The organism is Achromobacter aegrifaciens (genome assembly GCF_902859735.1).
Classification (GTDB): Bacteria; Pseudomonadota; Gammaproteobacteria; order Burkholderiales; family Burkholderiaceae_B; genus Achromobacter; species Achromobacter aegrifaciens.
The window spans coordinates 109,870-166,585 of sequence record NZ_CADIJY010000009.1; the positions used below are offsets into that span (position 1 = coordinate 109,870).

51 protein-coding genes and 4 tRNA genes (2 of these 55 running past the window's edge) are annotated in these 56,716 nt (G+C 66.5%); 24 read left to right on the forward strand and 31 right to left on the reverse strand.

What is annotated here, in order from left to right:
• The 5 genes in view from HV766_RS22395 to HV766_RS22415 are tightly spaced (at most 54 nt apart) and all read right to left on the reverse strand, a layout consistent with a single transcriptional unit that may run on beyond the window.
• Positions 1-65: the 5' end (the start) of an ABC transporter permease gene (locus HV766_RS22395; protein ID WP_054453191.1), read on the reverse strand. Its footprint begins 766 nt before the window's first position; 65 of the gene's 831 nt are visible here — the first part of the coding sequence; its start codon is at positions 63-65; its stop codon lies off the left edge, out of view.
• Positions 62-964, reverse strand: coding sequence for an ABC transporter ATP-binding protein (locus HV766_RS22400; protein WP_054453189.1), 903 nt, complete (start codon positions 962-964; stop codon positions 62-64). The genes HV766_RS22395 and HV766_RS22400 overlap by 4 nt, the downstream gene beginning before the upstream one ends.
• Positions 961-2,232, reverse strand: coding sequence for a nitrous oxide reductase family maturation protein NosD (locus HV766_RS22405; protein WP_254593349.1), 1,272 nt, complete (start codon positions 2,230-2,232; stop codon positions 961-963). Before HV766_RS22405 ends, HV766_RS22400 begins: the two co-directional genes overlap by 4 nt.
• 29 nt (positions 2,233-2,261) lie before the next feature.
• Positions 2,262-4,178, reverse strand: a complete 1,917-nt coding sequence (nosZ, locus tag HV766_RS22410) for a TAT-dependent nitrous-oxide reductase (protein WP_054453182.1) — start codon at positions 4,176-4,178, stop codon at positions 2,262-2,264.
• Positions 4,179-4,232: 54 nt separating this feature from the next.
• Entirely contained in the window at positions 4,233-6,497 is a 2,265-nt protein-coding gene (locus HV766_RS22415; RefSeq protein ID WP_254593350.1) for a NosR/NirI family protein, read from the reverse strand.
• A gap of 282 nt (positions 6,498-6,779) precedes the next feature.
• Here HV766_RS22415 and azu point away from each other — a divergent pair, with 282 nt between their 5' ends.
• The 3 genes from azu to HV766_RS22430 all read left to right on the forward strand — a co-directional run bounded on the left by azu (position 6,780) and on the right by HV766_RS22430 (position 9,890).
• Positions 6,780-7,229 carry an azurin gene (azu, locus tag HV766_RS22420; RefSeq protein WP_054453180.1) on the forward strand — a complete coding sequence of 150 codons (450 nt, stop codon included), beginning with the start codon at positions 6,780-6,782 and terminating at the stop codon, positions 7,227-7,229.
• Positions 7,230-7,424: 195 nt separating this feature from the next.
• Positions 7,425-9,008: a TerC family protein gene (locus tag HV766_RS22425; protein ID WP_054453178.1), complete on the forward strand. Its 1,584-nt coding sequence runs from the start codon at positions 7,425-7,427 to the stop codon at positions 9,006-9,008.
• A gap of 18 nt (positions 9,009-9,026) precedes the next feature.
• Complete coding sequence (locus HV766_RS22430) at positions 9,027-9,890, forward strand: undecaprenyl-diphosphate phosphatase (RefSeq protein ID WP_119450059.1); 864 nt, start codon at positions 9,027-9,029, stop codon at positions 9,888-9,890.
• 90 nt (positions 9,891-9,980) lie between these two features.
• Here the strand turns inward: HV766_RS22430 and HV766_RS22435 are convergent, their stop codons facing one another.
• The 3 genes from HV766_RS22435 to HV766_RS22445 form a co-directional block, all read right to left on the reverse strand.
• Entirely contained in the window at positions 9,981-10,754 is a 774-nt protein-coding gene (locus tag HV766_RS22435) for a UDP-2,3-diacylglucosamine diphosphatase (protein ID WP_088141681.1), read from the reverse strand.
• On the reverse strand, positions 10,747-11,256 hold the full coding sequence (locus tag HV766_RS22440) for a peptidylprolyl isomerase (protein WP_042794482.1): 510 nt from the start codon (positions 11,254-11,256) through the stop codon (positions 10,747-10,749). Before HV766_RS22440 ends, HV766_RS22435 begins: the two co-directional genes overlap by 8 nt.
• Positions 11,257-11,390: 134 nt before the next feature.
• The gene (locus tag HV766_RS22445; RefSeq protein ID WP_054453172.1) at positions 11,391-12,074 is read right to left on the reverse strand and encodes a tetratricopeptide repeat protein; all 684 of its coding nucleotides are present in this window, start codon (positions 12,072-12,074) and stop codon (positions 11,391-11,393) included.
• A gap of 351 nt (positions 12,075-12,425) precedes the next feature.
• Here HV766_RS22445 and cysS point away from each other — a divergent pair, with 351 nt between their 5' ends.
• The 9 genes from cysS to HV766_RS22490 all read left to right on the forward strand — a co-directional run bounded on the left by cysS (position 12,426) and on the right by HV766_RS22490 (position 19,794).
• Positions 12,426-13,880 carry a cysteine--tRNA ligase gene (gene cysS, locus HV766_RS22450; RefSeq protein WP_054453170.1) on the forward strand — a complete coding sequence of 485 codons (1,455 nt, stop codon included), beginning with the start codon at positions 12,426-12,428 and terminating at the stop codon, positions 13,878-13,880.
• Between the two features lie 20 nt (positions 13,881-13,900).
• Positions 13,901-14,545: a DNA-3-methyladenine glycosylase family protein gene (locus tag HV766_RS22455; RefSeq protein WP_054453697.1), complete on the forward strand. Its 645-nt coding sequence runs from the start codon at positions 13,901-13,903 to the stop codon at positions 14,543-14,545.
• Positions 14,546-14,581: 36 nt separating this feature from the next.
• Positions 14,582-15,547: an acetyl-CoA carboxylase carboxyltransferase subunit alpha gene (locus tag HV766_RS22460; RefSeq protein WP_042794478.1), complete on the forward strand. Its 966-nt coding sequence runs from the start codon at positions 14,582-14,584 to the stop codon at positions 15,545-15,547.
• A gap of 151 nt (positions 15,548-15,698) precedes the next feature.
• Entirely contained in the window at positions 15,699-16,673 is a 975-nt protein-coding gene (tilS, locus tag HV766_RS22465; RefSeq protein ID WP_415823435.1) for a tRNA lysidine(34) synthetase TilS, read from the forward strand.
• Positions 16,674-16,814: 141 nt separating this feature from the next.
• Positions 16,815-18,080 (forward strand): aspartate kinase, encoded by a 1,266-nt coding sequence (locus tag HV766_RS22470; protein WP_054453165.1) that lies wholly within the window; start codon positions 16,815-16,817, stop codon positions 18,078-18,080.
• An 87-nt stretch (positions 18,081-18,167) separates the two neighbouring features.
• A tRNA-Ser gene (locus tag HV766_RS22475) sits at positions 18,168-18,260 on the forward strand.
• 140 nt (positions 18,261-18,400) lie between these two features.
• Positions 18,401-19,465: a tRNA 2-selenouridine(34) synthase MnmH gene (gene mnmH, locus HV766_RS22480; RefSeq protein WP_175181871.1), complete on the forward strand. Its 1,065-nt coding sequence runs from the start codon at positions 18,401-18,403 to the stop codon at positions 19,463-19,465.
• Between the two features lie 100 nt (positions 19,466-19,565).
• Positions 19,566-19,642, forward strand: a tRNA-Arg gene (locus HV766_RS22485).
• Positions 19,643-19,717: 75 nt separating this feature from the next.
• Positions 19,718-19,794 (forward strand) — tRNA-Arg (locus tag HV766_RS22490).
• A gap of 80 nt (positions 19,795-19,874) precedes the next feature.
• Here the strand turns inward: HV766_RS22490 and HV766_RS22495 are convergent.
• From HV766_RS22495 to HV766_RS22505, 3 genes are all read right to left on the reverse strand, one after another.
• Complete coding sequence (locus HV766_RS22495) at positions 19,875-20,651, reverse strand: hypothetical protein (RefSeq protein WP_175181872.1); 777 nt, start codon at positions 20,649-20,651, stop codon at positions 19,875-19,877.
• Between the two features lie 98 nt (positions 20,652-20,749).
• The gene (locus HV766_RS22500) at positions 20,750-22,192 is read right to left on the reverse strand and encodes a DUF1254 domain-containing protein (RefSeq protein ID WP_054453160.1); all 1,443 of its coding nucleotides are present in this window, start codon (positions 22,190-22,192) and stop codon (positions 20,750-20,752) included.
• Between the two features lie 81 nt (positions 22,193-22,273).
• A complete protein-coding gene (locus HV766_RS22505; RefSeq protein WP_175181873.1) occupies positions 22,274-22,963 on the reverse strand; it encodes a DUF3313 domain-containing protein in 690 nt (229 codons plus the stop codon).
• Positions 22,964-23,299: 336 nt separating this feature from the next.
• Here HV766_RS22505 and HV766_RS22510 point away from each other — a divergent pair.
• A tRNA-Arg gene (locus HV766_RS22510) sits at positions 23,300-23,376 on the forward strand.
• An 89-nt stretch (positions 23,377-23,465) separates the two neighbouring features.
• Here the strand turns inward: HV766_RS22510 and HV766_RS22515 are convergent.
• From HV766_RS22515 to HV766_RS22525, 3 genes are all read right to left on the reverse strand, one after another.
• Entirely contained in the window at positions 23,466-23,696 is a 231-nt protein-coding gene (locus tag HV766_RS22515) for a DUF3079 domain-containing protein (protein WP_054453156.1), read from the reverse strand.
• Positions 23,697-23,911: 215 nt separating this feature from the next.
• Positions 23,912-24,139, reverse strand: coding sequence for a hypothetical protein (locus tag HV766_RS22520; protein WP_054453154.1), 228 nt, complete (start codon positions 24,137-24,139; stop codon positions 23,912-23,914).
• 122 nt (positions 24,140-24,261) lie between these two features.
• Positions 24,262-24,864, reverse strand: a complete 603-nt coding sequence (locus tag HV766_RS22525; RefSeq protein ID WP_054453692.1) for a helix-turn-helix domain-containing protein — start codon at positions 24,862-24,864, stop codon at positions 24,262-24,264.
• 186 nt (positions 24,865-25,050) lie between these two features.
• On the opposite strand from HV766_RS22525, the gene HV766_RS22530 reads away from it, so the two are divergent.
• The 3 genes from HV766_RS22530 (at position 25,051) to HV766_RS22540 (ending at position 27,353) form a co-directional block, all read left to right on the forward strand.
• Complete coding sequence (locus tag HV766_RS22530; protein WP_147400231.1) at positions 25,051-25,662, forward strand: hypothetical protein; 612 nt, start codon at positions 25,051-25,053, stop codon at positions 25,660-25,662.
• Between the two features lie 238 nt (positions 25,663-25,900).
• On the forward strand, positions 25,901-26,527 hold the full coding sequence (locus HV766_RS22535; RefSeq protein ID WP_175164071.1) for a cysteine dioxygenase family protein: 627 nt from the start codon (positions 25,901-25,903) through the stop codon (positions 26,525-26,527).
• A gap of 61 nt (positions 26,528-26,588) precedes the next feature.
• Positions 26,589-27,353, forward strand: coding sequence for an IclR family transcriptional regulator (locus HV766_RS22540; protein ID WP_082400883.1), 765 nt, complete (start codon positions 26,589-26,591; stop codon positions 27,351-27,353).
• Here HV766_RS22540 and HV766_RS22545 read toward each other — a convergent pair.
• Together HV766_RS22545 and HV766_RS22550 are read right to left on the reverse strand one after the other, a co-directional pair.
• Complete coding sequence (locus HV766_RS22545; RefSeq protein WP_175164072.1) at positions 27,262-28,902, reverse strand: FAD/NAD(P)-binding protein; 1,641 nt, start codon at positions 28,900-28,902, stop codon at positions 27,262-27,264. The two genes, HV766_RS22540 and HV766_RS22545, sit on opposite strands and share 92 nt — an antisense overlap.
• Entirely contained in the window at positions 28,899-29,867 is a 969-nt protein-coding gene (locus tag HV766_RS22550) for a tripartite tricarboxylate transporter substrate binding protein (protein WP_054453146.1), read from the reverse strand. The genes HV766_RS22545 and HV766_RS22550 overlap by 4 nt, the downstream gene beginning before the upstream one ends.
• A gap of 285 nt (positions 29,868-30,152) precedes the next feature.
• Between HV766_RS22550 and HV766_RS22555 the strand changes: the two genes are divergently transcribed.
• The 5 genes from HV766_RS22555 to HV766_RS22575 are packed head-to-tail and all read left to right on the forward strand — an operon-like array spanning position 30,153 to position 35,139.
• The gene (locus HV766_RS22555; protein ID WP_175164074.1) at positions 30,153-31,322 is read left to right on the forward strand and encodes a CaiB/BaiF CoA transferase family protein; all 1,170 of its coding nucleotides are present in this window, start codon (positions 30,153-30,155) and stop codon (positions 31,320-31,322) included.
• Positions 31,319-32,041 carry an enoyl-CoA hydratase/isomerase family protein gene (locus HV766_RS22560; protein ID WP_054453143.1) on the forward strand — a complete coding sequence of 241 codons (723 nt, stop codon included), beginning with the start codon at positions 31,319-31,321 and terminating at the stop codon, positions 32,039-32,041. The genes HV766_RS22555 and HV766_RS22560 overlap by 4 nt, the downstream gene beginning before the upstream one ends.
• A gap of 31 nt (positions 32,042-32,072) precedes the next feature.
• Positions 32,073-32,906 carry a CoA transferase subunit A gene (locus tag HV766_RS22565; RefSeq protein ID WP_054453140.1) on the forward strand — a complete coding sequence of 278 codons (834 nt, stop codon included), beginning with the start codon at positions 32,073-32,075 and terminating at the stop codon, positions 32,904-32,906.
• On the forward strand, positions 32,899-33,633 hold the full coding sequence (locus HV766_RS22570) for a CoA-transferase subunit beta (RefSeq protein WP_054453138.1): 735 nt from the start codon (positions 32,899-32,901) through the stop codon (positions 33,631-33,633). Before HV766_RS22565 ends, HV766_RS22570 begins: the two co-directional genes overlap by 8 nt.
• A gap of 9 nt (positions 33,634-33,642) precedes the next feature.
• A complete protein-coding gene (locus tag HV766_RS22575; RefSeq protein ID WP_175181874.1) occupies positions 33,643-35,139 on the forward strand; it encodes a class I adenylate-forming enzyme family protein in 1,497 nt (498 codons plus the stop codon).
• Positions 35,140-35,170: 31 nt separating this feature from the next.
• Here HV766_RS22575 and HV766_RS22580 read toward each other — a convergent pair whose 3' ends face one another.
• Both HV766_RS22580 and HV766_RS22585 read right to left on the reverse strand, forming a co-directional pair.
• Positions 35,171-36,142, reverse strand: a complete 972-nt coding sequence (locus HV766_RS22580) for a tripartite tricarboxylate transporter substrate binding protein (RefSeq protein WP_175181875.1) — start codon at positions 36,140-36,142, stop codon at positions 35,171-35,173.
• Positions 36,143-36,201: 59 nt separating this feature from the next.
• Complete coding sequence (locus HV766_RS22585; RefSeq protein WP_175181876.1) at positions 36,202-37,071, reverse strand: fumarylacetoacetate hydrolase family protein; 870 nt, start codon at positions 37,069-37,071, stop codon at positions 36,202-36,204.
• A 188-nt stretch (positions 37,072-37,259) separates the two neighbouring features.
• On the opposite strand from HV766_RS22585, the gene HV766_RS22590 reads away from it, so the two are divergent.
• Complete coding sequence (locus HV766_RS22590; RefSeq protein ID WP_054453132.1) at positions 37,260-37,928, forward strand: FadR/GntR family transcriptional regulator; 669 nt, start codon at positions 37,260-37,262, stop codon at positions 37,926-37,928.
• A gap of 85 nt (positions 37,929-38,013) precedes the next feature.
• On the opposite strand, the gene HV766_RS22595 is transcribed toward HV766_RS22590, so the two are convergent.
• From HV766_RS22595 to HV766_RS22620, 6 genes are all read right to left on the reverse strand, one after another.
• On the reverse strand, positions 38,014-38,904 hold the full coding sequence (locus HV766_RS22595) for a GntR family transcriptional regulator (RefSeq protein WP_175181877.1): 891 nt from the start codon (positions 38,902-38,904) through the stop codon (positions 38,014-38,016).
• Between the two features lie 5 nt (positions 38,905-38,909).
• Entirely contained in the window at positions 38,910-39,962 is a 1,053-nt protein-coding gene (gene pdxA / locus HV766_RS22600) for a 4-hydroxythreonine-4-phosphate dehydrogenase PdxA (RefSeq protein WP_054453127.1), read from the reverse strand.
• The gene (dtnK, locus tag HV766_RS22605) at positions 39,959-41,176 is read right to left on the reverse strand and encodes a D-threonate kinase (RefSeq protein WP_175181878.1); all 1,218 of its coding nucleotides are present in this window, start codon (positions 41,174-41,176) and stop codon (positions 39,959-39,961) included. Before dtnK ends, pdxA begins: the two co-directional genes overlap by 4 nt.
• Positions 41,173-42,198, reverse strand: coding sequence for a 2-keto-3-deoxygluconate permease (locus HV766_RS22610; RefSeq protein ID WP_082400881.1), 1,026 nt, complete (start codon positions 42,196-42,198; stop codon positions 41,173-41,175). The genes dtnK and HV766_RS22610 overlap by 4 nt, the downstream gene beginning before the upstream one ends.
• Before the next feature lie 147 nt (positions 42,199-42,345).
• Complete coding sequence (locus HV766_RS22615; RefSeq protein WP_225590530.1) at positions 42,346-44,391, reverse strand: TonB-dependent siderophore receptor; 2,046 nt, start codon at positions 44,389-44,391, stop codon at positions 42,346-42,348.
• A gap of 321 nt (positions 44,392-44,712) precedes the next feature.
• Positions 44,713-45,237, reverse strand: coding sequence for a MarR family winged helix-turn-helix transcriptional regulator (locus tag HV766_RS22620; RefSeq protein ID WP_054453118.1), 525 nt, complete (start codon positions 45,235-45,237; stop codon positions 44,713-44,715).
• Between the two features lie 166 nt (positions 45,238-45,403).
• Here HV766_RS22620 and HV766_RS22625 point away from each other — a divergent pair, with 166 nt between their 5' ends.
• Both HV766_RS22625 and HV766_RS22630 read left to right on the forward strand, forming a co-directional pair.
• The gene (locus HV766_RS22625) at positions 45,404-46,378 is read left to right on the forward strand and encodes a Bug family tripartite tricarboxylate transporter substrate binding protein (protein ID WP_054453116.1); all 975 of its coding nucleotides are present in this window, start codon (positions 45,404-45,406) and stop codon (positions 46,376-46,378) included.
• A gap of 10 nt (positions 46,379-46,388) precedes the next feature.
• Positions 46,389-47,957, forward strand: a complete 1,569-nt coding sequence (locus tag HV766_RS22630) for a sulfatase-like hydrolase/transferase (RefSeq protein ID WP_175181879.1) — start codon at positions 46,389-46,391, stop codon at positions 47,955-47,957.
• Positions 47,958-48,014: 57 nt separating this feature from the next.
• Here HV766_RS22630 and HV766_RS22635 read toward each other — a convergent pair whose 3' ends face one another.
• The 7 genes from HV766_RS22635 to HV766_RS22665 form a co-directional block, all read right to left on the reverse strand.
• Positions 48,015-49,712, reverse strand: a complete 1,698-nt coding sequence (locus HV766_RS22635; RefSeq protein ID WP_175181880.1) for an AMP-binding protein — start codon at positions 49,710-49,712, stop codon at positions 48,015-48,017.
• Between the two features lie 48 nt (positions 49,713-49,760).
• On the reverse strand, positions 49,761-50,351 hold the full coding sequence (locus HV766_RS22640; protein ID WP_175181881.1) for a chalcone isomerase family protein: 591 nt from the start codon (positions 50,349-50,351) through the stop codon (positions 49,761-49,763).
• A complete protein-coding gene (locus HV766_RS22645) occupies positions 50,315-50,860 on the reverse strand; it encodes a DUF4442 domain-containing protein (RefSeq protein ID WP_175181882.1) in 546 nt (181 codons plus the stop codon). The genes HV766_RS22640 and HV766_RS22645 overlap by 37 nt, the downstream gene beginning before the upstream one ends.
• A 17-nt stretch (positions 50,861-50,877) precedes the next feature.
• Positions 50,878-52,077: an acetyl-CoA C-acyltransferase gene (locus HV766_RS22650; RefSeq protein ID WP_175164306.1), complete on the reverse strand. Its 1,200-nt coding sequence runs from the start codon at positions 52,075-52,077 to the stop codon at positions 50,878-50,880.
• A gap of 1 nt (position 52,078) precedes the next feature.
• Positions 52,079-54,469, reverse strand: a complete 2,391-nt coding sequence (locus tag HV766_RS22655) for a 3-hydroxyacyl-CoA dehydrogenase/enoyl-CoA hydratase family protein (RefSeq protein ID WP_175181883.1) — start codon at positions 54,467-54,469, stop codon at positions 52,079-52,081.
• A gap of 62 nt (positions 54,470-54,531) precedes the next feature.
• Entirely contained in the window at positions 54,532-55,854 is a 1,323-nt protein-coding gene (locus HV766_RS22660; RefSeq protein ID WP_054453102.1) for an OmpP1/FadL family transporter, read from the reverse strand.
• A 76-nt stretch (positions 55,855-55,930) separates the two neighbouring features.
• Positions 55,931-56,716: part of a 3-hydroxyacyl-CoA dehydrogenase family protein coding region (locus tag HV766_RS22665; RefSeq protein ID WP_175181884.1), annotated on the reverse strand (this coding region is incomplete at its 5' end). Its footprint extends 619 nt past the window's final position; the window shows 786 of its 1,405 annotated nt.

Here is a 56,716-nt window from a genome sequence, read left to right on the forward strand (position 1 = left end):
AGCACCCAGCGATTGCGCAGGCCGTCGCGGATTTCCTTGCCGATGATGGTGCATACCGCGTTCATACGTCTTCCCGTTCAAGCAGATGTGCATAGATGTCGTCCAGGCCCGGGACCTGGATGTCGAGGTCGGCGATGGCCGACGACAGCGCGCCGATGCCGCGGATCGCTTCGACCTTGCCGCTCTCGGGGCAGGCCAGTTCAAAGCGCCCGGCATCGATGCGGCGCCAATCGCCGCCGGGCGGCGGCGCGCTGGCATCGGCAAAGGTCAGGCGGATGCGGATGGGCAGCCCGGTGGAGCGCCGCAGCGCCGACATCGCGCCGTCGGCGATCTTTTTTCCGGCCTTCATCACGACGATGCGGTCCGCATGGCCGGCCAGTTCGGACAGGGCGTGCGTGCTCAGCAGTATCGTGGCGCCGGCCGCGCGCAGTTCGTGGACGATGTCGTAGAACATCAGGCGCGAGGCGGGGTCCAGGCCGGTGGTGGGCTCGTCGAACAGCAGCACGCGGGGCTGGCCCAGCAGCGCCTGCGCCAGCGCCAGGCGCTGCCGCATGCCCTTGGAGTAGCCGCCCACGCGGCGGCGCGCGGCGCCGGCGATGCCGACCTTCTCCAGCAGCGCGGCGTTGCCCGACAGCGGCTGGCGCTTGAGCCTGGCGTAGAACGCCAGGGTTTCCTCGCCGGTCATCGAGGGATGCAGCGCCACGGTCTCGGGCAGGTAGCCGATCCGGCCGCGCAGGCGCGCCGCGGCGGGGCTGTGCGCGTCCTGGCCGAAGATCGCGACGCGGCCGCGGGTGGGACGTATCAGGCCCAGGATGAGCTTGATCATCGTGCTCTTGCCGGCGCCATTGTGTCCGGCGAGCGCAACGCATTCGCCTTCGCGTAGCTGCAGGTCCAGGCCGTCGATGGCCTGATGCGCGCCATAGTGCTTGCTGACGCCGGTAAGCGCCACCAGGTCGGTGCTCATGGGGATTCCTTGGTGCTTGCGGTGGGCGGAGGCTGCATCAGCGGGGCGCTGTCGATCACGCCGCCTGGCAGGATGGCGGGAAACTGCGACTGGGCCCAGCGCACGATGGAAATCGACGGGCTGTTCAGCAGGATGCGGGCCGCCGGCGCGCGCCACAGCAACTGGTCGACCACGTCGTTCGGCCGGTAGGCGGTGTCGGCGATGCCGTCGCCGTCCAGGTCGAACGCGGTGTTGTCGCTCCAGTAATTGCCGCGCCCGTCCACCGACCAGTCCAGTGTGCGCGTGCCCACGTACTTCACCTGGTTGCGGTTGTTGATGAAGGCGTTGCCCGAGATCCGGTTGCCTTCGGACCCGGCCGTGAAATGCACGCCGATGTCGCAGTTGGAGAAATGGTTGTCCAGGAAGGTGTTGCGGTTGGCGTTGTAGATGAACACGCATTTCCCGGCGCGGTCCACCGTGTTGTTGGCGATCGTGGAATGGTTGGCGTAGTTCAACATCAGGCCCTGCTCCTGGCTGTCCAGCGCGACGTTGTCGCGCACCACCAGCCGGTGCGAATACATGATGGCGTAGGCGATGTCGGTGCCAGTGGATACGTTGCCGCTGATCTCGCTATCGTTGGTGTACATGTAGTGCACCGCGTAGCGCAGGTCGTGGAAGCGGTTGCCGCTGAACGTGTTGAGCTTGCTGGTGTTGACGAAGATGCCATCGCGACCGGCGGATATGTCGTTGTCCAGCACGCGCGTGCCTGGCGTGTTCCACAGCGTCACGCCGTTGCCTCTCTCGGCCACGCGCAGCTCCTTGTTGCCCACGATGCGGTTGCCGCGGACGGTAGCGTCGGCTGGCCCCCAGACGTGCACGCCGACCAGGTTGTCCAGGACGTCGTTGCGCTCCACCAGCGCGCGGTGTGCCTCGCGGTCCAGGAAGATGCCGGCGTCCATGTCGGACAGGCTCAGGCCGGAGCGCGTGACGGTCAGGTTGCGCAGCGACACGTCCGCGGCCGTGACCCAGACGGTGCGCCCCTGGCGCGTGCCGGCGATGACGGCCGAACGGTCCTGGGGGCCTTCCAGCGTCAGGGGCTTGTCGATGACGATGCCGCCGGCGTAGGAGCCGGGCGCCAGCCGCAGCACGTCGCCGGCCGCGGCAGAGGCGATCGCCGCCGTCAGGTCGGCGCCCGCGGCGATCTCCACGGTCGCCGCGGCCGCCGCGCCCGACAGCGCCAGCCCGGCGGCCGCCAGCAGCGCGGCGCCGGTGGTCCTGCTTGCGCTCATCCCAAGGATTGCGGCGAGCTTCATATGCGCTACGCGGTCTTCTTGGGATGGACGACCATCTGGCCGGACATCTCCATGTGCAGGGCGTGGCAAAACCACTGGCAGTAGTACCAATACACGCCCGGCCGGTCCGCCGTGAAGGTGACCGAGGATGTGGCCTGCGGCCCGATCTCCATGGCGATGCCATGGCCTTCGAGCGTGAAGCCGTGCGTCAGGTCCTCGATCACTTCCATGTTCGTGACCACCACGGTGACCTCGTCGCCCTGGTTGACCTCGAACTTCTTGATGCTGAACATGGGCGCGACCGCCATCATGTACACGCGCACCTTGTTGCCGTCGCGCACGACCTTGGCCGCATCGTCCAGCGAAACGCCGTCCTTCTTGGCCATCTGGCGGGCGTCTTCCCACATCGGGTCGTCGCGCTTCCAGACGCTTACCGGATGGACCTTGGAGCGGTGCACCAGGCACATGTCGTGCGGCTCGGCGAAGCTGGGGCCGTCATGCACCAGTTTCATCTCGTCGCCGGAAATGTCGATGAGCTGGTCGTTCTCGGGCTTCAGCGGGCCGACGTTAAGGAAACGGTCCTTCGAGAACTTGTTCAGCGACACCAGCCATTTGCCGTCGGCCTCGCGGGTCTCGCCCATGGTCGAATGGTTGTGACCGGGCTGATAGTGCACGTCCAGCTTCTGGATGATCGGGTCGACCTTTTCGCCCTTGTAGGCGCGCTTTGCCTTGTCGATGTTCCACTTGACCATCTGGCTGTCGATGAACAGCGTGGTGTAGGCGTTGCCGCGGCCGTCGAACGCCGTGTGCAGCGGCCCCAGGCCCAACTGCGGCTCCGCTACCACGCAGTCGCGCGGCTTGATCTTGTCGTCGAACAGATCGTCCAGCGTGCGCACGTCCAGCACCGTGACGGTGGGCGAGAGCTTGCCGTTGAGCACCAGGTGGATGCCGTCGGGCGCGGCGTTGCAGCCGTGCGGCGAGTTCGGCACGGGGATGTAGCGGGTGTACTTGGAACCGTGGCGTCCGTCGACGACCGGCACGCCGCCCATCATCTTGAAGTCGCCATTCTTGACGGCTTCCTCGATGCGCTTGATGTTGAACACCACGACCCAGTCCTGCTCGTTGGCCGAGGCTTCTTCCACCGTGACGCCCTTCTCCGAGTTGTAGCAGGTGGAGAACGAGTACTTGCCCTGGTAGTCGGCGTCGCCGTTGTCCAGGTTGCCGTCGACCAGCACCTGCCAGGCGACCTTCATGGTGTCGCCGTCCAGGGCGGTGTAGATGGCGAAGAAGTTCTTCTTGGGATCGTCCGTCACCTTGCCGTCGTTGGGCAGCGGGATGATGTGCTCGCCGTTGGCGAAAACGTAGCCCGTGCGCGGGTAGCGCTGCGGCCGCAGGCCATGCACGCCGGAGACGTTGGGTAGCTCGGTGATCTTGTCCGTCTTCATTACATCCAGGCGGATGCGCGCGACGCGGTTGTTGGCCTTGTCGTTGATGAACAGATAGCGGCCGTCGTAGGTGCGGTCGGTGAAGGACAGGTGCGGGTGGTGCGCGTCGCCGTTGATGAAGACGCCGCCCTTGTCCTTCAGGTACTCGCGGGTTTCGGGCGTGAGGCCTTCGGTCAGGATCTTGCGGCTTTCATTGGTGCGGCCCCAGCCGGTGGCGCTGCAATGGTTGAAGACCGGGATGCGCACCAGTTCGCGCATGGAGGGCAGCCCCAGCACGCGCACCTCGCCCGACTGGCCGCTGGAATTGAAGGCATAGTATTCGTCCAGCTCGCCGGGCGCGACGTGGCCCAGCACGCCGTTCGCGCCGCCCTTTGCATCCTTGCCGTGGGCGGTGGAGATCTGCGCCCCGGCCACCAGGCCGGCGGCGCCCGTGATGGCTGCGGTGCCGAGGAAGCTGCGGCGGGTGAGGCCGGCCTTGTCGGGATTCTTGTCTGACATGGATAACTCCTTGGTAGGGACGGCGCCCCGGGCGCCGCGGTGCGGAAAGCGGGATCAGGCGCCAGGTTCGCTATTCGGATTCGGCGCGCGGTGCATGACGATGACCTGCTCGGCGGGTTCGGCGGCGGGCGCGCGGCGGCGCTCCCGCTTGGCCTTCTTCTGGATCAGGTGTGGGCACTTCTGTTCGTGGTGGTAGAGCATCTGGCAGTGCAGGCATTGGATGCACTCGTTCGGATTGATCTCGCCGGTGGGGTCGATCGCCTGTACAGGACATTCGAGATTGCAGCGTTGACAGGGATTGCCGCAGTCGCGGTAGCGGCGCAGCCAGTTGAAGATGCGCAGCCGCGCAGGGATCGCCAGCGCGGCCCCCAGCGGACAGAGATAGCGGCAGAAGAAGCGCTCCACGAACAGGCCGGCGGCCAGCAGCGCCACGGCGAATGCGACGAACGGCCAGTAGCGCATGAAGCGCAGGATGATCGCGGTCTTGAAGGGTTCGACCTCGGACAACTGTTCGGCCAGCGCCAGGTCGTACAAGGAGAAGCCGAACAGCAGCAGGAAGATCACGTACTTCAGGGTCGACAGGCGCTGGTTCACGCCGTGGCTGATCTTGAGCTGGCGCACACCCAGGCGGCGGGCGACGCGGTTGCTGAGTTCCTGCAGCGCGCCGAAGGGGCATAACCAGCCGCAGAAGGCGCCGCGGTTCCAGAAGACCATGGAGATGGCCGTGGCGCACCACAGGATGAACACCAGCGGGTCCATCAGGAAGTACTCCCAGCGGAAGTCGCTGCGCATGGCCGAAAAGAAAGTCAGAACGTTGACCACCGAGAGCTGGGCCTGGCCGTACCAGCCGATCCAGAACAGTGCGAACGCCAGGAACGCCAGCCGCAGGCGGTCGTGCAGCAGCGGACGGCTGGCGAGCTGGTCCTGGAAGAAGAAGACGCCCACCAGCACCAGCAGCGCCACCGTCAGCACGGCGACCTGGCCGGCCTTGCCGCGCCAGATCTGTTTCCATAGCGCGGGCGCGGCGTCTTCTTCCTGCGCAGTCTGGGCAGGGGCGGCTTGATCGGCAGTCGGCGGGGGCGCGGTGGATGCCTGCGCGCCCGCCACCGGCCGGGTATAGGCCGCCGGCAGTTCATAGCTCAGGTCGAAGGTGACGAAGGCCTTGTCGCTGACGCTGAGCACGCGTTGCACCATCAGCTGCAGGCGCCAGGGCGCGACCGGATCCAGCGCGGCGTCCTCGGGCACGACGAACAGGGCTACTTCGCGGAACGCGGGCGCGCCCTGCGCGGCCACGTCGGCCAGGCGCTGGTGATTGCGGTCGCGGAAGCGGAAGCTGCTTTCGTCCTGGATGATCTCGATGCGGTCGAAGATGCCGCCGCGCACGTAGCCCGAGCCCTTGAACGAGTAGGCGCCGTTGCCGGCCACCAGCACGGCCTGCTGGCCGGGCTTGAGCCTTTCCTTCAGGCGCTGCCATTCCGTGTCGCCCAGCAGGCTGCGGCCGATCGCGGGTACGCTGACCAGCGCGGCGTACAGGTCGATGAAGCCGTCCGCGTCCGTGCTGCCTTCTGTATTGGCTGCGGCGTCGTTCCTGCCCGACGCGCGGAAGGCCTGGTTCACGTCCTCGGGGTTCAGCCGCAGATTGCGCACCGCTCCGGCATCCAGCAGGTCCTGCCAGGACTGGACGGCATCGCGCGCATCGTCCACGACGCGGGCGGCAACGGGCGCGGCCGACGGCGCCACCGTGGCGGTCTTGTCGATGCCATGGGCGCGCGCCACGGCGATGGCCGAGCGCGTGATGCTGTCGCCGATCACCATCAGCGTGACGGTCGCGCCGCTGATGATGTCCACGGGCGGCGGGGCGCCATGGCGGGGAGGGGAGTCCACGAAGTTCAGCCCGACGTAGCCGCTGATGAAATGGTCGACCTTGGACTGCGGAATGCCGATGAGCACGATGGGCTCGTGGTGCTCCACGAGGCGCGCGCCGACGATGCGTCCGTCATTGGCCAGGCCGACCAGCACGTCGATGGGCTTGCTGGAGTAGCCGCGGGTGTTGACGACGTCGGACGTCAGATAGACCACGCCCAATTGGCGCGCGCCCGCATACACCTTGGCAACCATGGGCTTGCCGGCGGGCGGGTCGGCGCGGTCCGCGCCGGGGAAGATCTGTCCGATGGGGATGCTACCCAGGAAATCCGGCAGGCGTTGGGCCTGAGCGGCGCTGAAGACCCCCGAGCACAGCAGCAGCAAGAAAAGAAAGACTGCATGCACGAACCACTTGTACCGACTGAACCCGCGCCCCGCCGCTGTGCTGCCTTGCATTTTCGTACTCTGCTGATTGTGTTTGTTTGCAGGCATCCTAAGAATGCTTGGCATCGGTCGTATTGCGGTTTGTCAATCGGCGTACGCGCGCGGACCGTGCGGAGGCAATGCCCCTGCGTTTTGTAGGGGATATCCCCGTTTTGGAGAGGTTGAACGAGGCGCTATTGATGCCGGTCAATAGCGCGCTTTGCGCTGCGCCATAGACTTGTGCGTGGCGGCAGCGACGCTAGGCATGTGCCTCGCGCGTGTCGGAAGAGCCGCCAACGTTTACGGAGAATCTCCATGCTGGCAAAAGCCACCCTCGCCATCGCCCTGTCCGCAGCCAGCCTGCCCGCGTTGGCCGCTCAGTGCGAAGCAACCATAGAAAGCAACGACGCCATGCAGTACAACCTGAAGGAAATGGTTGTCGACAAAAGCTGCAAGCAATTCACCGTGCATCTCAAGCACGTCGGCAAAATGGCCAAGGTCGCCATGGGCCACAACTGGGTGCTGACCAAGGAAGCCGACAAGACGGCCGTGGCCACCGACGGCATGAACGCCGGCCTGCCGCAGGATTACGTCAAGGCGGGAGACACCCGCGTCATTGCCCACACCAAGGTCATCGGCGGCGGCGAGTCGGATTCGGTTACGTTCGACGTTTCCAAGCTCACCCCGGGCGAGGCCTATGCCTACTTCTGCTCGTTCCCGGGCCACTGGGCCATGATGAAGGGCACGCTCAAGCTCAGCGACTGATTGGCTGTCCTGGACCTGAAAGCCGGCTGCAAGCCGGTTTTTTTTTGTCCGCTCCGACAATGGCGCCAGACCCCGGATGTCCTGGTTCTACAGGCCTAAACCGCGTGCGCCTCAGGCATAAGGACGGGGTTCGTCACCGGCGTGTCACGGATTTTCCATGTACGATTACCGGTCGTGTAACTTCTGGAGCTCCTGATGGAGTGGCTGCTGGACCCTACTGCGTGGGTCGGCTTGCTTACCCTGGTCGTCCTTGAGATCGTCCTGGGGATCGATAACCTGATTTTCATCGCCATTCTGGCGGACAAGCTGCCCCCTGCGCAACGCGACCGCGCGCGCATCATGGGCCTGAGCCTGGCGCTCATCATGCGTCTAGGCCTCTTGTCGGTCATGTCATGGCTGGTCACGCTGACCACCCCCCTGTTTTCCATCGGCCCGCTGTCGTTCTCGGGCCGCGACCTGATCCTGATGATCGGCGGCCTGTTCCTGCTGTTCAAGGGCACGATGGAACTGCATGAGCGCCTGGAGGGCTCCCAGCACGGCGGCTCATCGGGGCCGCGCGTGTACGCGAGCTTCTGGGTGATCGTCACGCAGATCGTGGTGCTGGACGCGGTGTTCTCGCTGGACTCGGTCATCACGGCGGTCGGCATGGTGGACCACCTGGCCATCATGATGATTGCCGTGATCATCGCCATCGGCATCATGCTGCTGGCGTCCAAGCCGCTGACGCGCTTCGTCAACGCCCACCCCACGGTGGTGGTGCTGTGCCTGGGCTTCCTGCTCATGATCGGCTTTTCGCTGCTGGCTGAAGCCTTCGGCTTCAAGGTGCCCAAGGGCTACCTGTACGCGGCTATCGGCTTCTCGGTCGCCATCGAGGCGCTCAACCAGGTGGCGCGCCGCAACCTGCTCAAGCTGGATGCGCGCCGGCCGATGCGCGAACGTACCGCTTCCGCAGTGCTGCGCATGCTGGGCAAGCGTCCGCCTGCCGACGAACCCGACCTGCCCAGCGCGAACGGCCCGGCCATCCCGGCTTTCGGGGTCGAGGAGCGCAATATGGTCAGCGGCGTGTTGACCCTGGCCGAGCGGTCGATTCGTTCGATCATGACGCCGCGCACGGACGTGTCGTGGATCAACATCGACGACGACCCGGAAACCATCCGCCGCCAGCTGACCGAGGCGCCGCACAGTTTTTTCCCCGTTTGCCGGGGTTCCCTGGACGAGGTGCTGGGCATCGGCCGCGCCAAGGATCTGGTGGCCGACCTGATCACCGAGGGCAGGGTGCGCCGCAACCGTCTGCGCGACCCCATCATCGTGCACGAGTCCATCGGCATCCTGCGCCTGATGGACACGCTCAAGCGTTCGCGCGGCCAGCTGGTGCTGGTGGCCGACGAGTTCGGCGCCATCGAGGGCCTGGTGACGCCGATCGACGTGTTCGAGGCGATCGCCGGCGAATTCCCCGACGAAGATGAGCTTCCCGACATCGTCGCCGACGGCGAGAACACCTGGAAAATCGACGGCGCGGCTGATCTGCACCATGTCGAGCAGGTGCTGGAAACCGAGGGCCTGGTCGATGACGCCCAGGATTTTTCAACCCTGGCGGGGTACCTGCTGTCGCGCTTCGGGCACCTGCCCAAGCCGGGCGACGTCTGCGAGTACGAGATCCACCATGAGCATTTCCGCTTTGAAGTCCTGGAAATGGACGGCCGCCGCATCGCGCTGGTGCGCGTCGAGAAGCGGCCGCAGGAAATGCTTGCGGACGACGAATCCCTAGCCAACGACTAACTGGACCGACCTGTCATCGTGACCGAAAACACCCTATATCTGATCAAAGCTTTCGTCCTGGGCATCATCGAGGGCCTGACGGAATTCATTCCCGTGTCCAGCACCGGCCACCTTATCCTGGTGGGCGACTGGATCAATTTCGAATCCAGCCAGGGCAAGGTATTCGAGGTGGTGATCCAGCTGGGCTCCATCCTGGCGGTGATGTGGGTGTTCCGCGCGCGCCTGCTGACGCTGATCCGCGGCACGCTGACCGGGGTGCCCACCGAGGTCGCTTTCACCCGCAACCTGATCATCGCCTTCCTGCCGGCCGCCGTCGTCGGCGCCATCTTCATCAAGTCCATCAAGAGCATCTTCTATCACCCGGCCGTGGTGGTCGTGACCCTGGTGCTGGGCGGCCTGATCATGCTGTACGTGGAGCGCAAGACGCACCATACGCCGGGCGACATGCCGGGCGCGGCCGACGATACCGCCTCGGATGAGCGCGCCACGGCCCGCACGCTGGAGCAGATCACCTGGAAGCAGGCCCTCGGCGTGGGCGTGGCGCAATGCCTGGCCATGATCCCGGGCACCTCGCGCTCGGGCGCCACCATCATCGGCGGCATGATCGCCGGCATCCAGCGCAAGACGGCCACCGAGTTCTCGTTCTTCCTGGCCATGCCCACGATGCTGGGGGCGGCCGTGTACGACATGTACAAGAACTTCGGCGTGCTCACCCAGCACGACCTGTCGGGCATCGCGGTGGGCTTCATCGCCGCGTTCCTGAGCGCGATGGTGGTGGTGCGCGCGGTGCTGCGCTTTGTCGCCAACCATACCTACCGCGTATTCGCCTGGTACCGGATCATCTTCGGCGGCGTCGTCGCGGCCTGGATCTTCACGCGCTGATGATGGCGTGGCCGGCGGTTCGCCGGCAGCAGCAATGACAAGGGCCGCTTGCGCGGCCCTTGCTGTTTTCCGTCACGGTGCGCCCGAGGGCTACGCTTCTGTTTCCAGGTCGTAGAACTGCAGGCCGTCCTGGTCGATGACCAGCCAGCCGCCGCGGGCGGGCGACACGTGGTCGCAGTCCCAGTCGGGCAGGACCCAGCGCTCGCGCTTCTTGCCGTCCACTTCCAGCACGTGGCGGGCGGGGCGATGGGTATGGCCATGCACCAGCACGCGCACGCCCGTCTCGCGGAAGACGGATTCAATGGCGGCGGCGTTGACGTCCATGATCTCCATGGACTTCATCTGGTTGGCGGCCTGGCTTTCGCCGCGGGCCTGCTGCGCCATCGCCAGGCGTTCGGGGATCGTCTTGGCCAGGAATTCGGCCTGCCAGCGCGGATCGCGGACCATCTTGCGGAACTGCTGGTAGGCGGCATCGTCCGTACAGAACTCGTCGCCATGGGTCAGCAGGATTTGCCCGTAATCCGTTTCCAGCAGCGCCGGTTCGGGCAGCAGCTTGGCGCCCAGGGCCTGGGCCAGTTCTTCCCCGATGAGGAAGTCGCGGTTGCCGCGGCCCAGCCAGACCGGAATCCGGCTGGCGGTGTCGCGCAGCGCCGTCAGCGCCGTGGCGAGCCACGGCGGCGCGGCGCGGATCACGTCGTCGCCGATCCAGGCGTCGAAGATGTCGCCCGGCAGCAGCAGGGCGCCGGCTTCCTCCCGCGCGGCCTCCAGGAAGGCCAGAAAGGCCTCCGAGGTGGCCGGCGTGGCCGGTCCCAGATGCAGGTCGGATGCCAGCCAGATGGGGCCGGACAGCGCGATCTTATTCAAGAACTTCGGCCTTCTCGATGATCACGTCTTCGTTCGGGACGTTCTGGTGGAAGCCCTTGTTGCCGGTCTTCACGCCCTTGATCTTGTCGACCACGTCCGTGCCTTCGGTCACGGTGCCGAACACGGCATAGCCCCAGCCGTTGGGCGTGGGCGCGGTGAAGTTCAGGAAGTCGTTGTTGGACACGTTGATGAAGAACTGCGCCGTGGCCGAGTGCGGATCGCTGGTGCGGGCCATGGCCAGGGTGTACTTGTCGTTCTTCAGGCCGTTGTTGGCCTCGTTTTCGATGGGGGCATGGGTCTGCTTCTGCTTCATGCCGGGCTCAAAGCCGCCGCCCTGGATCATGAAGCCATCGATCACGCGATGGAACACCGTGCCGTTGTAGAAACCTTCCTTGACGTAGGTCAGGAAGTTTTCGACGGTCTTGGGCGCCTTGGCGGCATCCAGGGTGATGACCATGTCGCCTTGGTTCGTTTGGAGCTTGACGCGGGGGTTGGTGCTCATGGCTTTTGTGCCTTCAGAGGTGGAGGTGGAGGAATTGGCCGCGGGGGCGGCGCTGACGAGCGCTGGGGCGAATGCAGCCAGCGCGAACGAGCACGCCGTCAGGCGCAGCAGGTGTAGGGGGGAGTAGCGGGACATCATTTGCCGTGTTTATCCTTCAGCATGGTTTCGACTTCGCGGACCTTTTCCTGCATGCCGGGCACGCCATCGCGGGCGGCCTTCTTGTAGGTGTTCAAGGCCTGCAGAAGCTGCAGATCGCCCATATTGGCGCGGGCGGCGGCATAGTTGGGATCGGCGCGCAGGGCCATCGACAGGGCGTCCTGCGCGCGGTCGAGTTCGCCGCGCCCTGCATATAGAGCCCCCAGGTTGTTCCAAGGTTCCGGCAGCTCCGGAAAGCGGTTGGTCATCTCGGTGTAGACGTCGATGGCTTCGTTGGTGCGGTTCAGGGCCGCCAGCGCGCGGGCGTGCTGGAACATCAGTTGCACGTCGGTGCCGCGCTGGTCCTTGATCTGTTCCTGGCGCTTTTCGATCATGGCAAGCGCTTCTTCGTTGTCGCCGTGGTTCAGCAGGCGCTCGATGTAAGTCGTGATCTGCGAGGCCGAGGGCGTCAGGCGGGTGTCGACGCTGGGCTTGGCGGCTTCCAGCAGCTTGGCCAGACTGTCCCAGCCACCCTCGGGCGGGATGGGGTCCAGGGTGGTGCGGCTGGCGTTGGGGTTGGTTCCCCCGCCGCCGGCCATCGACTGGGCCAGAGAGGCTCCAACCGGCGCGCCCGCAAGGGCCAGGGCGAGCAGGGCGACGCGAAAGCGCGGCTTGATAGTCACTTGGGCATCCGTTAAAAGTCTTGGCAGGCCGACGCTTACGCGCGCGACCGGGCCGCTTGCTATACTTGACGACCGCCATTTTAGCCCCGGTTGAGTTTTGGCTCGACATCGGGGACGAAGCCCCGGGATATCGTTGATGGAATGCGGGCTCGGAATGCGGGTTCGGGGCGGTCGGCGCCAGTGGGATTATGGCCCGAGGCCGAGATCGGGATCGAAACCGCGGGACCGAAATCGCAGTACCGAAATCGGCGGGATTGGAATCCGACCCGGCGGCACGCGCCGAAGGTATTTTCCTTCGGCAGCAACTTTCCGCAACCGCCACGGAAAACTTAGATAAAGCCTATAAGCGCCATGCTGCAAATCTACAACACGTTGTCGCGTACCAAAGAACCGTTCAAGCCGGCCCAGGCTGGTCAGGTGCGCATGTACGTGTGTGGCATGACCGTCTATGACTTCTGCCATCTGGGCCACGCCCGCATGCTGGTGTCGTTCGACGTCGTGCAGCGCTGGCTGCGCGCCAGCGGACTGGCGGTCGACTATGTGCGCAATATCACGGACATCGACGACAAGATCATCCGCCGCGCCGTCGAGACCGGCCGCCGCATCGGCGAAGTCACCGACTTCTACATCGACGCCATGCACGCCGACGAGCGTGCGCTGGGCGTCCAGACGCCGGACCGCGAACCGCGCGCGACCGAGTACGTCGGCGAGATGCTGGACATCATCGGCAAGCTCGAGCAGAACGGCCTGGCCTACCAGGCCGACGACGGCGACGTGAACTACGCCGTGCGCGGCTTTCCCGGCTACGGCAAGCTGTCCGGCAAGACGCTGGATGACCTGCGCGCCGGCGAGCGCGTGGCCGTGGGTTCGGCCAAGCGCGATCCGCTGGATTTCGTGCTGTGGAAGTCCGCCAAGGCCGACGAGCCTGCCGACACCAAGTGGGAATCGCCGTATGGCCTGGGCCGTCCGGGCTGGCACATCGAGTGCTCGGCCATGAGCAAGTCGCTGCTGGGCCTGCCGCTGGACATTCACGGCGGCGGTCCGGACCTGAAATTTCCGCACCATGAAAACGAGATCGCCCAGACCGAGGGCGCTTTCGGCGGCGCGCTGGCCAACATCTGGATGCACTGCGGCCCGCTCATGGTCGATTCGGACAAGATGTCCAAGTCCCTGGGCAATTTCCGCACCATCCGCCAGACCATCGCCCAGGAAGAACCGGCGGCCGATCAGGCCGTCTACCGCGTCAACCCGCGCGAAGCGGAGATGGTGCGTTTCTTCATCGTGCGCAACCATTACCGCAGCTCGCAGAACTACACGCCGGACAACCTGATCGACGCGCAGAACGCGCTCGACCGCCTGTACCAGGCGCTGCAGAATGTGCCCGCCGACACGCAGGGCATCGACTGGGACGAGCCGCAGGCCCAGGCCTTCAAGGCGGCCATGGACGACGACTTCAACAGTTCGGGCGCGGTCGCAGCCTTGTTCGAACTGGCCTCCGACGCCAACCGCAACAAGAGCGCGCGCAGCGCCGGCCAGTTGAAGGCGCTGGCGTCCCTGCTGGGCCTGCTGCAGCAGGATCCCGCGGCCTATTTCCAGTCCCCCACCCGCTATTCGGCGGCCGCCATGGAGCAGGGCGAGCGCCGTGCGCTGGACGCCGAGGCCATCCAGTCCCTGATCGACGCGCGCGCGGCCGCCAAGGCCGCCCGCAACTTCGCCGAAGCCGACCGCATCCGTGCGGAACTGCGCGAAGCCGGTATTGAACTCGACGACAAGCCGGGCGGCGTGACGCAATGGCGTCGCGCTTGAACCCGCAGGACCCGCCCGCCATGTCCACCGTCGACCTCGAGATTCCCAAGCCCGAGTACTGGGAAGCCGCCGTAGCCCACCTGATGCGGCGCGACCGCATCCTGAAAAAGATCATTCCCCAGCATCCCGAAGTCTGGCTGACTTCGCGCGGCACGCCTTTCGTGACGCTGGCGCGGGCGATCATCGGGCAGCAGGTGTCCAGCAAGGCGGCCGACACCGTCTGGACCCAGTTCATCGAGGCCGTGGGCAAGCGCCCGACGCCCGTCGCCGTGCTGCGCGTCGGCCTGGAGGGCCTGCGCGCGGCGGGGCTGTCGCAGCGCAAGGCCGAGTACGTGCTGGACCTGGCCGTGCATTTCGGCGAACGCCGGGTCCATCCCGAGAAATGGGCGGCAATGGACGACGAAGCCGTCATTTCCGAATTGACCGCCATCCGCGGCATAGGCCGCTGGACGGCGGAGATGTTTTTGATTTTCAATCTGCAGCGGCCTGATGTCCTGCCGCTGGATGATCCTGGGTTGCTCAAGGCAATCTCGCTACACTATTTCAGCGGCGAGCCTGTCTCTCGCTTCGAGGCTCGCGAAGTCTCGTTGGCGTGGCAACCCTGGCGTACCGTGGCGACCTGGTATCTGTGGCGCAGTCTGGATCCGACTCCGGTCCAATACTGACGCAAGCCAGGCAGCCCATCTACGGAACCACACTACATGCGCAATACATTTCTGGAATTCGAACAACCGCTCGCCGAGCTTGAAAACAAGATCGAGCAGCTGCGCTACGTGCAGGCCGATTCGGCCGTAGACATCTCCGACGAGATCGGACGTCTGCAGCAGAAGAGCCAGACCTTGGCCAAGGAAATCTACGCCAAGCTCACGCCCTGGCAGACGGCCCTGGTCGCCCGCCATCCCCAGCGTCCCTACACGCTGGACTACGTGCGCGAAATGTTCACCGACTTCCATGAACTGCACGGCGACCGCATGTACGCCGACGACCAGTCCATCGTGGGCGGCCTGGCGCGCTTCAACGGCACGCCCTGCATGGTCATCGGCCACCAGAAGGGACGCGACACCAAGGAACGCGCCGCGCGCAATTTCGGCATGCCGCGTCCGGAAGGCTATCGCAAGGCCCTGCGGCTGATGCGCCTGGCCGAGAAATTCGGCATCCCCGTGTTCACGTTCGTGGACACCCCGGGCGCCTATCCCGGCATCGGCGCCGAAGAGCGCGGCCAGTCCGAAGCCATCGGCCACAACCTCTATGCCATGGCCGAGCTCAAGGTCCCCGTGATCTGCACCATCATCGGCGAAGGCGGCTCGGGCGGCGCCCTGGCCATCGCCGTGGGCAATGCCGTGCTGATGCTGCAGTACGCGACCTACGCCGTGATTTCTCCGGAAGGCTGCGCCTCGATCCTGTGGCGCAGCGCCGACAAGGCGCCCGAAGCCGCCGAGGCCCTGGCCATCATCGCGCCGCGCCTGAAGGACCTGGGCCTGGTGGACCGCGTGGTCAACGAACCGGTGGGCGGCGCCCATCGCGACCCGCGCGTCATGGCCCGCCTGTTGCGCCGCGCGCTGGGCGATGCCCTGCGCCAGCTCCAGGGCATGACGCCCGAGCAGCTCGTGGAGCAGCGCGTCCAGCGCCTGCTGTCCTACGGCGCCTACCAGGAAGTGCGCGCCTGAAGCAGGCAGGGCGCCGGCATTCCCGCCGGCGCCGCGGCCTAGCGCCACGCGCCATCCCGCCATGAACGCCCGCCCAGCGTCCGATCCTCCGCATCGGGCCTCGGCGGGCGTAGTTCATTCCCTTCCCGTGTCGGCCGAGCTTGCCGCGGCCTTGCGCCGCGCCTTGCTGGCCTTGCCCGAGCGTCCGGCGCGCATCGCCGTGGCGTTGAGCGGCGGAGCCGATTCGGCCATGCTGGCCGTGCACACGGCTCCCGTGGCGCGAGAACTCGACATGGATCTGGCGTTGTTCCATGTGCACCACGGCTTGCAGGACGCCGCCGACGCATGGACGCAGCATGCGCGCACGCTGGCGGACATGCTCGCGCTGCCGCTGTCGGTGGCGCGCGTAGAGGTGGCGCAGGCCGCGGGCAAGGGCATCGAGGCGGCCGCGCGCGACGCCCGCTACGCCGCACTGGCGCAATTGGCGCGAGAGCAGGGCGTGACGCATATCCTGTTGGCCCATCATCGCAACGACCAGGCCGAAACCGTCCTGCTGCGTCTGCTGCGCGGCACCGGGCTGGTCGGCATGGCAGCCATGGCGCCGCTGTCCCGGCGCGATGGGCTGGTCTACCTGCGACCCTGGCTGGAAATCGGCCGCGAGGCGATCCTGCATGCGGCGGACGAGGTGGCGCAAGCCAGCGGCTGGAGTCCGGTGCAGGACCCCACCAATACCGATCCGCACTACACCCGGGCTGCCCTGCGCGAACTGCTGGCGCCGGCGCTCGATGCCCGCTGGCCCGGGTGGCGCGCCATCGTCGCGCGCCACGCGCGCCACATGGGCGAGGCGGCCGAGATTCTGGATGAGGTGGCGCGGGAGGATTTCGCCGCGCTCGATCCTTCTGATGACGGCGCCGGCTTTTCGCTGCAGGCGTGGCGCGGGCTGTCCGAGGCGCGGCAGGCGCACGTGCTGCGCCATTGGCTGGAACGCAATGGCGCCCGCATGCCGACCGACGCCAGGATGCGCGATCTGCTGCGTCAGCTGCGCGGGTTGCACAGCCTGGGCCATGACCGCCAGTTGCGGGTGGAACAGGCTGGCCACGTCATCCGCTGCCACCGGGGCAGGGTCTGGGTCGAACCCCGGGAATAAGCGGATCAGCGCCGCCAATGTCCCCAAATAATCGCGCTGTGGACAGAATTTTGCACAAGCTGCGCAAATTTTTACCGCCGCGCTAGAATATACGGCTTTGCCCGTCAACCTTTTGCGGCGGGTTCCCAGCCAGAGTACGAGATGTCCCTGATCGTTCACAAATATGGCGGTACTTCGATGGGCTCGGTCGAGCGCATCAAGAACGTGGCGCGTCGCGTCGCGAAGTGGCACGCTGCCGGCCACCAGGTTGTCGTTGTTCCGTCGGCGATGGCGGGCGAGACCAATCGCCTGCTCGGCTTGGCGCGCGAGATTACGCCGCAGCCCGACAGCCGCGAGCTCGACATGATCGCCGCCACCGGCGAACAGGCCAGCAGCGGCCTGCTGGCCATCGCGCTGCAGGCCGAAGGCGTGCCGGCGCGCAGCTATGCCGGTTGGCAAGTGCCCGTGCGCACCGATTCGTCGTTCACCAAGGCGCGCATCTCGTCGATCGACGACGAGCGCATCCGCGCCGATCTGGACGCCGGCCGCGTGGTCATCGTCACGGGCTTCCAGGGCGTTGACCCGGAAGGCCACATCACCACGCTGGGCCGCGGCGGTTCCGACACCTCGGCCGTGGCCGTGGCGGCCGCCATCAAGGCCGACGAATGCCTGATCTACACCGACGTGGACGGCGTCTACACGACCGATCCGCGCGTGGTGCCCGAAGCGCGCCGCATGGCCGTCGTTTCCTTCGAGGAAATGCTGGAAATGGCTTCGCTGGGCTCCAAGGTCCTGCAGATCCGTTCGGTTGAATTCGCCGGCAAATACCGTGTGCCGGTCCGGGTCCTGTCCTCGCTGACCGACCCGCTTATCCCGCTCGCAGAAGAAATGGTCTCGGGCACGCTGATTACTTTTGAGGAAGACGAAAAAATGGAAGCCGCCGTTGTCTCCGGCATCGCCTTCAGCCGCGACGAAGCCAAAATCACCTTGCTGGCCGTTCCGGACAAGCCCGGCATCGCCTTCTCCATCCTGGGCCCGGTCGCCGCCGCCAACATCGACGTCGACATGATCGTGCAGAACCAGTCCGTGGCTGGCACGACCGACTTCTCGTTCACGGTCAACCGCAACGAATTCGCCCGCGCCGTTGATCTGCTCAAGCGCGAAGTCATCCCCGCCGTGGGCGCGCGTGAACTGTCCACCGACGAGAAGGTCGCCAAGGTCTCCATCGTCGGCATCGGCATGCGCTCGCACGTGGGCGTGGCCAGCCTAATGTTCCAGACGCTCTCGCAAGAAGGCATCAACATCCAGATGATCAGCACCAGCGAGATCAAGACCTCGGTGATCATCGACGACAAGTACATGGAATTGGGCGTGCGCGCGCTGCACAAGGCCTTCGGCCTGGACCAGGCGCCTGCCGAAAAGGCCTGATTCAAGACTCCGGCACGATTTTTTTTGCAATGAGTGCCCGATAGCGGGCAAGAGTGAAAAAAGTCGTGCTAGAATCTCGTTCTCTTCGGAGATGTGCCCGAGAGGCTGAAGGGGCTCCCCTGCTAAGGGAGTATGTGGCTAAAAACTGCATCGTGGGTTCGAATCCCACCATCTCCGCCAGATTCTCTCCGATCTGGCTTCGGTCAGCACCGGAGATAAAAAACCCGCAATCGCGCAAGTGATTGCGGGTTTTTTCATGGGCTCGCGGCGGGTCTGCGCCGCATGAGAAAATCGCTGATTCCCTTCCAGGCGCAGATTCCTTGAAACACCTGCTTGCCACGCTAGACCGGCTGAACGATTTCGATGAAGTCATCGATGTACGCACGCCGCTCGAATTCGCCGATGACCATATTCCCGGTGCGATCAACGCGCCGGTGCTGAGCAATGAAGAGCGCGTGGTGGTGGGTACGCTGTACAAGCAGGTCTCGCCCTTCGAGGCCTCGCGCGTCGGCGCGGCGCTGGTGGCGCGCAATATCGCCGCGCATCTGGACACGACCTTCGCCGACCGGCGCCAGGGTTGGCGGCCGTTGATCTATTGCTGGCGCGGGGGCACGCGTTCCGGCTCCATGACGACGATGTTCAACATGATAGGGTGGCGCGCGCGGCAGCTGGACGGCGGCTACAAGACCTATCGGCAGGCCACGCTGGACGCGCTGGAAAGCCTGCCCGCGGGCTTGCGCTACATCGTGCTGGCCGGGCCCACTGGCAGCGGCAAGACGCGCTTGTTGAATGCATTGGGAGAGGCCGGCGCGCAGACGCTGGACCTGGAGCGCCTGGCCGCGCATCGCGGGTCGCTGCTGGGCGCCTGGGCCGGTGTTGCGCAGCCCTCGCAAAAGGGTTTCGACACGCGACTTGCTCAGAGCTTGCGGGCGTTCGATGCGTCGCGGCCGGTGTTCGTCGAAGCGGAGAGCCGCAAGATCGGCGCGGTAGCGCTGCCTGCCGCGCTATTGAAGGCGGTGCATGCGAGCCCCTGCATCGAGGTCCGTTCCAGCCGCGAGGATCGCGCGGCCTTTCTGCAGCAGGACTACGCCCATCTGTTCGACGACCCTGCAACGTTCAAGGCGCAGCTTCAGCGCATGATCGGCCTGCACAGCCGCGAGCGCGTGAACGGCTGGCTGGCCTTGGTCGACAGCGGCGCGCGCGCCGAGCTGGCGCAGGAACTCATAGACCGGCACTACGATCCGGCCTATGCGCGCAGTTGCCATGCGCACTTCACGCAATTGCCGCAGGCGCTGAGCTTGGAATTCAGGCCCAATGACGGCGACGTCGTGGAGCAGGCGAGGGCGTTGCTGGCAAGAATGGATGCAAGGGCGGACGCCGCCTGACTGCGGTTCATCGCGGGCGCCGTGGTCGGATAAATCGGTGCCCAACTTGCGCGCTTCACGAAATAACGCTATTATTCAAGGCTTGCTTTCAAACGCGAATGCGCCCGTAGCTCAGCTGGATAGAGTACCTGGCTACGAACCAGGGGGTCGTAGGTTCGAATCCTGCCGGGCGCGCCAAGTTTGAAGTAAGTGCAGTAGAAAACGCAGTAAAAACGGCAAGATTTTCTGATATAATTTTGCCTCTTTGCCGGAGCGCCCGTAGCTCAGCTGGATAGAGTACCTGGCTACGAACCAGGGGGTCGTAGGTTCGAATCCTGCCGGGCGCGCCAAGTTCACTTGGCCAATACAGCAAAGAAAATGGAAAGGCCTTTGATCTCGTATCGAAGGCCTTTTTGTTTTGCGCCGCCATCTAGAAGCGGATCGTCAGGCCCGCCATCGGCCCTTGCAGCACGGCGTCGAACTTGAAGCCGCCGCTGCTGTAGTCCACGCCCACTGCGCGATAGCCTATCGCCGCCGAGACATTCTTGCTGAAGTTGTAGCCGAGACCCAGGCCGACATCCCAATCCGCTTCTGCGCCGCCCGCGCCGATCAGGCCCCAGCCGGTGATGTAGTACTTCGAGCTCAGCATGTAGTTTCCGCGCACGCCCACCAGGCCGTCGACCCAGGTGGCGCCGTCGCTGCGCGTTCTGCCGTTCAGGTGCGAGCCCTTGAGCGTGATGTCGGTGTCGACCGACCAGACGCGCAGGCCTGCGACGACGTCCAGCTGATGCGGTGATTTTTCCAGCAAGGAATAGCCGACGCCGAGCAGTCCCGCGAACGTGGATGCCTTTACGTCCGCACTGGAGGCCAGGATGCCGCGCGGCGTATCTCCCTGTGTGCCGATCTTGGTGTAGATCAGGTCGCCGAATACGCTGTAGCGTCCTTTGCGCGCCTCGCCGATGAGCATCGCGCCGAAGTCGAGGTTGTCGAACAGCTCGTCGAAGTCCGAGTGGATGTCGATGACGGGCGAGCGCGAATGGGATACCTTGCCGGAGAGGCCGGCAGCCCAGAAGTAGGGCGTGACCGAGAATTGCCATTCGTTCGAAGGCACGGTACCCGCTGCGGAAGCGGGCTCCGCTTCGGCGCCTAGCGCAGTCCCGGCTTGCAGCAGCCCGCAGATCAGGCAGCCCATGATTTTCTTTTTCATTGCAAACCCTCCCCAAACGGCAGGCGTGATGAATCGCATCCATCACGCCTGCGGTGAGCGCAAAGCCGGCCAGGGGCCGGTGCGGCGTAACCCAGGTATCAGGTGACCCGTCTTACGGGAGGGATGGTCCAGGAGCCGTCGATGATCGACGGGTTGCTTTCATTGGGCCAGTAAAGACGCATCATCAGGATGAATGGGCCCTTGGGCGCAGGCAGCCAGTTCGACTCCATGTCCGGTCCGGGCGATTCATGCTGTATGAACAGGTCGATCGAGCCGTCGGGCTTGGCCTTCAGGGGCTGGCGCGCGCTGATCGAGTAGCGGTTCAGCGGGTTGTCGACGAAAAAGTAGCGCGCGTCATACATCGTCAGCGACCAGAAGCCCGACACTGGCGGCGTAAGCCCCTTCTTGAAGGTCAGCACGTACTTCTCCGAGCCGTTGTAGGTGCGCTTGATGGCGCCGGTGTCTGACTTCAGGGACGTGGGATAAACGGCGTCCTGGGGGCGGTTGGCGCCCAGGCCGATCGCGGTGACCAGCGCCCGTTGGAGGTAGTTGGTGCCGTATATGCCCGTCTTGGTCGTGAAGCCCCAGCCATCCACGTCCTGGATGTCGCCACCGCTGGACTTGAAGTGCGTCATGATGCGTCCGAAGCCCACCTGCGGAACGCGCTTCGCAATGTCGGGGTCGAGCTTGCTCTTGTCGAAGTCCTGTCCTGGCACGATGCCTATCGAAGCCATCTTCGCGACGATGGGCGCGTCGGCGGCACTGGGCGGATTGCGCTTGAGCAGCTGCGCAAACAAGCTGAAGTACTCGACCGCGTCCATGTTGTTGACCTGTTCGCGCACCGAGGTCTTCATGTCTATCGCAGGGTCGACCTTGCCCGCGGGCGGAGTCCAGTCCTTGCCCCATGCGCTCAAGGGACAGAGCTTCACTTCGTCCTGCAGCTTGTGCACTTGCGCATAGTCTTCCGGCGTGCCGGTGCAGTAGATGCGGCCCAGCAGCCACACGATGCTGGTGGGAGATTTGTACTGGACCATGCCTTGCGGAATCGAGCCCTCCCATCCAGGGCCGCTGACCACGAAGGTTTGCGCACCCGTGCCCGTGGTGCGCTTGCCAGGCACATCGAACACCGTCGTCCAGCCGTCCAGCATCGGAAACAGGGCATAGCGTCCATTCATGTCGGGCAGGCTGACGACCCAGGGTTCGTCGCCGACGTCAAAGAAGGAAGTGGTGTACAGCGTGTCGGCGTTCGGCGCGGTCACGTCGCGGAACTTGGCGTCGGGATACTGGCGCAGCTTGATGAGATTCCCCATCGGCGCTCGCGTGCCCTTGGGCTCCGCAACGTTGGTGATGACTCTTCTGGTCATCTCCATGGTCACCAGGGGATAGGCGTAGATGTAGACATCGGTCGCCAGTCCGAACTGCTCGTCGCCTTCGGGCAGATCCGCGATCAGGCCATCGGCGGCCCGGGCGGCGGCGCCCAGGGCGCTGGTTGCGAGCAGAGCAAGACCACCTGCATTCAATGTGCGGCGCGTTAGCTTCATAGGATCACTCCAACGGACTCATGGGTTGAAAATCACGAAGTGCCGCGGCACAGGCCAAGCTGTGCCGCGAGATGCCTTGCTCTAGCGTTGTCGTACGTACTTGCCGATTTCCCGGGCCGCGCCCGAGGTCCATTCATCGATCAGCGGCTGCAGTTTGGACAGGCGGACGCCGCCCGCGCCCTGGGTGGCGTTGGCGACCTTTTCGCCCGTGCCACCCCGCACGGACGCATACAGCAATTCATCCGACATGCTGTCCGTGACCCGCGACTCGATGGCGACGCTGGCGTCGCGCGCCATGCCTCCTTCCATGGCGGCGCGGGCCTCGGTCATTACCAACGCGACGGGAATGTATTGATAGGCTCGCAGCGCCTGCTCCGAGGTTCCCACCGCGGTGATGGCGATGCGGATACGGGCGACGCCGGGCCCGGCGCGATCGACCAGCCTCACCTGTTCGCCGACCTTGCGCCGCAGCGTCTCGTTGACCGCTACGCGTATCTCCGTGAGGGTTTCCATGGAAACGTCCGCGGATGGCTGAGGCTCCGGGTAGTACTCGATCGGATCAAGCCACACCGCGGTATAGCGAGACGCGTTGAAATCAGGATTCAGGTAGACCAGGCGGGTTCCGCCGTCGGGGGCGGGCATCTGGTGCAGAAGCGAGTAATCCGACAGGAAGCCGGACTCCGTTGTTTTTGGTGCGGTGGAACAGCCTGTGGCCAGGATCGCGGCAGCGAGGCCCAGAACGAACGCGCCCGAGGAATTCTTGGTGTCCATGCAAGTTCCTTCTGACAGATGGGGGGCAGGAGAGCCCCGACTGCAGGCGTCGGCGAGAGGTCCTGTGCAAAAGCTGCTTCTCCGCTCGTGGGCGCATTTTTTGTCCTATATGCACAGGAAACCAATTATTTTTCCAAGCGTGAAATTTCGCAACGCGGACGAGTGAACCGGGCTTTCTGAACTATTCCCTTTGTGCGCGTTTTGTGGAAGGAATCGCGCGGCCGAGGCGGGCCACGAATCGCGGGCGCGTGATTCGAACGCGGCGCGGACACAGGCTTCGGCCTGTCCGATTTGCGCACCCTTAATTTTTCATGGTATAAACACGCCTCTTTCGGAGCGCCCGTAGCTCAGCTGGATAGAGTACCTGGCTACGAACCAGGGGGTCGTAGGTTCGAATCCTGCCGGGCGCGCCAAGCTTCTTGCTTGGATGAAATGGAAAGAAAACGGAAAGGCCTTTGATCTTCGATCGAAGGCCTTTTTGTTTTGCTGCGCGGATTGCGCTTCAGTGCGTGGAGGCTGGTTCCGCGGCCCGGACCTGGTCTCGGGCCTTGTCATCTTCGTCGTCGAATCCCCAGTCTCCAACCGTGTACCAATCGTCTCCCAGGGTCTCTGCGGGATGCATGGTGCGGCCGGACCCGTTGCCGCAGGCCATTGAGTCGGTGGCGCAATAGCGGTCGCAGCCCCAGCATATGCGTTCGGGGTGCTTCGGGTGCAAGGGAAACTTCTTGGCCATGCGAAATGCCTGTTGACGGAGGGCGCCGCGATGGCGGCGCCGATCTTTCCGGATATATGTCCAGCGTACTGCCGGGCGCGCCCGAAATTCCTTGATCTGGCTCAAACGCAGAGCCTGCGGCCCGATGCGCGCAGTATTGCGCGTCGGGCCGCGGTTCTGGGGAATTGGGGTGGAGAAAGCGCCGCCCGGTGAGGCGCGGCGCCGGTCTCATGCGCCTAATGGCGTCGTCGGTCCACCGCCGTCAAGGATGTGCCGCTCTTGAGCAGCTGGTAAGTCTGTCCGCCCAGCCACGCGACTTTTTCGCCCGTGCTGGTGCGGCATACGCAATGCGTCTTCGGATCGAAGCGCGAGGTGCCCAGCGCGGAATACGCGTCGGGGTCTGAGACGAATCGTTCAATGCGGTAGAGCGTGCCGTCCGGCGCGGTGGCGAGGACGTCGGTCAATCGTCTTGCGGTGCCGAGCATATGCGATACCTCCATGCGCGGGCCATTGGATATACGGCGCCAAAGTCGTTCAGGCACTTCAGTATGCCAGGGCGGGAAGCTTGATGTTCCCGCATCAGGCGCTAATGAAGGTGCCCTCCAAACAATGAATCGTCGAGCTGGTCGGGAGTGACGCCCAGGGCTTCGGATACGCGGTCCAGGATAACCTGCCTGGGCCGCGGGCGCGGCCGTTCCAGTTCGATATAGATGGAGTGGTCCACCCCCAGTCGTGCAGCCATATCAGCGGTGCTGATTTTGAGATGCTCACGCCAGGCGCGTATCAGGCTCCAGTCGTTGCCGGTTTTTAGATTGACGACAGCTAATGGTAAATGACTCTGTCCCTGCGCGGGTGTTTTGCGCGGGGCGGATTTTCTGCGGGCGTCGCGCAGGCTGCTCTTGGCGGCAGCGCTCTTGCGGGAATCGCCGCGAGGCGTGGTGGTAGCGATTTCGGCGGTGAAAATGGCGCCGCCGTTCAATTGGCGATACTGGTTGTCGCCGATCCAATGCAGGGCTTCACCGTTGTCGAGCATGCACTCGCAGTCCAGGTGATAGTTGCTGGGCATGCTCTCGAGTTGGGCGATGGTTTCCGCGGTCGTGGCGTGGCGCACCACGCGGTGCAAGACACCGTCTGGCGAGCGCACGAATACGTCGGGAAGTCTCCAGGAAAACGGAATGATAATCTCCACGGCCAAACCTATCCCGCCACTGTATCCCGGGGTGCGGGTGGTGGGATTTGGGGTTTCCCCTCGCCTGACTTGAGCGGATGATTGTGCGCCACATCAGCCCTCAACATCTTCACAAATCTTCACGCCGCGCGAGGCTATCATCGCCGCGTTGCCTGGGGTTTTGGGCGTACTGTCCGAGTGTTGCCGATGTCTCTGGCCGCGGCTGGAATCGTGGATGCGCGACCGCGCGCGAGCAGGGCGGCGTGGTGGGCCGTGCTGGCGTCGTGCGCGCTGCATGCGATGGTGGCGGGGCTGTGGTGGCGCGACCGGATAGAGCCCGCAGCGCGCGCGCCGGAATTGCCGTTCTACGTGGATCTGTTGCCCGCCCGGTCGCCGCCCCTGCCACAGGAACAGCCGGCGAAGGACGAGCCTGCGTCCGGATCGGCGCCTGCTCAGCCTGCCCGCGTCGACACGCCGTCGCCGGCCGTGGCTGCAGGGCAACGATCCGGCGCGCGCAGGACACCCGCGCCATCCGCGCCGAGGCTGGACAGGACACCCGTGCCACCGTCGGGCGCTGCGGATCTTTCGCGCGATTTCGGTTGGCGCCCCGAAGATGCGCAAGCGGCGGGCATGCCGCGCGCACGTGGCGAGCCCGTCGTGCGACTCGGACCCAAAGCGCCGGTCGAACAATCCGAGATCGCGCGCGGCATCGCCAAGAGCGCGCGGCCGCCATGCAAGAACGCCCATGCGGACATGGGCTTGCTGGCCTTGCCGCTTCTGTTGGCGGATACCGTTACGGATCGGGGCTGCAAGTGGTGACGCCGAAGCCCTCGCTGCCTGCACGCGCGCCGCGGCGGCGCTGGAGGAATATCGAGATGCGTGCTTTTCATTTTCAATCTTGCCGCCAGTCCGATACGCTGCTCGCGCGGCCCGGGGCCTGTCAAGAATAGCCAAGCGCGATTACCTGGGTAGCGGCAGGGGCAAGCATGCGCGTCTGTCCTGAATCGTGGATACTATTTTTTCAATCTGGGATTTCCAGAATTCATGGAGAGACGCAATGCCCGAATCTCAAGGCGGCCTGGACAGGCTGCGCCGCTTCATCGCCGCGGCGACCCGGCTGGCCACGCCCACAGGCCTGGCGCAGACGCCGGAGTTGCAGGCCGCATTCGCCGACCTGGTGCGCCATGACGATTGGCTGCCCGAGGCCTGTACCGCGCCCCATCCGCAGTACTACCAGCAGTATCTGCTGCACTGCGATCCCCTGGAGCGCTTTTCGCTGGTGAGTTTCGTGTGGGGGCCGGGCCAGTTCACGCCGGTGCATGATCACGAGGTCTGGGGCTATGTGGGCATGCTGCGCGGGGCCGAGGTCAATCAACGCTATGTCCGCGGCAAGGACGGCAGCGTCGCGCCCGCGGGCGCCGCGACCACTTTGCAGCCGGGCGACATAGAATGCCTGTCGCCCGCCGAAGGCGACATCCACCGGGTCTCCAACGCCCACGCGGACCGCGTATCGATCAGCGTGCATCTCTACGGCGGCAACATCGGCGCCGTGTCGCGCCATGTGTATGACCCCGCGACCGGGCAGACCAAGCCTTTCGTGTCGGGGTATTCGTCGGCCAGCTTGCCGAACCTGTGGGACCGCTCGGAAGCCGTGCGGGCCGCCATTGCCGGGGGCGCACGCTAGGGTCTGTTCGCGCGCGGCGTCCCATGCTATTTTCTTGTCCTAAATATTAGGAAAACAAAAAATGGACAAGACGCTGCTCAAAGGTCTGATGGTGCTGGAGGCGGTGACCGACGTGGACAATCCGCCGCGCACCATCGATGCGCTGGCCGCCCGGGTCGGACTGACTCGCAGCAACACGCACCGCACCTTGCAGACGCTGATACATGCGGGCTATGTGACCAAGGACGATGACGGCGGCGGCTATCGCGGCGCGGTCCGGCTGTTCGAGCTGGCGGCGCGTCAGCTTGCCCAACTGGACGTGCGCAAGCTGGCCGCGCCCTACATGCGTACGCTGGCCGACCAGACCGGCGAAACCGTGCACCTTTCCGTGCTCGACGGTTTCGACGTGGTCTACGTCGACAAGATCGACAGTCCCCAGCCGATACGCGCCTATTCGATGGTGGGCGGACGAGCGCCCGCCTATGCCGTCGCCACGGGCAAGGCGCTGCTGGCCTACCAGCCGGAAGGCTATGTCGAGCGCTACGCCGACAAGCTCGTGCGTCATACGCCGTCGACCATCGTGTCCATGCCGCTCTTGAAGGACGAACTGCGCAAGATCGCCCGCACCGGCTATGCGGTCAATCGCGGCGAATGGCGCGAAGGCGTGGGCGGGCTGGCCGTGACCTTGTTCAACAGCCTGGACCAGCCCGTGGCCGCCATCGGCATCTCCGGTCCGCTGGACCGCCTGAGCGCCGCTAGGATGAAGCAGCTGGCGCCGGACGTGGCTGCCTGTGCCCAGTCCATCTCGCAGGGGATGGGCTATCGCCGGGGCTATCTGGACCAGTAGCGGGCCGCGCCAGCGCCGCGCTGATGCGCCGCGCCTGATCGCGGGCCAGCCGCGCATTGACATCCATGGACGTAGTCCAGAAGTACGTGCCGCCCGCGAGGCTACCCAACACCGAGATATCCGGCTCGATCCCGCCTGCGGCGTTCTTGAGGCATCCCGTGGCATAGTCCAGCGCCAGGCCGCCATGGGGATCGGGCTGCGCATGGCCCTCGCGCAATAGCGCGGACACCAGCGGGTCCTGCGTGCGCGGCGTGTCCACCGAGAAGCTGGTGGCATTGATCAGATAGCGGCTGGCATGAGTGGAGACGGCGCCCGTCGCGTCGCGCAAGCGCGTGTGGAACAGGCCGCTGACGCTATCGTGGCGGCTGTCCAGATAACCGCCACAGACCTGCAGCTGGCCGTTCTGGAACAAGGCTTGCAGCTTCAATGCGTTGCTCATCGGAAAGGTGGCGCGCCGCGCCATCCACAGCGAACGCCATTGCGACTGGAAGCGGCCGCGCTCGGCTTGCGGGAGGAGATGCCAGATCAGGTCGACGGCGGCATTGGTCGCGGCCGCCACCGCCTGCCACGGGCGCGGGGCCTGTCCGGACCGACGTATCTCCTCGTCCAGTGCGACGTGGGCCTCGGCCTCCATGCCGAACACGTCCGCGGCTTCCAGGCTGCCGCCCAGCGCCAGGACTTCTTCCTGGAGCGCGGTGACGATGATGTCCAGTGACAGTGCGCCTCCATGCCTCGCGGCCAGGCGCGGAACGCCCTTCGGGCTCAGTTGTTGCAGCGTGTCTGGCGCGCGGTTGTTGGGGCTGCGCACGGAAGGCAGGCGGCCATTGCGCGATACGCACAGGATGGGGCCGCGATGGGCCGTCTGTTGCAAGGCGGCGATGGCGTCCACGGCGCTCAGGCTGGTGCCGATGATGCAGACCGGCGCGTCGGCGGCGATGCCGCGGGTCAGCGCCTGGACCGGGTAGGGGCTGTTGAAGTAGCCGGGCGCATCGCGTAATTCCGGAAACGCCTGCGAAGGCAGGTTGCCGTTGCACAGCACGGCGTAACGCGCCAGGAAGGGCGAACCCGGTTCCGCTTCGACCCCCACGCCTCCGCCAGGCAGCGGCGCCACGCGGCGGACCCGGCCGCGCACGTGCGTGAGCGTGATGCCCAGCGCGCGGGCTAGCCCGCAAGCCCGTCCGTAGACTGCGCGCATGTAGGCGCCGAACAGCGGGCGCGGCAGGAAGTCCGCCGGCGCTATCGAGTCCGCGCCCTGCGCGCGCAGCCAGGCGGGATCCTGGGCGCGCAGCCAGTCCACGAAATCCATCCTGTGATCGGCCCGCGCCGACATGTTGCCGGCGGGAATGTTGAGCAGGTTGCTGGGCAGATCCTCCTGGTAGGCCTCGCCCGCGCCCGGTTCGGCCTGCGGCTCGAACAGCGCGATCGTCAGCGCTCGTCCAGCGGCAGGTTCCAGCGAAAGCAGGAATTGATAGAGGAAGCTGACCGCCACCGAGCCGCCGCCGACGATGGCCAGGTCCGCCGCTTGCGGTGTCGTGTCGGGCGCCGTCATTTGGCCGCCGACAAGCGCACCACGTCGGCCCAGCGGGCGACTTCCTGCTTGAGCACGCGGCTGGTATCGGCGGGCGTGGTGGCCACGGCGTCGGCGCCCAGCTTCTGTGCGGCCTGCTGCACGGAAGCCATGGCCGCCGCCTTCTGCATGCCGGCCGAGAGCTTCTCCACCACGGCGGGCGGCGTGCCCGCGGGAGCCAGCAGCGCGTAGGTGGTCGCGACCGAGTAGTCCTTTACGCCCTGCTCGGCGAGCGTGGGCAGGTCCGGCAGCGCCGTGGCGCGCGTGGCGGTGGTGACGCCCAGCAGGCGGATCTTGCCGGTCGCGACCTGGGGCAGCAGCGCCGGCAGCGTTTCGATCACCATGTCGATCTGCCCGCCCAGCAGGTCGGTGATGGCGGGGCCGCTGCCGCGATACGGCACGTGCATGAGCCGGGTGCCGGTGACGACCTGGAAGAGTTCGCCTGCCATGTGCTGGGACGTGCCGGGGCCGGCCGAACCAAAGGTGATGGTGCCGGGCTTGCTCTTGGCCAGGGCGATCAGCTCCTGCACGTTCTTCGCGGAAATCTTGCTGCTGTTCACCGCCACGGCCATGGGCATGCTGGTGGCCATCGACACGCCGACGAAGGCGGTGCCGAAGTCGTAGCCGGGCTTGTCGGGCATGGCGGCATGGATTGCGTGGCTGCCCACGGCGCCCATCAGCAGGGTGTAGCCGTCGGCGGGCGATTTGGCCACGTACTCGGCGCCGATCTCTCCGCCCGCGCCCGCCTTGTTTTCCACCACCACGCTCTGTCCCAGGTAGTCGCCCAGGTGCTGCGCATAGATGCGCGCGGCCGCGTCCGTCGCGCCGCCGGGCGGGAAAGGGACCACCATGCGCACGGGTTTCGTCGGCCAGTTGTCGGCCGCGGCCGCGCCGCCTGCCAAAGCCAGCACCATGCCCGTCAGGGCAATGCGCCACATTTTTTTCATGGAAGTCTCCTTGGTGTCGGTGCGGGCCGTCCTATGCAGCGTCTCGGCCCTTTTTTTAAAATCCTAAAATATAGGATTCAAGTATCAATAAATGACTTACTTAGAATTCCACACGGTGCTATGCTGGTCAACAATTAAGCACATCACCTAGGGAATGCACTAGGATTGACGCCAAAATACACAAGCATGCGCCAGAGATGGGCTGGATGATGCCAGTCTTGAAGGTCAGCTCTTATAATGTTTTCTTTGTCCCAAATATTGAATTTTCATAACGAGAGGTCAGACATGACACCCAGTTCGGCGCTGGCCGGCATCACGGTGCTGGAGATTTGCAATGTCGCGGCGGGGCCTTTTTGCGGCATGTTGTTGGCGGACATGGGCGCCGACGTGATCAAGATCGAAAACCCCGAAGGCGGCGACACGCTGCGCAGCTGGCCGCCCATTTCCGACGGCTACAGCGAAAACTTCGCGTCCCTCAATCGCAACAAGCGTTCGGTGACCTTGAACCTGAAGGATCCCGGCGACCTGGCCTTGGCGCGCGATCTGGCGCTGGCCGCCGACGTGCTGATCGAGAACAACCGGCCGGGCGTGATGGACCGCCTGGGCCTGGGCTATGCGCAGCTGCGCGAGGCCAATCCCAAACTGGTCTATTGCTCGATCTCGGCCTACGGCCAGTCGGGGCCCCGTTCGCAGGAAGGCGGCTTCGACCTGACCATCCAGGCCATGAGCGGCATCATGAGCGTGACCGGCGAAGCGGGCGGCGAACCCGTGAAGTGCGGCGTGCCCGTGGCGGACTTTTCGGCCGGCCTGTACGGCGCCTTCGCCATCGCGTCTGCCTTGCGCGCGGCCCAGGCCAGCGGGCAGGGCACGCATATCGACGTGCCCATGCTGGGCGCCACCTTGGGCATCGCGGCCTTGCAGACCTCGGAGTTCTTCGGCAGCGGCAAGGATCCGGTCAAGCTGGGGTCGGCCCATCCGCGCAACGCGCCGTATCAGGCATTCCGCTGCAAGGGCGGCTACTTCGGCATGGCGGCGGGCAACCAGGCCTTGTGGAAGGGCGTCTGCGCAACGGTAGGCCGCGAGGACCTGCTGGCCGATCCGCGCTTTACGGACACCAGCGCCCGTGCGCGCAACCAGACGGCGTTGCGCGAGATCCTCGAGGCGATCTTCGAAGCCGAGGACGCGCAGACCTGGCTGGCGCGTTTCCGTGCGGCGGGCGTGCCTTGTGCGCCCATCAACACCTATTCCGAGGTGCTGGCGGATCCGCAGGTCGAGCACATGGGTTGGGTGCAGCCCGTGGACCTGCCCAACGGCGTGCGCACGCGCACCTTCGGCCTGCCGGTGCGCTTTGACGGCCAGACCACGGCCTTGCGCCGCCGGCCGCCGGCTTTGGGCGAACACAACGATGAAGTGCTGGGCGCGCTGCGCGCCGCCAGAAAGGAGACGGCGGCATGAGCGAGGTCCTGCGCATCGACAAACAGGGCGCGGCGCATGTGTTGACGCTGGCGCGGCCCGACAAGATGAATGCGCTCTCGGCGCCGCTGGTGGAGGCGCTGATCGCCGCATTGGACGAGGCCGAGGCAGGCGGCGCCCAGCTCATCGTCTTGAAGGGCGAGGGCAGGAATTTCAGCGCGGGCTTCGACTTCGGAGGTTGGCAGGAACAGAGCGAAGGCGACCTGCTGCTGCGCTTCGTGCGCATCGAGATGCTGCTGCAGCGGCTGGCGGCTTCGCCGTGCCTGACGCTGGGGTTGGCGCATGGCCGCAACTTCGGCGCGGGCGTGGACTTGTTCGGCGCTTGCAAGTGGCGCGTCAGCGCGCCCGACGCCACGTTCCGCATGCCTGGGCTGAAGTTCGGCCTGGTGCTGGGCACGCGCCGTTACGCGGCCCTGGTCGGCGCCGAGCGGGCGCGCGCGGTGCTGGAGCAGGCGGCCACGTTCAGCGCGGAAGAAGCCTTGCGCGACGGCTTCGCCAGCCGACTTTCCGACGCTCAGGATTGGCATGCCGTCGAACGCGAGGCGCTGGACGCGGCGTCAGCGCTGAGCTGCGCCAGCCGTGTCCAGCTGTATGCGGCGCTGTCCTCTGAAACGCCGGATACCGATCTCGCCCGCCTGGTGCGCTCAGCCGCCCTGCCGGGATTGAAGGAGCGGGTGGCGGCTTATCTGCAGGCGCGTTGACCTAAGAAGAACACGCAGGGAAGGAGACATCATGGCATCGGGTTTCAATCAGAAGAACAAGCAGTGCACGCTGGCGGAGCTGGCGGCGTTGGTGCCCAACGGCGCGTCGATCGCCTTGGGCGGCAGCTTCCTGCACCGCGGACCGTTCGCCTTCGTGCGCGAACTGATCCGGCAGGGCCGGCGCGACCTGGAACTGGTCAAGCAGTCGCCAGGCTACGACGTGGACATCCTGTGCCGCGCGGGCGCGCTGCGCCGCGTGCGCGCCGGCATCGTCGCCATGGAAGGGAACTTTGGCCTGGCGCCCTGGTACCGCAAGGCGGTGGAGCGGCGCGAAATCGAACTTGAGGAACACGCGTGCGCCAGCCTAACGGCCGGCCTGCGTGCGGCGGCCTTCGGCGTGCCGTTCCAGCCTTGCGGCGGCCTGCATGGCAGCGGCCTGCCCGAACTCAATGGCTGGAAATGCCTGGACGATCCCTACGGCAGCGGTCAGAAGACCTGGGTGGTGCCGGCGATCCGGCCGGACTTCGCCGTGATCCATGCGTCCGAGGTGGACGCGCTGGGCAATGTGCGGGTGCATGGCACGGCGCATTGGGATCGCATCATGTCGCGCGCCGCGGGCAGCGTGCTGGTGGTGGCCGAGAAGGTGGTCGACAGCGCGGTGTTCGAGGCCAATCCGGAATCCACGCTGGTGCCGTTCTTCATGGTGCAGGCCTATGCCGTGGCGCCGCAGGGCGCATGGCCGGGATCCTGCTGGCCTGACTACGCCATCGACTATCCGGCAGTGGAGGCATACATGGACAAACACAGCGATCTGCAGGCGCACATGGCTGCGGCGCCCGAAGCGCGGGAGGTGCAGCATGGCTGAGCAATGGTCGGGTTTTTCCTACATCGTCACCAATCTGGCGCGTTTCATCCGGCCGGACGAGATCACCTTCAGCGGCGTGAATTCCACCATGCCCATGCTGGCCTGCCTGCTGGCCAAGCGCGCCTACGATTGGGACTTCGTCTACATCAACGTGGCCGGCGGCGTGAACCCGCGGCCCTCGCATGTGCCGATCTCCAGTTCCGACCCGGTGCTGGCCGAGCACACCGCGTCGATCTTCTCCAACGAAGACTTCTACGACCTGTGCACGCGCGGCCGTATGGATCTGACCTTTCTGGGCGCGGCGCAGATCGACGGCGCGGGCTGCGCCAACAACTCCTGCATCGGCGACTGGCATGAGCCCAAGGTGCGCCTGCCGGGCGGCGGTGGCGGCGCGGTGATGCTGCCCACGGCCAGGCGCGCCTGCACCTGGCGCACCGAGCACTCGCGGCGCACCTTCGTGCCGAAGCTGGACTTCATGACTTCCTGGGGCGGCTTCCACGGCGTGGTCACGCCGATCGCCGTGTTTGTCAAGCGCGACGGCCGGCTGGCCTTGCAGTCCTGGCACCCGGAATCCAGCCTGTCTGAAGTGCGCGAGCGCACGGGGTTCGAATTCGATGCGACGGGCGCCGAGCCGTCCGCGCTGCCCAGCGCAGCCGAGGCGCGCGCCTTGCGCGAGCTGGATCCCGACGGGCAGTTCGAACGCGACGCGGCCGTCGCGCTGCGCTAGGAGACTGCCATGACGATCGCCGATGCCACGCTGGTGGCCGCGTTCGCGCGCCTGTGGAGCCAGCCGCAATGGGCCGGGCGGCCAGCCATCGTGACCACGGACGGCGCCTTGACGTATGCGGGCCTGCAGCGCGAGGTCGGGCGCATCGCGGGCGGCTTGCGCGCCGCCGGCGTGGCGCGCGGCAGCCAGGTGGCGATCGCGATGGAGCGGTCGCAGGCGCAGGTGCTGGCGATCCTGGGCGTGATGGCGGCGGGCGCCTGCCCGTGTCCCCTGGAGCCGCGCCTGTCGGACGCCGAGACCGCCAGGCGCGTGGCGGCGGTGGGTCTGGGCTGGATGCTGCACGACGCGGCCAACGCGGCCACGGCCCGGGCCAGCGGCCTGGCGCCGCAACACCTGCTGGACGCCGCCGCCGTGGCGCAAGGCCCGCTGGATTGGACGGGCAGCGGCGAGGCCGAGCCCGGCGACGCGGGCCTGCTGCTTTTCACTTCCGGCAGCACCGGCAATCCCAAGGGCGTGCTGTTGAGCCACCGCGGGCTGGCGAACAACGCGCGCGGGGTGCTGGCGCACACCGGCTTGACGCCGGCAGACCGGCTCCTGCACGTGATGCCGCTGCATCACACCAACGCGCTCAACAACCAGATCTTCGCGCCGTTGCTGGCGGGCGCCAGCGTGGCGCTGGCGGGGCGCTTCCGGGCCGAAGACATGCCGGGCTTGCTGCGCGCGTTCCGGCCCACCCTCATCACCGGCGTGCCCACCATGTATGCGCGCATGCTGGAACTGGAGTTCGACTCCGCAAGCCTGGCCGCGTTGCGCTTCGCGCGCTGCGGTTCGGCGCCCATCACCGAAGCGCTGCACCGGCGCATCGAAGCCTTCCTGGGCTGCCCGCTGGTGGTGTCCTACGGCCTCTCGGAGGCCACCTGCACCTCGACCATGAACCCGCCCGCCGCGCGCCGCGTGGGGTCGGTGGGCACGGTGCTGGCCGGCCAGAGCGTGACCTTGCGCCTGCCGGATGGCAGCGAGGCCGCGCCGGGCGGCGAAGGCGAGATCTGCATCGCGGGCGACAGCCTGATGCTGGGCTATGTGGGCGTGGACAGCGCCGACGCGGGCGCGCCGCAGCTGTTGCGCACTGGAGACTTGGGGCGTTTCGACGAGCAGGGCTTCCTGAGCATCACCGGCCGCATCAAGGACGTGATCATCCGCGGCGGCGAGAACATATCGCCGGCGCTGATCGAGGGGGTAGTGACGGGTCTGCCGGGCGTGGCCGCCTGCTGCGTGGTGGGCGCGCCCGACGAGGACCTGGGCGAAGTGCCCGTGATCTTCGTGCAGCGCGCGGGCGAGGCCGCGCCGGATGCGCCCGGCATACAGGCCGAGGTGCTGGCGCGCCTGGGCCGCATCTACGTGCCGCGCGAGGTGTTGTGGATCGAGCGCCTGCCCGAGAACGCGGTGGGCAAGGTCGACCGCAAGGCGCTGGCGCGGCAGCTCGCGCCCGCCAGCCTGCGTTCATGAAGCGTAGGGACGCCTCGGGCGTCCCGTTACGCTATTCGACCTTGCCGATCCGGTTGACCGCTGTCTCCAGCGAGGCCGTGTCCTGCTTCCAGTATGCGTCGAACGCGGGCGCGTCCAGGTACTGCACGGGGCTCCCAGTGCCGGCGATGCGCGCCTGGACTTCGGGATTGCTGGCGACGTCCTTGACGGCTTGGCGCAGCTTGTCGATGACGGCCGGCGGCGTGCCGGCCAGGGCGAATACGCCTGACCACTGCACGAAGCTGATGTCGTAGCCCTGCGATTTGAAGGACGGTACGTCCGGCAGGCTGTCGAGCTTGCCGTCGCCCCAATGCGCCAGCGCCTTGACGCGCCCCGCCTGGATCAGCTGCATGACGCTGGACGGCCCGGTGGCCAGGGCATCGACCTGGCCGCCTACCAGCGCCTGCACTGCGGGGCCGGCGCCGGTGAAGGGCACATGCATCATCTTGATGCCGGCCGCGCTCTGCAGCATTTCCATCGGCACGTGCATGGTGCCGTAGATGCCGGAAGAGCCGTAGCTGAACTTGCCGGACTGCTTCTTCGCCGCGTCGACGAATTCCTGCAGCGTCCTGTACGGCGCGTCCGCGCGCACCACCAGCACGGTGGGATCGGCGGTGATGCGCGCAATCGGCACGAACTGGTCCAGCTGATAGGCCGGCTTGCGTTCCAGCAGGCGGTCGGCTGCGGGCAGGATGGAAATCGACGACAGGCTCATCAGCAGCGTATAGCCGTCGGGCTTGGCGCGCCCGGCCTGGCCGATGCCGATGGCGCCGCCCGCGCCGCCCTTGTTTTCGATGACCACGGCCTGGCCCAGCTTGTCGCCCATGGCCTGGGCCAGCGGCCGCGCGATCGTGTCGGCGACGCCGCCGGGCGGGAAGGGCACCACCATGGTCACGGGTCGTTCAGGGTAGCCGGCAGCCAGCGCATTCGCGGCTCCCAGCCATAGCAAGGCGGCCGCGGCCGCCCGGTAGCAACGCAGATTCATGTCTCACTCCTTGTGCTTCCTGCTGCCGAGCCGCCCCGTGTTCATTCCGGGGCTTGTACTCAGACGAAGCGGTTTTCGATATGTCCGATGCCGTCGATTTCCACGCGCACCACGTCGCCGTGCTTGAGGAACCGAGGCGGGTTCAGGCCCTGGCCCACGCCGGCCGGCGTGCCGGTGGCGATGACGTCGCCCGGATACAGCGTGATGCCGCGCGAGCAGGTTTCGATCAGCGTGGGGATGTCGAAGATCAGGTCCTCGGTATTGCCGTCCTGGCGCAGTTCGCCGTTGACCCAGCAGCGCACGCGGGTCTTCTGGCCGTCCAGCTCATCGGCCGTCACCAGCCAGGGGCCCATGGGGCAGAAGGTGTCGAAGGACTTGCCCAGATCCCATTGCTGGTGGCGCATCTGCACGTCGCGCGCGGTGACGTCGTTGACCACCGTGTAGCCGATCACGTGGCTCATGGCCTCGGCGCGGGAAATGTTGCGACCGCCCTTGCCGATGACCACCGCCAGTTCGGCTTCGTAGTCGATCTTGTCGGACACGCCCACGGGCAGTTTCACGTCGGCCCAGGGGCCGACCACGGTCTGCGGCACCTTGGTGAACACGATGGGCCAGGATTCGGGATTGGCGTCGTTGTCCTTGAAAACCGAGTCGCGCAGTTCCTTGGCGTGGGCGTGGTAGTTGCGGCCCACGCAGAACAGGTTGCGCCGCTGCGCCGGCAGCGGCGCTTCATGTTCCACCTGGTCCCAACCGTAGGACGAGCCGATCTTGCCCGGCAGGGCGCGGCCTTCGGCCAGCCACTCCACGGCGGTCAGCGCGCCGGCCGCTGCGAGTTCGCGCGGGAAGTCCAGGGCGGTCACGCTGCCGCCGTCGTCGGAAACCACGCCGATGCGGCGTTCACCGTTGATCCGGAATACTGCAATCTTCATGCTTGCTCCCTGGGCGGTCCGGCCGCCCGTGCTTAATACCAAAAAGTACCAATTGAGTGAGTAATCAGGCCCAATTGCGGAGAAGGATATACCAAGTAAACCAATTTTCCTAACAGGATTAATAGTTTTTTAGGCGTGTATTGGTCTGTTTTGGTATCATCTGGCCGCTAGCCATTCTGGGACGGTCCATGGACAAAGCTTCCGCCTTGCGCGCGGTCATCATTGAAAATCTGCAATCCGGCGCCTGGCCCGCCGGCCATCGCCTGCCCACGGAACGCGCCCTGAGCGAACAATTCGGCATCAGCCGTTCAACGGTGCGCCGCACCCTGGCCGACTTGAAGGTCGAAGGCTTGATTTCGCAGCGCGTGGGTAGCGGCACCTACGCCAATCCGCCCTCGGTCCTGGCGCAGGCCGAAGGGCTGCTGCGCACCGAAGTGCTGTCCACCAGCCCGGCCGAACTGATGGCGGCGCGCTTGGTGCTGGAACCGGCGATTGCGGCCTTGGTGGTGCAGCACGGCAGCCCGGCCGATTTCGCCGCCATGCAGGACGCCTGCGCGCGGGCCGAGGCCGCCGACAGCTTCGAAGCGTTCGAGATCTGGGACGCCAAATTGCACGAATTGATGGCCACGGCCACGCACAATCTCTTCATCGAAAAAGTGTTCGCCCTGATGACGGCGGCGCGCTCGCAGGCGACCTGGGGCGCCTTGAAGCGCAGGAGCCTGACGCCCGAGCGGCGCCAGGCCTATCAGGTCGAGCATCGCGAGATCGTCGATGCGCTGCATGACCGGGACGCCGAACGGGCCATGGAGGCCGTGCGGCGGCATCTGCTGCACGTGAGGGACAACCTGCTGGGCTAGGGGTCGCAGCGTCCGCAGGCCGCAGGGGACTGCGGCGCGGCCGGGTCTTGGCCGCAGCAAGAGCGGCCGGCGCGGGCTGCGCGCCTCAGGGCTGCGCGCGCAGCCTGGCCAGTTCGGCGGAAAGCTCGGCCACCAGGGCCTGGGCGCGCGCCAGCGGATCGTGGCCCTCGGGCGAGGGCTCCGCGGGCGTGTCGGGCGTCTGCAACCGGGGCTGCACGCTTTCATGACCCATGCTGACGTCCACGTCGAACACCAGTTGTTCGGCGCGGTGCCAGGTGGTGAACCATTCCAGGGGGCGGCCATGCTGGTCCATGCCCTGGCCTTGCAGCATCAGCAACGGCGTGCCGGCTTGCGTGCCCAGCAGTGCGGCCAGCGTCTGGTCGGCGGCAACCGCCCGGATCTGATTGCGCCCGGCGCCTGGACGCAGGCCGAAGCGGCGCGTCAGCACGCCATGCAGGGACGCGTCGGCGAGATCTTCGGCGCGCAGGCCCGGTACCGCGTCGGCGGGCAGCCAGGTGCGCACGTAGGCCAGCGGCGCGTCGGCCACATGGCGCAGACGCTCCAGCATCAGCAATTGCGTGGTGCCGAAGAAGGCGGCTACGTCCGCGGGCGGCTCGGCGCGCGCGAACGCGAGCACGCGGGTCTGCAGGGACACGCCGGACTGCGCGAACTGCTCGTACAGGCCGGTGGAGCGCTGTACCAGCCGGCGGTGTTCCTGGGGCGCGGCCACGCTGGCGGGACGCCCGGTTTCGCGCTGGATCAGGCCTTCGGTGGCCAGGGCCGCCAGCGCCTGGCGCACCACGCTGCGCGCCACGCCGAAGCGTTCGCACAGCGCCGCCTCGCTGGGCAGCACGGCGCCGGCCGCGAGCTTGTTCGTGCGGATGTATCCGCGCAGCAGGGTCGCCACCTGGGCGTGCAGCGGGATATCGCCGGAGCGATCAAGTACGGGCAATGCGTCGTGCGTGGCGGGCGCCATGGGAATCAACCTCCGGTTTGTGCCCGCGCAGTTTCCCACACATGCGTCCAGCCCGGGGCCAGATGCGCGGCGCGCTCGGCGGCCAGGATCAGGCTGTCCTCGCGGGCGATGCCGCGGCCGGCAATGTCGAAGGCGGTGCCGTGGTCGACGGACACGCGCACGACGGGCAGGCCCACCGTGATGTTGACGCCGTCGTCGCCGTAGACCGCCTTGAAGGGCGCGTGGCCCTGGTCGTGGTAACAGGCGATCACGAACTTCCACTTGCCGCGCACGGCTTGCGGGAACAGCGCGTCGGCCGGAATCGGACCTGCGGCCAGGATGCCGGCGGCATTGGCTTCGGCCACCGCGGGCGCCAGGATGTCGGCGTCTTCGGTGCCGAAGATGCCGTTTTCGCCGGCATGCGGATTCAGGCCCGAGACTGCCACCGGCTGGTCGCCGCGGCCCAGCGCCTTGGCGAACGAGCCGGCCAGGCGCAGCACTGCGCGCATGCGCGCAGGGGTCAGGTCTTCGATGGCCTGGCGCAGCGACACGTGAGTGGTGGCGTGGAAAATGTAGAGGTCGCCGGCCGACAGCACCAGCGAGAAGGTCTTGACGCCGAACTCGTGCGCCAGCAGTTCGGTGTGGCCGGGCCACTTGTGGCCGGCGGCGTGCATGGCCGCCTTGTTCAGCGGGGCGGTGACGATGCCGTCGACCTCGCCGGCGCGCGCCAGGGCGCAGGCCGTGGTGACAAAGCGCACCGAGCCGTCGCCCGCGTCCGCGCTGATCTCGCCCAGCTTTACATGGGCCAGCGACGGGCCGGCCTGCAGCACTTCGATCGTGCCGGGCGTGTTGGCGCAGTCGGCCGCGCGGTCCAGCTTGCGCACGATGGCGGGGTCGCCGCCCAGGCCGCGCACGGCGTTGGCCATCACGTCGACGTCGCCGACCACGAGCAGGCGGGCCTTCTGGCGCAGTTCGTCATGGCCCATCAGCATCTTGGCCGTGATTTCCGGCCCGATGCCCGCCACGTCGCCCAGGGTTACGGCCAGCAGGGGCAGTTTGCCCGGTTGGGGTTGTGTCATCGCTTGAATCTCCTGTCGCGGATCGCGCGCACCGCGCGAACCAGTACATCTTCGGTGCCAAAGCCGCCGGCCTTGGTCACCACGGGCAGGCCGGCGGCCGTGCCTCCGGTCAGCGTGCCCAAAGGCACGCCGCCCATCACTTCATCCACCAGCGCGATGCCGCGGGCGCCCAGCGCCACCAGCACGCTGCGCGCGCCGTCGCCGCCGGTGGCGACCACGCCGGCCGCGTTCGCGCTGGCGATCAATTGCGCGGCCAGGCCGCCCAGGCGTTCGGCGACGGTCTCGGAATCCAGGCCGTCCAACTGGCCTTCGGGCGCCAGCAGCAGCACCGTGCCGGCTTGCGCGGGCGACCGGGCATGCGCCTGCAGCAGCGGCTGGCGCCAGGCCTGCCATGCTGCGTCGTCGGCCAATTGGGCCAGCGAGGGCGTCCAGGTGTCGGCGCCCGAGGCTTGCAGAGCCGCGGCTTGCGCGCGTGCCGCGCTGTGCTGCGAGGTCACCACCACCACGACCGGCGCGGTCTGGTCGGCGCCGGCCCAAACGCGGGCCAGCGGTACGGCAAGGCCGCCCGCGCCCACGGGCAGGGCGTGCATGCCCAGCAAGCCGATGGCGCGCGCCAGGCGTTCCAGGTCGGCTTCGGTGGCGGCGTCAACCACCACGGTGTTGCCGGCCGCGCGGATGCGCGCCGCCAGCGTTTGCGGCGTGTCGCCTGCCTGCGCCGCTACATGGGCGCAGCCCAGCAGGGTGGGGATATGGCTTTCGGTCACGGGGGTGACCGGATCGGTGGCCGCCGAGGTCTCGGTGACCGGCTTGCCATTGACGTAGAGCACGCCTTGTTCGACGGTGCGGCCGGTGGCCGGGAAAGCCGGGCATATCACCGCAATGGTGTCCGGACCCCAGGCCTCGCGCGCCGCATCGATCTCGGCCTTGAAGGCGCCACGCAAGGTGGAATCCACCTTCTTGTACAGGCGTGTGACGCCGGCCGCGCGCAGGCGGCGCACGTTGTGCCAGACGACTTCGGCCGCGTCGGCGGTCGACAGGGGGCGGCTGTTGGTGGTGACCGCCAGCACTTCCACGCCGGCGGCGCCAGGACCGGACAGCGCCTCGTCGGCGCCGCCGATGGACAGATGGGTGTTCCAGCCGGCGCGCACGAACTGCACCGCCGTGTCGCCGGACCCGGTCAGGTCATCGGCGACGATGGCGATGGCGGGATTCAAAGCGCCTCTCCGCGCGCTTCACGCAGGGCGGGCGCGACCGTGGGGTCGGCGTCCTCGGATTTGAGTTCGCCGGCGCGCTTGAGGAAGTACGAGGCCAGCATCGGCGCCAGGATCGAACTGATCAGCACGCAGGCGGCGACCTGCGCGGTGGCGGTCGACACGTACTGCTGGAAGTTGGGGTCTGCGGCCGCCACCACGGCCGGGGTCGCGATGGCGTTGCCGGCGGTGGTGCCGGCTGCGAAGCCCAGGCCGCTCTTGCCGCCGCGGCGCAGGATGTAGCGATAGCCCAGGTAGACCAGGCCGCCGGTGATGGGGCTGATGATCAGGCCCAGGATCAGGCCGCTGACGCCGCCGGAAACCACGGCGCCCAGGTTGATGCCGGTGCCCAGCGCGAAGGCGAAGAACGGGATGACGATGTTGGGCACGGGCTTGAGCACGTCGCGCCACTTGGGGTCCAGGTTGCCGACCACCACGCCCAGCAGGAACGGCACCAGCGCCGCCACCAGGGCGATCATGGGGATGTCGGCCAGGCCCGAGGCGCCCAGGAACAGCAGGCTGAAGAAGGGGCCGTCGTTGACCGCGCTGGCCACATAGGCGCCGCGGTCGCGGGCATCTCCGTACTGGCCGGTATAGGCCAGCCACAAGCCGCCGTTGCTGTTGTCGAAGGCGGCCAGCAGCGCCAGGATGGAGACGCCCAGCACGCCGTCCAGGCCGACGTAGCTGCCCAGGATGATGATGAGGGTGGCGGGCACCAGCGTCTTCATCAGCAGGATGGTGCCGGCGGTGGCCAGGATGGGGCCGCCGGTGCGCGCATTGACCTGGGTGCCGGTGGCGAAGATCAGCAGCGCGATCAGGGGCAGGGCGCTGTTCTTGAACAGTGCCGTGGTGAACCCGCCGATCGCCAGGGCGTCGGGAGCGAAGGTGCCGATCAGGGAACCCAGGATCAGCGGCACCAGCATCAATCCACCGGGGATTTTCTGCATCGTGCCAAAAAAGGGCGAGCGGGAAGTTTCGGTCGACACTATCGGAGTCTCCAGGACGGTTTTTCTAGGTTGCAGACGTTCGAGCGCGCGTCTGTCAGACGGTTGAACAGGGATGAAAAACCGTAGTGTACACCTGTACGTACAGCATGTACGTACAGGTTCCCAGGCCCGGAGGCAGTTCCGATTTTAGAAGCGGTAGGCGCCGCTCAGCATGACGGTGCGGCGCGCGCCGTAGAAGCAGTCACCGCGATCCAGGCAGACCACCTCATAAGTGCGGTCCGCGATGTTGTTCACGTTCAGCGCATAGCGCCAGGGGCCATTGTCGTAGCTGAGCATGGCGTCGAACAGCGTGACCGCCGGGGTTTCCGGGGCGCCACCGTCGCGGAACGCCGACAGGTAGCGCACGCCCGCGCCCACCGCGAACCCGGGCTGGCCGGCCAGCGCGAAGCGGTACTTGCCCCACATGGAGGCGATGTGCTTGGGCTGGGCCTCAAGCTGCGGGTCCAGGTCGGTGTAGATATAGTTGGCGATCACGTCCAGTTCCTTGGTGACGCGGCCGCGCAGTTCCAGCTCCACGCCGCGGGTACGGGTCTTGCCGGCCTGGATCTGGTTGTTGGGATTGTCCGGGTCGTTGGTCTGGCGATTCTTCTCGCGCAGGTCATAGGCGGCCGCGGTGAATTCGATGTCGGCGTCCTTCGGCATGTACTTGATGCCAGCCTCCACCTGTTTGCCGCGCATGGGCTTCCAGCGCTGGTTGTAGAAGTCGGCGCCGGCGATGGGCGTGAACGATTCGCTGTAGCTGAGGTAGGGCGACCAGCCGTTGTCAGCGGCATACATGAGGCCGAAACGCTTGGTGGTGGCCATGTCGGTTTCCCGGTCCTGGCCTTCGGTGGTGCTGTCGGCGCGGTCGCGGCGGATGCCGGCCAGGAAAATCCAGTTCTTGTCGAATTTGATCTGGTCCTGCGCGTAGAAGCCGATCTGCTGCTGATTGATCTTGGGGTTGTCCGACAGTTCGTACTCGGGCACGTTGCCGTACACGGGGTGGTACAGATTCAGCGGCGAGCCCGCGCCGCTGGCCGTCTGGCTGGTCTCGCGGTAGCGCGAATAATCCATGCCGAAGATCACCGTGTGCTCCGTGCGGCCCCAGTTCAGCTTGCCTTCCACGTTCTGGTCCGCCAGCAACGTGCGCATGCGCGGCTTGTTGACATAGAAAATGCGGTCGACGGTGGTCTGTTCCGGATCGATGTAGGAATCGCCGCGGCGCGCGCCGTAGACGTTGGGATAGAGCGTCTTGTAGTCGACGCTGCTGACCGTATTGCGGAAGTTCTGCCGCACCTTCCAGGTGTCGTTGAACTGATGCTCGAACAGCCAGCCGACGCTGAACTGCTCCGTGTCGTAGGCGTCGAAGCCCGGTTCGCTGGCGAAGCGCCGGGTCGGGATGCGGCCGTTGGGATTTTCCTGCACCGAGCCGCTCCACGGCAGGAAGGATTGCGTGGTGCCGGCGCGATCCTTCTGCCAGGTGGCCTGCAATGTCAGCGAGGTGGCTGCGCTGGGGCGCCAGGTCAGGGACGGCGCCAGCATCAGGCGGTCGTCCGGCGCGTATTGGACCTGGGTATCGCTGTCGCGTCCCACGGCGATCACGCGGTATAGCCACTGGCCGTCCTCGCTGGCCGAGCCCGTGAGGTCGGCCTGGATTTCGCGGCGGTTGTGATTGCCCAGCACCACGCCGATTTCGCGCTGCGTTTCCTCCTGCGGGCGCTTGCTGACCAGGTTGACGATGCCGCCCGTGCTGCCCTGTCCGTACAGCATGGAGGCGGGGCCGCGCAGCACTTCCACGCGCTCCATCGCATAGACCTCGGTGCGCGGGTTGTTGAAACTGAAGTACTGGCGCAGGCCGTCCAGGTACTGCACCGGCTCCACGCCCCGGACGCGCACGTAGTCGGCGCGGTTGTCCACGCCATACGCGTTGGGGCGCACGCCGGCCGCGTAGTTCATGGTGTCCTGGATGTTCTGCGCGCCCTGGTCCACGATCTGTTCACGCGGGATCACGGTGATGGCCTGCGGCGTTTCGGACAAGGGCGTGTCGGTCTTGGTCGCGGTGGCGCTGCGCGTGGCGACGTAGCCTTCTACCGGACTGGTCGCGGTTTCGCCGGTGCCGGTGACCTGCACGGCGGGCAGGATGGTGGCGGGTTCGCCGGATGCGGCGGGCTGGGCCTGCGCTGCGGCGCCCATGCAGGCGGCAAGAGCGGCGGCAGCAGGCAACAGGACCAGCGGCCGCGCGCGCCGGGCGGCGGGATCAGGGTGGCGTTTCAACGGATTTCCCCTTCGGCCTGAGTTCGGCCGATTTTGGATGTAAATGACAACGATAACTATTATTAATTTAATAGATCAAGGATGTCAGAAAATCCGCGATCCGCAGATGTAAAAAAGCCGTGCAAAGCTTGCCGGGCGGTAAGGTGGACGACGAAAAACGCCGTCCTATCAGTGGCTTGGCGAGGTCAGGGAAAGGCGCGCGGGAGCCGCTCGCCTGTTGGCGAGGCGCGACAGAACGGCTCAGGCGTGGCGCGGCCGGCGGGTGCCGCCGTCGCGCCGGCTGGCTTTTTCCGAGACGATATTGCCCTCGGCCATGCGACGGCCGCGCTGTTCGATGCGGCCCAGAAGGTCGCGCAGCAAGGCGACCTCGTCGGCGCTCAGGTCCTGCACCAGCAGGTCGTTCAGGTGCGAGACTTCGGGCAGCAAGGCGTCGTACAGGGTGCTGCCTTCGGCCGTGGCTTCCACACGCACCACGCGGCGGTCGGCGCTGTCGTGCAGGCGGCGCAGCCAGCCTTTTTCGCATAGCGCGCCCAGGGTGCGCGAGGTGCGCGCCAGATCCAGTTTTGCAGCGGCCGCCAGTTCAGCCGAACTCATGATGCCGCCCTCGACGGCACAGGCCAGCACCCGCCATTCGCGCCGCGTGATGCCGAAGCGTCCTTCGCACAGGCGCAGGAATACGGGATTCGATTGCGACCATGCCTGGTATAGCCGGTACATCAGCATGTCCGAAAGCTGGCGCTGCCCGGACGCGGAATCGGTCGGCATGGCGTCTCCTCCTGGTGGTGTTGCAGTTCGCGCTGCATATCGTTATGGGAAGTCCTGGATTAGATCAACAAATACGGGCGTTGCTAAAGTCAATTTTCCTATTTGAGTATCGGCCAGGCAGTGACAACCATAATCGACAGCGGGCCGCTGTCTCCAGGAGTTGACCATGCGTAAATGGATATCGGGCGCTGCCGCGGCGGCAATACTTGCGGGGGCCGCACCGTTGGCCGGCGCGCAGCAGGCCCCGCTGGACGGGACGCTGACGGTGGTGGTGGGTTATCCGCCAGGCGGCAGTTCGGACCGCATTGCGCGGCTGGTCGCGGACCGGCTCAAGGATCGGGTAGGCGTGCCCGTGGTGGTCGAGAACAAGACGGGGGCGGGCGGCCGCATCGCGGCGCAGGCGCTACACACGGCGCCGGCCGGCCAGAACGTGCTGATGCTCGCGAACCCGGCCGTGATGGTGGTGGCGCCGCTGGTCTATGCCCAACCGGGCTACGACGCGCAGCGCGACTTCAAGCCCGTGTCGCTGGTCAGCAGCTATAAATTTGCGATGGCGGTGGCGGCGAATTCGCCGATCCAGGACCTGGCTGGCCTGCGGCAGTGGCTGAAGGCGAACCCCAAGCAGTTCGCCGTCGGCGTGCCGGCCACCGGCAGCCTGCCGCACTTCTTTGCGCTGATGCTGGGACGTGAACTGGGCCAGGAGCCGGAAGTGGTCGGATACCGCGGATCGGCGCCGCTGATTTCCGAATTGATAGGCGGCATCCTGCCGCAGGGCATAGACACGCTGGACACCTTGCTGCCGCAGCACCGCGCCGGCAAGATCCGCATCCTCGCCGTGTCCGGCGAGGCGCGCGATGCCGAACTCAAGGACGTGCCCACCTTCAAGGAAAGCGGGGTGAACCTTGCGGCAAACGGCTGGAACGCCTTCTTCGCACCGGCAGCGATGCCGCAGGCCAAGGCCGACAGGCTGGGCGCGGACATCGCGGCGGTGTTGCGCGAGCCCGCCATGCAGGAGGCCGTGCGCGCAGCCTACCTGGAGCCGGTATCGCTGGATGCGCGCGGCACAGCCGACGCCTTGACTGCGTACCGCGAGCAGTGGGAGCCCGTGGTGCGTGCATCCGGCTTCACGGCCACGCAATAGGAGGACGACGATGAGCGATGTGCAGAACGTGCTGTTCATCATGGCCGACCAACTGCGGGCCGACCACCTGAGCTGTTATGGCCATCCTTATCTGCAGACGCCCAGCCTGGATGCGCTGGCCGCGCGCGGGGTGCGCTTTGACCGCGCCTTCGTGAACTCGGGCGTGTGCGGGCCTTCGCGCATGAGCTACTACACCGGCCGCTATCCCTCGCGCCACGGCGCCACCTGGAACCGCGTGCCGTTGTCGGTCAACGAGATCACGCTGGGCGAATACCTAGCGGGGCAGGGCCGCGAACTGGCTCTGGCCGGCAAGACTCACATCATCCCCGACAAGGCCGGCATGGAGCGGCTGTCGATCGATGGTTCCTCGGAGCTGGGCGCGCTGCTTGGCCGCGGCGGCTTCACCGAACTGGACCGCTACGACGGCCACCACACGCCGGGCGACGAAAGCGGCTATCCCGCCTTTCTGCGGCGCCACGGCTACGACAGCGCGGACCCCTGGACCGATTACGTGATCGCCGCGGTCGACGCCGCGGGACAGGTGGTCAGCGGGTGGAACATGCGCAATGCACACCTGCCGGCGCGCGTGGCCGAGCCGCATTCCGAGACCGCCTACATGACGGACCAGGCGCTGGACTTCATGAAACGGCGCGGCAGCCAGCCCTGGGTGCTGCACCTGAGCTACGTGAAACCGCATTGGCCCTACATGGCGCCGGATCCCTACCACAAGCGCTACACCCCGGACCAATGCCTGCCAGTGCGGCGCAACCATGAAGAACTGGAGAACGCGCATCCGGTGGTCGCGGCCTACCGGCAGCAGGAAGAGAGCGTCAGCTTTTCGACCGACGAATGCGTGCGCGTGGTGCGTCCCGCCTACCAGGGCCTGATCCGGCAGCTGGACGACCATCTGGGCCGGCTGTTCGACTACATGGAAGGCGCGGGCCTGATGAAGAACACGCTCATCGTGTTCACCGCGGACCATGGCGATTTTCTCGGCGACCATTGGCTGGGCGAAAAGGAGTTGTTCTACGACACCGTGCAGCGCGTGCCCTTCATTGTCATGGACCCGTCGGCTGCGGCCGACGCCACGCGCGGCCGCGCGTTGGACGACATGGTGGAAAGCGTGGACCTGGTGCCCACGGTGCTGCGCGCGCTGGGCAAGCCCGGACCCGGCCATCGGCTGGAAGGCCGCGAATTGCAGGCCTTGCTGCACGGCCGCGATGGCGCGACTCCTTGGCGCGATTGCGTGTATTCGGAGCTGGACTACAGCTTCCGCCAGGCCCGCCTGTTGTGCGGCAAGACGCCGCAGAACGCCCGCGCCTGGTCGGTGCGCACGGACCGCTGGCGCTACGTGTACTGGCTGGACGAGCGTGAACAACTTTTCGACCTGCATGCCGATCCGGACGAGTTCCAGGACCTGGGCGCGAGCAGCGCGCATGCGCAAACGCGCCTGGAGCTGCGCCAGCGGCTGCTGGAATGGATGCTGCGCGGCAAGCGCCGTACCACCATCAGCGACGAGGCCGTGGAAAAGGCGACCAACGCCCACAAGCGGGCCGGAGTGTTTTTCGGGCAGTGGTAGGCCGGGCTGGCCCCAGCCGCCGGCCCGCGTTCGGCGCGAGCCGGCGGCTGTCCAGTCTTAACCCGGCTGGCGGACTTGCGCCTGCACGGCTTCCTGCGCCGCCGGTTTCAGCTCGCGGCGCAGGATCTTGCCGACGTTGGTGCGGGGCAGGTCATCGCGGAACTCGATGTAGCGGGGCACCTTGTAGCCCGTCAGCTGCTTGCGGCAATGCGCGATCAGGGTCTCGGCGTCCAACGCCGGATCCTTGCGGATCACATACAGCTTCACGGCTTCGCCTGAGCGCTCGTCGGGCACGCCCACCGCCGCCACTTCGCGCACGCCGGGATGCAGCGCGGCCACGTCCTCGACCTCGTTGGGATAGACGTTGAAGCCGGACACCAGGATCATGTCCTTCTTGCGGTCCACCAGGAACACATAGCCCTTTTCGTCCACGTAACCCACGTCGCCGGTACGCAGGAACCCGTCGGCATACAGGACCAGCGCGGTTTCGTCGGGCCGTTGCCAGTAGCCCTGTGTGACCTGGGGACCGCGCACGCAGATTTCGCCGGTCTCGCCCACGCCCAGTTCTTGGCCCGCATCGTCGCGGATGGAAATGTCGGTGGATGGCACGGGCAGGCCGATGGAACCGGTGAACTCCTGCACGTCCAGCGGATTGATCGTGACCGCGGGCGAGGTCTCGGTCAGGCCATAGGCCTGCGCCAGCGAGCGGCCGGTGACGGCGCGCCAGCGGTCGGCCACCGAGCGCTGCACCGCCATGCCGCCGCCCATCGTCAGGCGCAGCCGCGAGAAATCCAGGCGCGCGAAATCCGGGTTGTTGAGCAGGGCGTTGAACAGCGTGTTCACGCCCGTGAAGGCCGAGAACGGCACCTTGCGCATTTCCTTGACCAGCCCGGGAATGTCGCGCGGGTTGATGATGAGCAAGTTGCTGGCGCCCATCTTCATGAAGGTCAGGCAGTTCGCGGTCAGCGCGAAGATGTGATACAGCGGCAAGGCGGTCACGATGCACTCCTCGCCTTCGGTCACCAGCGGCCGGACCCAGGCATAGGCCTGGCTCAGATTGGCCACCAGATTGCCGTGGGTGAGCATGGCCGCCTTGGCCACGCCGGTGGTGCCGCCGGTGTATTGCAGGCAGGCCAGGTCGCGCTGGTCCAGTTCCACTTCCGTGAAGGGCGCGGCGGCGCCGGCGCGCAGCGCATCGCCCAGCCGGATGGCGCCGGGCAGCGACCACGCGGGCACCATGCGCTTGACGCGGCGGACCACGAAGTCCACCAGGCGTCCCTTGAGCGGTCCCAGCAGCTCGCCGATGGACGTCACCACCACGCGTTCTATCGCGGTGCCGTCCAGGGCCTTCTGCACGGTAGCGGCAAAGTTGTCGGCGACCACGATGACGCGGGCGCCCGAATCGACCAATTGGTGCTGCAGCTCATGCGGGGTATAGAGCGGGTTGCAGTTGACCACCACGCAGCCGGCGCGCAATGCGCCGAACAGGCATACGGGGTATTGCAGCAGGTTGGGCATCATGAGCGCGACACGGTCGCCGCGGCCCAGGCCGTTGGCGTGCAGCCAGGCCGCGAAGTCGCGCGTCAGCCGGTCGAGCTCGGCGTAGCTGAGGGACTTGCCCATGCTGATGTACGAGGTCTTGTCGGCGTAGCGCCGGCAACTTTCGCGCACGACCGACACCAGCGTTGTCACGCCGTCCATTTCGATGTCCGCAGGCACGCCCGCGGGGTAGCTTTTCTGCCAGATTCGTTCCATATGCCGGATTTCCGTGTGTGGCCTGTACAGCAAGAGAGCCTTTGGGCCCTAGCCGCCCAGCAGGGCTTTTTTCAGGGAGGCTTGCGCGGGCTTGTCGCCCAGCCAGACCCTCAGCAGGGCGCGCGCGAACGCGGGGCTGTCGATGCGGCCTTGCGGCTTGCCGTTATCGGTGACCGCGACGCCGCGGGCGTCGAAATCCAGGTCGACCACGTCGCCTTCGCGCACCGCGCCGATTTCCGCCATCAGGGCGGACAGGCGGGCGGCCGGCGCCTTCAGCTCGGCCAGCTCTTGCGCTGATGTATTGTCGCGCAATCCGTCCTGCAGGGCTTCGTCCAGGCTTTTGCTGTCGACGTCGCGCAGCAGCAAGAGGCGCATGCGGCGCGGCTCGTCGCTGTTGACCAGCGCAGCCGCATCGCCGCTTTTCGCGGTGGCGTACAGCGCCGCCACGTAGACCTTGACGACGAACTTGGTGCGCACGCCGGCGCCGTTCAGCACCAGCGCGCGGCCGCCTTCCGACAGGCTGTCCGGAACGCGCAGGCCGGCGACTTCGACGTCGGCGGCCTGTGCGGGGGCGCCGGCCAGGCAGGCGGCAAGCATGAGGCTCAGGGCGGCGATTCGCCCTCCGGGGATGCGACGCATGATTCTCCTCCAGTGTTCTTCTGCTTGTAGAACTTCTTGTCTGCGATATAGATCGTGCGTTCCACGGCGGCGTAGACCACGCCGTCGCGGTCCTTGAGTTCCACCGTATAGGTCCGGGTGGTTTCATGGTCGCGCGCGAGGATTGCGCGGATTTCCGCGATTTCGTCGGGCGGGAGCCGGAAGTCCGCATACAGCGTGGCGTACGCCGGCTTGCGGAAGCGTATGGTGGCCGCCTTGTCCCACACGATGTGGTCCGCGCCCAGCGCGGACATCAGCATCGTGGGGTGGGCGCCGTCGGTCACCGCGAACAGCGAGCCGCCGTACATCGAGCCGACGATATTGCGGGTACGCCGCAGCAGCGGCAGCTTGATGCGGATGTGATGGAAATCCGCGGATACATGCACCACTTTGCCGCCGGTGGCGCGGAACGCGGGATGCAGGTTGAAGCCCACCCGCATCAGGCGCGCCCGCCAGGTCGGCGACAGGTTCTTGAACCAATAGGGCTTCATGTTCCGCGCCGCTCCGCCTACATCGCCTCGAACAGGCCGGCCGCGCCCATGCCGGTGCCGATGCACATGGTCACCAGGCCGTACTTGCCGCCGGTGCGGCGCAGGCCGTGGGTCAGGGTGGCCGTGCGGATCGCGCCCGTGGCGCCCAACGGGTGGCCTAGCGCGATTGCCCCGCCCAGCGGATTCACCTTGGCCGGATCCAGCTTCAGCTCGCGGATCACCGCCAGCGATTGGGCGGCGAAGGCCTCGTTCAGTTCGATCCAGTCCAGCGCGTCCTGGCCGATGCCGGCGCGTTGCAGCACCTTGGGGATCGCGGCGACCGGGCCGATGCCCATGACTTCGGGCGGTACGCCGGCCACGGCGAAGCCGGCAAAGCGCGCCAGCGGGCTCAGATTGAATTCGCGCAGGATGCGGTCGGACACCAGGATCACGGCGGCGGCGCCGTCGGACATCTGCGAGCTGTTGCCGGCGGTGACGCTGCCGCGCGCGGCGAACACCGGCTTCAAGCGGGCCAGCGCCTCGGCGCTGCTGTCCGGGCGGGGACCTTCGTCCGTCTCGACCAGGCGGCGCGCGACGCGCACCGTGCCGCTGGCGTCGCCGGGCTGGCGCGACACCGTTTCATAAGGCGTGATCTCGGCGCGGAAGTGGCCGGCGGCGATGGCCGCGCAGGCCTTCTGGTGCGAGGCCAGGGCGAAGGCGTCCTGGTCCTCGCGCGAGACCTTCCAGCGTTCGGCGACCTTCTCGCCGGTCAGGCCCATGCCGAAGGCCATGCCGATGTTTTCCTGGTGTTCGAAGATGGCGGGGTTCATCGACACCTTGTTGCCCATGATCTGCGGCATGGCGCTCATGGATTCGGTGCCTGCGCCGATCATGATGTCGGCCTCGCCGGTGCGGATGCGCGCCGCGGCATCGGCCACCGCCTGCAGGCCTGATGCGCAGAAGCGGTTCACGGTGACGCCGGCCACGCTTTGCGGCAGGCCGGCGAGCAACAGGCCGATGCGGGCCACGTTCATGCCTTGTTCGGCTTCCGGCATGGCGCAGCCGGCAATGACGTCATCGATGCGCGCGGCATCCAGGCCCGGGACCTGCGCCAGCGCGCCATTGAGCGCGGCGGCCAGCATGTCGTCGGGACGGGTGGTGATGTAGGCGCCGTTGCGCTTGCCCACCGGCAGGCGCGTGGCGGCGACGATGTAGGCGTCTTGAATCTGCTTGCTCATGTCAGTTCCTCAGGGGCTTGCCGGTGTCGAGAGTGTGGCGGATGCGGGCCTGGGTTTCAGGCGTGCGCAGCAGCGCCACGAATTCCTTGCGCTCCACGGCCAGCAGCCATTCCTCGTCCACCTTGGCGCCGGTGTCGACCTCGCCGCCGCACAGGGCCACGGCGGCGCTGCGCGCCACGCGGTAGTCGTGCGCGCTGATCATGCCGCCTTCGCGCATGTTGACCAGCACCATTTCAAAGTTGGCGATGCCATTGCGGCCCGCGACCGGAATGTCGCGCAAGCGGGGCGGCGGCGTGTAGCCCGCCTCGGCCGCGGCGCGGGCCTGGCCGATGGCGACGTACAGCAGCTCGTCCGGATGGAACACGACGATGTCATGCTCGCGGGCGAAGCCCGTGGCGATGGCTTCCAGCGCGCTCTTGGCGACCTGCGCCGTGGCGATGGTCTGGAACACCGGTTGCAGATAGGGGAAGACCTCGCCCGGCGTGGCTGTCTTGGCGGCCAGCGCCGCGGCGCGGCCGGCGAATTCCTTGCTGCCGCCGCCCGCCGGAATCAGCCCGACGCCGGCCTCGACCAGCCCGATATAGCTTTCCAGCGCCAGCACGCGGTGCGAGGCGTGCATCAGGAATTCGCAGCCGCCGCCCAACGCCATGCCCTGCACGGCCGCCACGGTGGGAATCTGCGCGTACTTGAACGACTGCGAGGCGCGCTGGAACTTTTCAACCGTGGCCTCCAGCATGTCCCATAGCCCGGCGGCGCAGGCCTCGGCGACCTGCTGCAGGTTGGCGCCCACGGCGAAGGGCGCGTCATGCCAGATGACCAGCCCGTCGTATTCGCGTTCGGCGCGCGCCACCGCCTGCAGGATGCCGTCGAGCACTTCCGCGCCCAGGGTGTGGTTCTTGGAGGTGACCGAGAGGATGGCCACGCCGGCGTCGACCTGCGGCAGGTTCCACAGGCGCACGCCTTCGTTTTCCCAGATCGTGACGCCGCGCTCGCTGGCGCCTTCGCCGTACACACGCTCGGGGAACAACTGGCGGCGGTACACCGGCAGCGTCGAACGCGGGCTCAGCTGGCCGGTACGCGCGGAGTAGGAGCCTTCGGGCGCATGCGCGCCATTGCGGCCGGGTTCCAGCGCCCAGGCCGGCAGCGGCGCGTCGCTCATGGCCTGGCCGGCGGCGATGTCCTCGGCCACCGCGGCGGCGATGGCCTGCCAGCCGGCGGCCTGCCAGGTTTCGAACGGACCTTGGGCCCAGCCGAAGCCCCAGCGCATGGCCAGGTCCAGGTCGCGCGCATTGTCGGCCACGTGTTCGAGTTGCACGGCGCTGTAGTGGAAGATGTCGCGGAACAGGCTCCAGAGGAACCGGGCCTGGGGATGGCTGCTCGCGCGCAGCGCGGCGAAGCGCTTGCCCGGGTCGCGTTCCTTGAGCAGGGCGGCGACTTCGTCGGCCAACTTGCCGGCGCTGGGCACATAGTCCTGCGCCTTCAGGTCCAGCACCTGGATTTCGCGGCCCTGCTTGCGGTAGACGCCGGCGCCGGTCTTTTGCCCCAATGCGCCCTTGGCGATCAGCGCGGAGAGCCACTCGGGCAGCTTGAAATAGCGGTGCCAGGGGTCGTCCGGCAGATTCTTTTCCATGGTGCCGACCACGTGGGCCAGCGTGTCCAGGCCGACCACGTCGGCCGTGCGGTAGGTGGCGCTCTTGGGGCGGCCGATCTTCGGGCCGGTCAGGGCGTCGACCTCATCGAACGCCAGGCCCAGGCGGGCCGTGTGGTGCATGGCTGCCAGGATCGAGAACACGCCGATGCGGTTGGCAACGAAGTTGGGTGTGTCCAGCGCGCGGATCACGCCCTTGCCCAGGGTCGAGGTCAGCCAGGTTTCGAGCTGATCCAGCACGGCGGGCTGGGTGTGCGAAGTGGCGATGATTTCCACCAGCCGCATGTAGCGGGGCGGATTGAAGAAGTGGATGCCGCAGAAGCGGTCGCGCAGGCCCGCGGGCAGGGCGTTGGCCAGCGCGTCGATCGACAGGCCCGATGTATTGGAGGCGATGATGGCGCCCGGGGCCAGGTGCGGCGCGATGCGCTCGTACAGCGCGGTCTTCCAGTCCATGCGCTCGGCGATGGCCTCGATGACCAGGTCGCAGCCGCGCAGCTGTTCCAGGTCGTCGTCGTAGTTGGCGGGCGTGATGTACGCCAGGCGCGCCGCGCCGGCCAGGGGCGCGGGCTCCAGCTTCTTCAAGCCGGCGATCGCTTTCTTGACCGTGCCGTTGCGGTCGCCTTCGGGGGCGGCCAGGTCGAACAGCGTGACGGGCACGCCGGCATTGGCCAGATGGGCGGCGATCTGCGCACCCATGACGCCGGCCCCCAGGACGGCGACGTGTTTGACGACGAACTTGCTCAAGGCAGTCTCCTGAAAAAAACGAATGGCGGGCCGGACCGGGCCGGACCGCCATCCGGGGCGGGTTAGAAGCGGGACGACAGCTGTATGCCCAGGATGTGGGCATTGCTGTCATAGGTGCCCGCCACGCGGCCCTTGGTCAGCTGGTTGCCGGACGTGGTGTCGATGTCCGTCTTGCGCAGGTAGAGATAGGTATAGCCCACGTCCAGCGTGGTGTCCTTGGTGGCCTGCCACTGAATACCGGTCGAAAGCCAGTAGCGGTCGTTGTCCGGCAGCGAGGTCGGACGGTCGGCTTCCTTGTACACGGGCGATTGGTCGAAGGCGACGCCGACCTTCCACTTCCAGTTGGGCGCGAACTTGTAGTTGGCGCCCAGCGCGACGCGCCAGCTGTCGCGGAAGTTCAGCGGCAGGTCGTCGTCGCGCGCACCCGGCCCCGAGTTGCGGATCTTCAGATTGGGAATGCTGCTCCAGCCGGTCCACGAGACGTCGCCCAGCAGTTCCCAGCGTTCGTTCAGCTGGTGCGCCGCGCTCAGGATCAGGGTGTCGGGCAGGGACACGGTGGCCTTGGCGTCGAACGACACCGAGTTGCCGCGCGGATAGATGCTGGTGATGTCGGTGTCGCCCTTCGCGGTGTGCTTGATCTTCGAGCGGTAGGACAGGCCGATGCGGGTGTCTTCGGTGGGTTGCAGCATGAAGCCCACGTTCCAGCCCCAGGCATCGCCCTTGAGATTCAGGTCGGCGTCGCCGGTGGTGCCCAGCGGCATGCCGGGAACCGGCAGCACGGTCTTCTTCTTGTAATTGGCGTCGATGTGCTGCCAGTTCACGCCAAAGCCCATGGAGAACTTTTCGTTGACCTTGTAGGCGATCGAGGGGTTGACGTTGATCGTCTTGATCTCGAACTTGTTGGAGTGGTACTGGCCCACCCAGCCGTCGTCGTACTCGGTCATGAGCCCGAACGGGGCGCCCACGCCCAGGCCGATGAACCATTGCTCGTTCAACTGCCAGGAGGCGTACATATTGGGCACCACGCCGAGGTTGCCCGCGTCGCCGCCGTTGCCGCCGGTCGGGCGCGATCCGCCCAGTCCGGTGCCCGGCAGGCCGGGAATGCTGGGGTTGCGGCTGTCGCCGTTGTCTGAAAACTTGAATGACGGCTTGATCAGGTTGACGCCGCCGGACACATTGAAGCCGGGCAGGTAGGTCATGCCGGCCGGGTTGTAATAGATGATGCTGGCGTTCTCCGGATTCGCCGCAGAGCCTGCATAGGCGTTGCCCAGGCCGCTGGCGTTCTGCTCCAGGAGCTGAAAGCCGGCCGAGTGCGTTGCCGTGGATGCGCCCAGGCCGACCACGAGGGCCGACAAGGTGCTCAGGGACAATGAACGTCTGCTCATGGTACTGCCTCCTCGTGATGGATGATGTCTCTATGGCACTGCCGGTCTTGTCGTTCCGGTTTAGGTTGTACAGGTCCTAATCGGCCTCAGCCGGTCTTATACTCCGCACCGCGTTGCTGCTTTGGTAATGCAAGGGACCGCCCGTGAATGGCGCGAACCCCGTTCCGAAAATCACGCCCGCGTCGGCCAGGTCGGCGTCGGCGACGATGCCCGCATCCACGCGCTGGCGGGTGGCGTCGATCAGCGGTTGTATCAGGCGCTGCGCCAATCCGGCGGGCGCGCCGGACTGGCTGGCGCCCTTGACCGGTTTGCCGTCGCGCCAGGCGTAGAAGCCGCGGCCGCTTTTCTTGCCCAGGTCGCCGCGCGCCAGGCGCTCGGCCAGGCAGCGCGGCGGCTCGGCGCCGCCAGCAAGTTCCGCGCCCGCCGCACGGGCAATATCCAACCCCACGGTATCGGCCAGCTCCAGCGGCCCCATCGGCATGCCGAATGCGACCATGGCCGCGTCCACGGCTTCGGGCGCCTGGCCCTCGTCCACGCTGCGCATGGCCTGCAGCATGTAGGGCGCCAGCACGGCGTTGACCAGGAAGCCCGGCGCGCTCTTGACTGGCAGCGCCAGCTTGTCGATCTGGCCGACGAAGGCGCAGGCGCGGGCTTGCGCCTCGTCCGAGTCGCCGTCGGCGTGCACGACCTCCACCAGCGGCATCTTGGCCACGGGATTGAAGAAGTGGATGCCAACCAGCCGTTGGGGCTGCGCCAGATCCGCGCGCAAGGTCTCCAGCGACAGGCTGGAGGTGTTGGTGGCGAGCAGCGCATCGGCCTTCATGCGCGGCTCCAGCGCGCGGTAGAGCGCGCGCTTGGCTTC

Bases quoted from the DNA above. Each gene is read 5' to 3' on its own strand.
- HV766_RS22545 (WP_175164072.1), bottom strand. From the start codon at position 28,902: ATGACGGCGCCCGACACGACACCGCAAGCGGCGGACCTGGCCATCGTC.
- HV766_RS22500 (WP_054453160.1), bottom strand. From the start codon at position 22,192: ATGAAGCTAACGCGCCGCACATTGAATGCAGGTGGTCTTGCTCTGCTC.
- azu (WP_054453180.1), top strand. From the start codon at position 6,780: ATGCTGGCAAAAGCCACCCTCGCCATCGCCCTGTCCGCAGCCAGCCTG.
- HV766_RS22645 (WP_175181882.1), bottom strand. From the start codon at position 50,860: ATGAAGCCCTATTGGTTCAAGAACCTGTCGCCGACCTGGCGGGCGCGC.
- HV766_RS22615 (WP_225590530.1), bottom strand. From the start codon at position 44,391: ATGGGCGCCGCAGCGCAGGCCCAGCCCGCCGCATCCGGCGAACCCGCC.
- HV766_RS22650 (WP_175164306.1), bottom strand. From the start codon at position 52,077: ATGAGCAAGCAGATTCAAGACGCCTACATCGTCGCCGCCACGCGCCTG.
- HV766_RS22505 (WP_175181873.1), bottom strand. From the start codon at position 22,963: ATGGACACCAAGAATTCCTCGGGCGCGTTCGTTCTGGGCCTCGCTGCC.
- HV766_RS22565 (WP_054453140.1), top strand. From the start codon at position 32,073: ATGGCATCGGGTTTCAATCAGAAGAACAAGCAGTGCACGCTGGCGGAG.
- HV766_RS22455 (WP_054453697.1), top strand. From the start codon at position 13,901: ATGTCCACCGTCGACCTCGAGATTCCCAAGCCCGAGTACTGGGAAGCC.
- HV766_RS22620 (WP_054453118.1), bottom strand. From the start codon at position 45,237: ATGCCGACCGATTCCGCGTCCGGGCAGCGCCAGCTTTCGGACATGCTG.
- HV766_RS22550 (WP_054453146.1), bottom strand. From the start codon at position 29,867: ATGAAAAAAATGTGGCGCATTGCCCTGACGGGCATGGTGCTGGCTTTG.
- HV766_RS22640 (WP_175181881.1), bottom strand. From the start codon at position 50,351: ATGCGTCGCATCCCCGGAGGGCGAATCGCCGCCCTGAGCCTCATGCTT.
- HV766_RS22515 (WP_054453156.1), bottom strand. From the start codon at position 23,696: ATGGCCAAGAAGTTTCCCTTGCACCCGAAGCACCCCGAACGCATATGC.
- HV766_RS22635 (WP_175181880.1), bottom strand. From the start codon at position 49,712: ATGGAACGAATCTGGCAGAAAAGCTACCCCGCGGGCGTGCCTGCGGAC.
- HV766_RS22460 (WP_042794478.1), top strand. From the start codon at position 14,582: ATGCGCAATACATTTCTGGAATTCGAACAACCGCTCGCCGAGCTTGAA.
- HV766_RS22555 (WP_175164074.1), top strand. From the start codon at position 30,153: ATGACACCCAGTTCGGCGCTGGCCGGCATCACGGTGCTGGAGATTTGC.
- HV766_RS22440 (WP_042794482.1), bottom strand. From the start codon at position 11,256: ATGAGCACCAACCCCCGCGTCAAGCTCCAAACGAACCAAGGCGACATG.
- pdxA (WP_054453127.1), bottom strand. From the start codon at position 39,962: ATGACACAACCCCAACCGGGCAAACTGCCCCTGCTGGCCGTAACCCTG.
- HV766_RS22660 (WP_054453102.1), bottom strand. From the start codon at position 55,854: ATGAGCAGACGTTCATTGTCCCTGAGCACCTTGTCGGCCCTCGTGGTC.
- HV766_RS22470 (WP_054453165.1), top strand. From the start codon at position 16,815: ATGTCCCTGATCGTTCACAAATATGGCGGTACTTCGATGGGCTCGGTC.
- HV766_RS22425 (WP_054453178.1), top strand. From the start codon at position 7,425: ATGGAGTGGCTGCTGGACCCTACTGCGTGGGTCGGCTTGCTTACCCTG.
- HV766_RS22400 (WP_054453189.1), bottom strand. From the start codon at position 964: ATGAGCACCGACCTGGTGGCGCTTACCGGCGTCAGCAAGCACTATGGC.
- HV766_RS22415 (WP_254593350.1), bottom strand. From the start codon at position 6,497: ATGCAAGGCAGCACAGCGGCGGGGCGCGGGTTCAGTCGGTACAAGTGG.
- HV766_RS22405 (WP_254593349.1), bottom strand. From the start codon at position 2,232: ATGAGCGCAAGCAGGACCACCGGCGCCGCGCTGCTGGCGGCCGCCGGG.
- HV766_RS22590 (WP_054453132.1), top strand. From the start codon at position 37,260: ATGGACAAAGCTTCCGCCTTGCGCGCGGTCATCATTGAAAATCTGCAA.
- HV766_RS22630 (WP_175181879.1), top strand. From the start codon at position 46,389: ATGAGCGATGTGCAGAACGTGCTGTTCATCATGGCCGACCAACTGCGG.
- HV766_RS22540 (WP_082400883.1), top strand. From the start codon at position 26,589: ATGGACAAGACGCTGCTCAAAGGTCTGATGGTGCTGGAGGCGGTGACC.
- HV766_RS22625 (WP_054453116.1), top strand. From the start codon at position 45,404: ATGCGTAAATGGATATCGGGCGCTGCCGCGGCGGCAATACTTGCGGGG.
- HV766_RS22585 (WP_175181876.1), bottom strand. From the start codon at position 37,071: ATGAAGATTGCAGTATTCCGGATCAACGGTGAACGCCGCATCGGCGTG.
- HV766_RS22560 (WP_054453143.1), top strand. From the start codon at position 31,319: ATGAGCGAGGTCCTGCGCATCGACAAACAGGGCGCGGCGCATGTGTTG.
- cysS (WP_054453170.1), top strand. From the start codon at position 12,426: ATGCTGCAAATCTACAACACGTTGTCGCGTACCAAAGAACCGTTCAAG.
- HV766_RS22580 (WP_175181875.1), bottom strand. From the start codon at position 36,142: ATGAATCTGCGTTGCTACCGGGCGGCCGCGGCCGCCTTGCTATGGCTG.
- HV766_RS22595 (WP_175181877.1), bottom strand. From the start codon at position 38,904: ATGGCGCCCGCCACGCACGACGCATTGCCCGTACTTGATCGCTCCGGC.
- HV766_RS22530 (WP_147400231.1), top strand. From the start codon at position 25,051: ATGTCTCTGGCCGCGGCTGGAATCGTGGATGCGCGACCGCGCGCGAGC.
- HV766_RS22570 (WP_054453138.1), top strand. From the start codon at position 32,899: ATGGCTGAGCAATGGTCGGGTTTTTCCTACATCGTCACCAATCTGGCG.
- HV766_RS22495 (WP_175181872.1), bottom strand. From the start codon at position 20,651: ATGAAAAAGAAAATCATGGGCTGCCTGATCTGCGGGCTGCTGCAAGCC.
- nosZ (WP_054453182.1), bottom strand. From the start codon at position 4,178: ATGTCAGACAAGAATCCCGACAAGGCCGGCCTCACCCGCCGCAGCTTC.
- HV766_RS22575 (WP_175181874.1), top strand. From the start codon at position 33,643: ATGACGATCGCCGATGCCACGCTGGTGGCCGCGTTCGCGCGCCTGTGG.
- HV766_RS22535 (WP_175164071.1), top strand. From the start codon at position 25,901: ATGCCCGAATCTCAAGGCGGCCTGGACAGGCTGCGCCGCTTCATCGCC.